Origin of the sequence: Aquincola tertiaricarbonis (assembly GCF_000969605.1) — a bacterium.
Classification (GTDB): domain Bacteria; phylum Pseudomonadota; class Gammaproteobacteria; order Burkholderiales; family Burkholderiaceae_C; genus Aquincola; species Aquincola tertiaricarbonis.
Genome location: NZ_JZUE01000031.1, coordinates 1 through 53,594, shown reverse-complemented (window position 1 = coordinate 53,594; position 53,594 = coordinate 1). Strand labels below are relative to the sequence as shown.

57 protein-coding genes (1 of these 57 running past the window's edge) are annotated in these 53,594 nt (G+C 71.4%); 21 read left to right on the top strand and 36 right to left on the bottom strand.

Features of this window, described 5'->3' with window-relative positions; translation table 11 throughout:
* Positions 1-703, bottom strand: the 5' portion of a protein-coding gene (locus tag VO99_RS29215; protein ID WP_052736615.1) for a DUF4142 domain-containing protein. Its footprint begins 143 nt before the window's first position; only the first 703 of its 846 coding nucleotides appear in the window; the start codon lies at positions 701-703; the stop codon falls past the left edge of the window.
* Positions 704-832: 129 nt separating this feature from the next.
* Here VO99_RS29215 and VO99_RS30565 point away from each other — a divergent pair, with 129 nt between their 5' ends.
* From VO99_RS30565 to VO99_RS24630, 4 genes are read left to right on the top strand one after another with little or no spacing between them, the layout of a single operon-like run.
* Complete coding sequence (locus tag VO99_RS30565; protein WP_046115586.1) at positions 833-1,081, top strand: hypothetical protein; 249 nt, start codon at positions 833-835, stop codon at positions 1,079-1,081.
* Positions 1,078-1,533 (top strand): host attachment protein, encoded by a 456-nt coding sequence (locus VO99_RS24640; RefSeq protein ID WP_046115585.1) that lies wholly within the window; start codon positions 1,078-1,080, stop codon positions 1,531-1,533. Before VO99_RS30565 ends, VO99_RS24640 begins: the two co-directional genes overlap by 4 nt.
* Positions 1,530-2,192 carry a PIG-L family deacetylase gene (locus tag VO99_RS24635; RefSeq protein ID WP_046115584.1) on the top strand — a complete coding sequence of 221 codons (663 nt, stop codon included), beginning with the start codon at positions 1,530-1,532 and terminating at the stop codon, positions 2,190-2,192. The genes VO99_RS24640 and VO99_RS24635 overlap by 4 nt, the downstream gene beginning before the upstream one ends.
* Complete coding sequence (locus VO99_RS24630; RefSeq protein WP_046115583.1) at positions 2,189-3,103, top strand: glycosyltransferase family 2 protein; 915 nt, start codon at positions 2,189-2,191, stop codon at positions 3,101-3,103. Before VO99_RS24635 ends, VO99_RS24630 begins: the two co-directional genes overlap by 4 nt.
* 110 nt (positions 3,104-3,213) lie before the next feature.
* On the opposite strand, the gene VO99_RS24625 is transcribed toward VO99_RS24630, so the two are convergent.
* Genes VO99_RS24625 through VO99_RS24595 form a run of 7 tightly spaced genes read right to left on the bottom strand, consistent with a single transcriptional unit; the run spans position 3,214 to position 10,472 of the window.
* Positions 3,214-4,200, bottom strand: a complete 987-nt coding sequence (locus VO99_RS24625; protein WP_198157057.1) for a UDP-glucuronic acid decarboxylase family protein — start codon at positions 4,198-4,200, stop codon at positions 3,214-3,216.
* A complete protein-coding gene (locus tag VO99_RS24620; protein ID WP_046115582.1) occupies positions 4,197-5,165 on the bottom strand; it encodes a glycosyltransferase family 4 protein in 969 nt (322 codons plus the stop codon). The genes VO99_RS24625 and VO99_RS24620 overlap by 4 nt, the downstream gene beginning before the upstream one ends.
* A complete protein-coding gene (locus VO99_RS24615) occupies positions 5,162-6,250 on the bottom strand; it encodes a glycosyltransferase family 9 protein (RefSeq protein ID WP_046115581.1) in 1,089 nt (362 codons plus the stop codon). The genes VO99_RS24620 and VO99_RS24615 overlap by 4 nt, the downstream gene beginning before the upstream one ends.
* Positions 6,247-7,329 carry a glycosyltransferase family 2 protein gene (locus VO99_RS24610; protein ID WP_083440908.1) on the bottom strand — a complete coding sequence of 361 codons (1,083 nt, stop codon included), beginning with the start codon at positions 7,327-7,329 and terminating at the stop codon, positions 6,247-6,249. Before VO99_RS24610 ends, VO99_RS24615 begins: the two co-directional genes overlap by 4 nt.
* Positions 7,330-7,357: 28 nt before the next feature.
* The gene (locus VO99_RS24605; RefSeq protein ID WP_052736618.1) at positions 7,358-8,488 is read right to left on the bottom strand and encodes a glycosyltransferase family 9 protein; all 1,131 of its coding nucleotides are present in this window, start codon (positions 8,486-8,488) and stop codon (positions 7,358-7,360) included.
* A gap of 8 nt (positions 8,489-8,496) precedes the next feature.
* Positions 8,497-9,108, bottom strand: a complete 612-nt coding sequence (locus VO99_RS24600; RefSeq protein ID WP_046115579.1) for a D-glycero-alpha-D-manno-heptose-1,7-bisphosphate 7-phosphatase — start codon at positions 9,106-9,108, stop codon at positions 8,497-8,499.
* On the bottom strand, positions 9,105-10,472 hold the full coding sequence (locus VO99_RS24595; RefSeq protein WP_198157056.1) for a glycosyltransferase family 4 protein: 1,368 nt from the start codon (positions 10,470-10,472) through the stop codon (positions 9,105-9,107). The genes VO99_RS24600 and VO99_RS24595 overlap by 4 nt, the downstream gene beginning before the upstream one ends.
* 201 nt (positions 10,473-10,673) lie before the next feature.
* Between VO99_RS24595 and VO99_RS24590 the strand changes: the two genes are divergently transcribed.
* The gene (locus VO99_RS24590) at positions 10,674-11,045 is read left to right on the top strand and encodes a hypothetical protein (RefSeq protein WP_046115578.1); all 372 of its coding nucleotides are present in this window, start codon (positions 10,674-10,676) and stop codon (positions 11,043-11,045) included.
* Positions 11,046-11,061: 16 nt separating this feature from the next.
* Here the strand turns inward: VO99_RS24590 and VO99_RS24585 are convergent, their stop codons facing one another.
* Positions 11,062-12,867, bottom strand: coding sequence for a carbamoyltransferase family protein (locus tag VO99_RS24585; RefSeq protein WP_046115577.1), 1,806 nt, complete (start codon positions 12,865-12,867; stop codon positions 11,062-11,064).
* On the opposite strand from VO99_RS24585, the gene VO99_RS24580 reads away from it, so the two are divergent.
* Together VO99_RS24580 and VO99_RS24575 are read left to right on the top strand one after the other, a co-directional pair.
* Positions 12,851-13,573: a DUF4365 domain-containing protein gene (locus VO99_RS24580; protein ID WP_198157055.1), complete on the top strand. Its 723-nt coding sequence runs from the start codon at positions 12,851-12,853 to the stop codon at positions 13,571-13,573. The genes VO99_RS24585 and VO99_RS24580 overlap by 17 nt on opposite strands.
* On the top strand, positions 13,570-14,703 hold the full coding sequence (locus VO99_RS24575) for a hypothetical protein (RefSeq protein ID WP_046115576.1): 1,134 nt from the start codon (positions 13,570-13,572) through the stop codon (positions 14,701-14,703). The genes VO99_RS24580 and VO99_RS24575 overlap by 4 nt, the downstream gene beginning before the upstream one ends.
* A 58-nt stretch (positions 14,704-14,761) precedes the next feature.
* Here the strand turns inward: VO99_RS24575 and VO99_RS24570 are convergent, their stop codons facing one another.
* The 3 genes from VO99_RS24570 to VO99_RS24560 form a co-directional block, all read right to left on the bottom strand.
* Positions 14,762-15,064 carry a hypothetical protein gene (locus VO99_RS24570; RefSeq protein WP_052736613.1) on the bottom strand — a complete coding sequence of 101 codons (303 nt, stop codon included), beginning with the start codon at positions 15,062-15,064 and terminating at the stop codon, positions 14,762-14,764.
* Positions 15,065-15,151: 87 nt separating this feature from the next.
* Positions 15,152-15,625 carry a hypothetical protein gene (locus VO99_RS24565; RefSeq protein ID WP_046115575.1) on the bottom strand — a complete coding sequence of 158 codons (474 nt, stop codon included), beginning with the start codon at positions 15,623-15,625 and terminating at the stop codon, positions 15,152-15,154.
* 19 nt (positions 15,626-15,644) lie between these two features.
* The gene (locus tag VO99_RS24560) at positions 15,645-16,622 is read right to left on the bottom strand and encodes an SDR family oxidoreductase (protein ID WP_046115574.1); all 978 of its coding nucleotides are present in this window, start codon (positions 16,620-16,622) and stop codon (positions 15,645-15,647) included.
* Positions 16,623-16,785: 163 nt separating this feature from the next.
* On the opposite strand from VO99_RS24560, the gene VO99_RS24555 reads away from it, so the two are divergent.
* Both VO99_RS24555 and VO99_RS24550 read left to right on the top strand, forming a co-directional pair.
* A complete protein-coding gene (locus VO99_RS24555; RefSeq protein WP_046115573.1) occupies positions 16,786-17,376 on the top strand; it encodes a hemerythrin domain-containing protein in 591 nt (196 codons plus the stop codon).
* Between the two features lie 95 nt (positions 17,377-17,471).
* Positions 17,472-18,077 carry a DUF4142 domain-containing protein gene (locus tag VO99_RS24550; protein ID WP_046115609.1) on the top strand — a complete coding sequence of 202 codons (606 nt, stop codon included), beginning with the start codon at positions 17,472-17,474 and terminating at the stop codon, positions 18,075-18,077.
* 83 nt (positions 18,078-18,160) lie between these two features.
* On the opposite strand, the gene VO99_RS24545 is transcribed toward VO99_RS24550, so the two are convergent.
* The 3 genes from VO99_RS24545 to VO99_RS24535 form a co-directional block, all read right to left on the bottom strand.
* Positions 18,161-18,772 carry a hypothetical protein gene (locus tag VO99_RS24545; protein WP_232315524.1) on the bottom strand — a complete coding sequence of 204 codons (612 nt, stop codon included), beginning with the start codon at positions 18,770-18,772 and terminating at the stop codon, positions 18,161-18,163.
* On the bottom strand, positions 18,769-19,938 hold the full coding sequence (locus VO99_RS24540) for a zinc-dependent alcohol dehydrogenase (protein ID WP_046115572.1): 1,170 nt from the start codon (positions 19,936-19,938) through the stop codon (positions 18,769-18,771). Before VO99_RS24540 ends, VO99_RS24545 begins: the two co-directional genes overlap by 4 nt.
* Positions 19,939-20,005: 67 nt before the next feature.
* Positions 20,006-20,791, bottom strand: a complete 786-nt coding sequence (locus VO99_RS24535; RefSeq protein ID WP_046115571.1) for an SDR family NAD(P)-dependent oxidoreductase — start codon at positions 20,789-20,791, stop codon at positions 20,006-20,008.
* 170 nt (positions 20,792-20,961) lie between these two features.
* Here VO99_RS24535 and VO99_RS24530 point away from each other — a divergent pair, with 170 nt between their 5' ends.
* Positions 20,962-25,128: a chemotaxis protein CheB gene (locus VO99_RS24530; protein WP_232315521.1), complete on the top strand. Its 4,167-nt coding sequence runs from the start codon at positions 20,962-20,964 to the stop codon at positions 25,126-25,128.
* Complete coding sequence (locus tag VO99_RS24525; RefSeq protein WP_046115570.1) at positions 25,125-25,880, top strand: OBAP family protein; 756 nt, start codon at positions 25,125-25,127, stop codon at positions 25,878-25,880. Before VO99_RS24530 ends, VO99_RS24525 begins: the two co-directional genes overlap by 4 nt.
* Here the strand turns inward: VO99_RS24525 and VO99_RS24520 are convergent.
* The 7 genes from VO99_RS24520 to glf all read right to left on the bottom strand — a co-directional run bounded on the left by VO99_RS24520 (position 25,826) and on the right by glf (position 32,013).
* On the bottom strand, positions 25,826-27,055 hold the full coding sequence (locus tag VO99_RS24520; RefSeq protein ID WP_052736610.1) for a glycosyltransferase family 2 protein: 1,230 nt from the start codon (positions 27,053-27,055) through the stop codon (positions 25,826-25,828). The two genes, VO99_RS24525 and VO99_RS24520, sit on opposite strands and share 55 nt — an antisense overlap.
* Positions 27,052-27,564, bottom strand: coding sequence for a hypothetical protein (locus tag VO99_RS30560; RefSeq protein ID WP_052736609.1), 513 nt, complete (start codon positions 27,562-27,564; stop codon positions 27,052-27,054). Before VO99_RS30560 ends, VO99_RS24520 begins: the two co-directional genes overlap by 4 nt.
* Positions 27,565-27,636: 72 nt before the next feature.
* Positions 27,637-27,786 (bottom strand): DUF2474 family protein, encoded by a 150-nt coding sequence (locus tag VO99_RS29785; protein WP_083440905.1) that lies wholly within the window; start codon positions 27,784-27,786, stop codon positions 27,637-27,639.
* A complete protein-coding gene (cydB, locus tag VO99_RS24510; protein ID WP_310733674.1) occupies positions 27,773-28,786 on the bottom strand; it encodes a cytochrome d ubiquinol oxidase subunit II in 1,014 nt (337 codons plus the stop codon). The genes VO99_RS29785 and cydB overlap by 14 nt, the downstream gene beginning before the upstream one ends.
* Entirely contained in the window at positions 28,783-30,240 is a 1,458-nt protein-coding gene (locus VO99_RS24505) for a cytochrome ubiquinol oxidase subunit I (protein WP_046115569.1), read from the bottom strand. Before VO99_RS24505 ends, cydB begins: the two co-directional genes overlap by 4 nt.
* Before the next feature lie 25 nt (positions 30,241-30,265).
* Positions 30,266-30,802: a phosphoglycerate mutase family protein gene (locus VO99_RS24500; protein ID WP_052736608.1), complete on the bottom strand. Its 537-nt coding sequence runs from the start codon at positions 30,800-30,802 to the stop codon at positions 30,266-30,268.
* Entirely contained in the window at positions 30,799-32,013 is a 1,215-nt protein-coding gene (gene glf / locus VO99_RS24495; protein WP_046115568.1) for a UDP-galactopyranose mutase, read from the bottom strand. The genes VO99_RS24500 and glf overlap by 4 nt, the downstream gene beginning before the upstream one ends.
* A gap of 91 nt (positions 32,014-32,104) precedes the next feature.
* Here glf and VO99_RS29780 point away from each other — a divergent pair, with 91 nt between their 5' ends.
* Positions 32,105-32,242, top strand: coding sequence for a hypothetical protein (locus VO99_RS29780; protein ID WP_198157054.1), 138 nt, complete (start codon positions 32,105-32,107; stop codon positions 32,240-32,242).
* Here the strand turns inward: VO99_RS29780 and VO99_RS24490 are convergent, their stop codons facing one another.
* Positions 32,243-34,081 (bottom strand): YbhB/YbcL family Raf kinase inhibitor-like protein, encoded by a 1,839-nt coding sequence (locus VO99_RS24490; protein ID WP_046115567.1) that lies wholly within the window; start codon positions 34,079-34,081, stop codon positions 32,243-32,245.
* A gap of 192 nt (positions 34,082-34,273) precedes the next feature.
* Between VO99_RS24490 and VO99_RS31545 the strand changes: the two genes are divergently transcribed.
* The 3 genes from VO99_RS31545 to VO99_RS24475 are packed head-to-tail and all read left to right on the top strand — an operon-like array spanning position 34,274 to position 37,380.
* Positions 34,274-36,715, top strand: a complete 2,442-nt coding sequence (locus tag VO99_RS31545; RefSeq protein ID WP_052736607.1) for a glycosyltransferase — start codon at positions 34,274-34,276, stop codon at positions 36,713-36,715.
* 10 nt (positions 36,716-36,725) lie between these two features.
* A complete protein-coding gene (locus tag VO99_RS24480; RefSeq protein WP_052736606.1) occupies positions 36,726-37,001 on the top strand; it encodes a DUF378 domain-containing protein in 276 nt (91 codons plus the stop codon).
* A gap of 13 nt (positions 37,002-37,014) precedes the next feature.
* On the top strand, positions 37,015-37,380 hold the full coding sequence (locus VO99_RS24475) for a PRC-barrel domain-containing protein (protein ID WP_046115600.1): 366 nt from the start codon (positions 37,015-37,017) through the stop codon (positions 37,378-37,380).
* Here VO99_RS24475 and VO99_RS24470 read toward each other — a convergent pair.
* The 4 genes from VO99_RS24470 to VO99_RS24455 form a co-directional block, all read right to left on the bottom strand.
* Positions 37,359-37,877, bottom strand: coding sequence for an anthrone oxygenase family protein (locus VO99_RS24470; RefSeq protein ID WP_046115566.1), 519 nt, complete (start codon positions 37,875-37,877; stop codon positions 37,359-37,361). The genes VO99_RS24475 and VO99_RS24470 overlap by 22 nt on opposite strands.
* Before the next feature lie 63 nt (positions 37,878-37,940).
* Positions 37,941-38,525, bottom strand: a complete 585-nt coding sequence (locus tag VO99_RS24465; RefSeq protein ID WP_052736605.1) for a Crp/Fnr family transcriptional regulator — start codon at positions 38,523-38,525, stop codon at positions 37,941-37,943.
* 49 nt (positions 38,526-38,574) lie between these two features.
* Entirely contained in the window at positions 38,575-39,063 is a 489-nt protein-coding gene (locus VO99_RS24460; protein ID WP_046115565.1) for a carboxymuconolactone decarboxylase family protein, read from the bottom strand.
* A gap of 38 nt (positions 39,064-39,101) precedes the next feature.
* Entirely contained in the window at positions 39,102-39,581 is a 480-nt protein-coding gene (locus tag VO99_RS24455; protein WP_046115564.1) for a GNAT family N-acetyltransferase, read from the bottom strand.
* Between the two features lie 188 nt (positions 39,582-39,769).
* Between VO99_RS24455 and VO99_RS24450 the strand changes: the two genes are divergently transcribed.
* Positions 39,770-40,345 (top strand): DUF427 domain-containing protein, encoded by a 576-nt coding sequence (locus VO99_RS24450; protein WP_083440903.1) that lies wholly within the window; start codon positions 39,770-39,772, stop codon positions 40,343-40,345.
* A 21-nt stretch (positions 40,346-40,366) separates the two neighbouring features.
* Here the strand turns inward: VO99_RS24450 and VO99_RS24445 are convergent, their stop codons facing one another.
* Positions 40,367-41,287 (bottom strand): metallophosphoesterase, encoded by a 921-nt coding sequence (locus tag VO99_RS24445; protein WP_046115562.1) that lies wholly within the window; start codon positions 41,285-41,287, stop codon positions 40,367-40,369.
* Between the two features lie 78 nt (positions 41,288-41,365).
* Here VO99_RS24445 and VO99_RS24440 point away from each other — a divergent pair, with 78 nt between their 5' ends.
* Complete coding sequence (locus VO99_RS24440; protein ID WP_052736604.1) at positions 41,366-42,058, top strand: NrtR DNA-binding winged helix domain-containing protein; 693 nt, start codon at positions 41,366-41,368, stop codon at positions 42,056-42,058.
* Here VO99_RS24440 and VO99_RS24435 read toward each other — a convergent pair.
* The 6 genes from VO99_RS24435 to VO99_RS24410 all read right to left on the bottom strand — a co-directional run bounded on the left by VO99_RS24435 (position 42,022) and on the right by VO99_RS24410 (position 48,832).
* On the bottom strand, positions 42,022-42,969 hold the full coding sequence (locus VO99_RS24435) for a class I SAM-dependent methyltransferase (RefSeq protein WP_046115561.1): 948 nt from the start codon (positions 42,967-42,969) through the stop codon (positions 42,022-42,024). The genes VO99_RS24440 and VO99_RS24435 overlap by 37 nt on opposite strands.
* Complete coding sequence (locus VO99_RS24430) at positions 42,962-44,752, bottom strand: glycosyltransferase family protein (protein WP_046115560.1); 1,791 nt, start codon at positions 44,750-44,752, stop codon at positions 42,962-42,964. The genes VO99_RS24435 and VO99_RS24430 overlap by 8 nt, the downstream gene beginning before the upstream one ends.
* Positions 44,752-46,557, bottom strand: a complete 1,806-nt coding sequence (locus tag VO99_RS24425) for an ABC transporter transmembrane domain-containing protein (protein WP_232315520.1) — start codon at positions 46,555-46,557, stop codon at positions 44,752-44,754. Before VO99_RS24425 ends, VO99_RS24430 begins: the two co-directional genes overlap by 1 nt.
* Complete coding sequence (locus VO99_RS24420) at positions 46,526-47,347, bottom strand: DUF707 domain-containing protein (protein WP_046115559.1); 822 nt, start codon at positions 47,345-47,347, stop codon at positions 46,526-46,528. Before VO99_RS24420 ends, VO99_RS24425 begins: the two co-directional genes overlap by 32 nt.
* Positions 47,337-48,134 (bottom strand): glycosyltransferase family 25 protein, encoded by a 798-nt coding sequence (locus VO99_RS24415; RefSeq protein WP_052736603.1) that lies wholly within the window; start codon positions 48,132-48,134, stop codon positions 47,337-47,339. Before VO99_RS24415 ends, VO99_RS24420 begins: the two co-directional genes overlap by 11 nt.
* A gap of 80 nt (positions 48,135-48,214) precedes the next feature.
* Entirely contained in the window at positions 48,215-48,832 is a 618-nt protein-coding gene (locus VO99_RS24410) for an alpha-ketoglutarate-dependent dioxygenase AlkB (protein WP_046115558.1), read from the bottom strand.
* A 117-nt stretch (positions 48,833-48,949) separates the two neighbouring features.
* On the opposite strand from VO99_RS24410, the gene VO99_RS24405 reads away from it, so the two are divergent.
* Positions 48,950-49,369: a response regulator gene (locus tag VO99_RS24405; RefSeq protein WP_046115557.1), complete on the top strand. Its 420-nt coding sequence runs from the start codon at positions 48,950-48,952 to the stop codon at positions 49,367-49,369.
* Here VO99_RS24405 and VO99_RS24400 read toward each other — a convergent pair.
* The gene (locus VO99_RS24400; RefSeq protein ID WP_046115556.1) at positions 49,357-49,863 is read right to left on the bottom strand and encodes a DUF2231 domain-containing protein; all 507 of its coding nucleotides are present in this window, start codon (positions 49,861-49,863) and stop codon (positions 49,357-49,359) included. The two genes, VO99_RS24405 and VO99_RS24400, sit on opposite strands and share 13 nt — an antisense overlap.
* Positions 49,864-49,932: 69 nt before the next feature.
* Here VO99_RS24400 and VO99_RS24395 point away from each other — a divergent pair, with 69 nt between their 5' ends.
* On the top strand, positions 49,933-51,156 hold the full coding sequence (locus VO99_RS24395) for a threonine ammonia-lyase (protein ID WP_046115595.1): 1,224 nt from the start codon (positions 49,933-49,935) through the stop codon (positions 51,154-51,156).
* Positions 51,157-51,275: 119 nt separating this feature from the next.
* Here the strand turns inward: VO99_RS24395 and VO99_RS24390 are convergent, their stop codons facing one another.
* Positions 51,276-52,001 carry an aspartate/glutamate racemase family protein gene (locus tag VO99_RS24390; protein WP_310733673.1) on the bottom strand — a complete coding sequence of 242 codons (726 nt, stop codon included), beginning with the start codon at positions 51,999-52,001 and terminating at the stop codon, positions 51,276-51,278.
* A gap of 128 nt (positions 52,002-52,129) precedes the next feature.
* Between VO99_RS24390 and VO99_RS24385 the strand changes: the two genes are divergently transcribed.
* Both VO99_RS24385 and VO99_RS24380 read left to right on the top strand, forming a co-directional pair.
* Positions 52,130-52,591, top strand: coding sequence for an Lrp/AsnC family transcriptional regulator (locus VO99_RS24385; protein WP_046115594.1), 462 nt, complete (start codon positions 52,130-52,132; stop codon positions 52,589-52,591).
* 77 nt (positions 52,592-52,668) lie between these two features.
* Positions 52,669-53,594: ProQ/FINO family protein (locus VO99_RS24380; protein WP_232315517.1), on the top strand; the 926-nt coding region annotated here is incomplete at its 3' end.

The following is a 53,594-nucleotide window of genomic DNA, read 5'->3' as shown; positions in this document are numbered from 1 at the left end:
GCGCCGGGATCACCACGGCCTGCACCATGGTCTCGTCGAACTGCGCGGCCGGCGCCTTCTTCAGCTTGTCGATGTCGGCCTGGCGATCGGGCGGCAGGCTGGTGGGCAGCTCCACGTTGCGCAGTGCGGCCAGGCCACGCAGGGCATCGTTTGCCACGCTGTGCTCGGACACGAGATGGCCTGCCAACGCCTTCACCTTGGTGTCCTGCGCACGCTCGGCGCCGATGCGGCCCACCTCGATCTCGTAGAGGCCGGCCACATGGGCCGCGGCCATGAAGGCCTTCTCGCTGGCACTCAACGGCACGGCGGGGCCCGGCGCGGTGGAGCTGGTGCCGCTGGCCGGCGGCGCGGCCGAGGCGGCGGCCCCGGGCGATGGCGCCACCGCGCCGACGCCGCCGGTGGTGGGCGTGTTCTCCGGCGTCGCCATGCCGGCTTCCGGGCTGCCCTGCGGGATGCCCACGCGGCTGCCGGTGCGGCTGTTCTCCGGTGAATCCGGCGGCGGCGCGCCGGCGTTGGTGGGGCTGTTGCCCACGCCCGGCCCCACGCCGGATGCGGCCGGCGTGTTGGGCGCCATGCCGTTGGCATCGGTGTTCGGCGCGCCGCGGTCGCAGCCGGCGGCCAGCAGGCCCGCCGCGACGATCAGCAGGCCGGCCAACGGGCGTTGCGGGGTGGGCAGGAAGGGCTTGTTCTTGATGGATGTCATGGTCTCGTCGCTCCGTCGCGGCAAACGGCCGCAGCACCCGTGCAACGGCAAGTGACGTGCCCCCGTGTGCGGTCGCTTCGGCATGGCGCTTGCCGAAAAGCCGGCACCTGAACCCCACGGAGAACACCGATGACCAATCCCACGCAGGTTTCCGGCCCCGGCCGGCCGATGAACGAACGCCGTGATGCGGTGAAGGAACAGGAAGGACTGGCCGAAGTGCTGGACGGCGGCACCGAGCTGGAGCAGGCCAACGACACGCCCGAGCAGCAGGCGATGGACAACGCCGAGAGTTCGCTGGCCCGCAATGCCGACCGCGCTGCCACCGGCAGCGACAACGGCGATGCCGGCGGCCAGGCCTCCGGGAGGAAGGCGGGATGAGCAACGCATCGAACGACAAGCTCTGGGTGCTGGTGGCCGACGAGGCGGTGGCCCATGTGTACGAGCTGCCCAAGCCCGGCGCCACGCTGCAGGAAGTGCACACCCTCACCGACCCCGATGCCCACGCCAAGGACGCCGACATGCGCCATGACGGCCACGGTCGGCGCGGCGGCACCGAGCATGCGAGCAATGCCACCACCTCCGCCGGGCTGGACGAGACGCACCAGCATGCCGAGGTGTTCGCCCGCACCGTGGCGCAGTGGCTGGCCGAGTCCCTGCAGGCCGGCCGCTACCAGACGCTGCGCGTGGTGGCCGCGCCGCGTTTCCTGGGCCTGCTGCGCAAGGCCTGCAGCAAGCAGGTGGCGGCGGTCATCACCGACGACGACAACCATGACCTGACGCACATGCGCGCCGAGGAACTCACCGCACGGCTGTTCCCTGCCGGCGGATGAGGGCGCTGCTCGTCTCGCCGCATCTGGACGATGCGGTGTTCGGCTGCGGCGAGTGGCTGGCCGCCCACCCCGGCACCTGCGTGGTGACGGTGCTGGCCGGCACGCCACCCGATGCCGGCCGGCTGACCGATTGGGACCGCCAATGCGGCTTCGACGGCGCCGGCCAGGCCATGGCGGCCCGGCTGGCCGAGGACCGCGAGGCCTTGCAGGCCGTGGGCGCACATCCTAGCTGGCTGCCCTTTCTGGACAGCCAGTACGAGGCCTCGCCCCGCATCGACGAAGTGGCCCAGGCGCTGGCCGGGCTGCTGCATGAACTGCCGGCCGAAGCGCCGGTGCTGGTGCCGCTGGGCCTGTTCCATTCTGACCATGACCTGGTGCACCAGGCCTGCCTGCAGGCCTTGCGCGCGGTGGGCCGGGCCGAGGCCCTCGGCTACGAGGAGGCGCTGTACCGCGCCATGCCCGGCCTGGTGCAGGCGCGCCTGGCCACCTTGCAGCAGGCCGGCATCCAGGCCACGCCGCTGCTGCAGCCGCCGGCCGGCGAGGCCGCCGCCAAGGCGCGTGCCATCGCGGCCTATCCCAGCCAGGCCCGGGCCTTCGGACCCGACGGCCTGGCCGACACCCGACACCCCGAGCGCTTCTGGCGCCTGCAACTCGGATGAATGCCAACCCTCGCATCAGCATCGTGGTGCTGACCTACAACCGGGCCGACGAACTGATGGGCGTGCTGCACAGCTTGCAGGCCCTGCCCGAGCGGCCCGAAATCATCGTGGTGGACAACGCCAGCACCGACGGCACCGCCGAGCGGGTGCGGGCCGAGCATCCGCAGGTGCGGCTGGTGCGCGAGCCCACCAACCGCGGCGCCGCCGGCCGCAACAGCGGCGTGGCCCAGGTGCGCACGCCCTACGTGGCCTTTTGCGACGACGACACCTGGTGGGCGCCCGGCGCGCTGGCGCGGGCGGCCGACCTGCTGGATGCCCATCCGCGCGTGGCCGCCCTCAATGCCCGCGTGATCGTGGAGCCGGAGGGCCGCACCGACCCCACCTGCGACGTGATGGCCCACAGCCCGCTGGATGCACGCGGCCTGCCCGGCCCGGCCCTGGTGGGCTTCATGGCCGGCGCGGTGGTGATGCGCACCACCGCCTTTCTCGAGGCCGGTGGCTACGAGCCGCGCTTCTTCCTGGGCGCCGAGGAAGCCCTGCTGGCCTTCGACCTGCAGGCCCGCGGCTGGGCCCTGTGCTACCGGCACGACATGGTGACGCACCACCATCCTTCCCCCGCGCGCGACCTGCACCGCCGCCGCGCCAGCCTGATCCGCAACCGGCTGTGGCTGGCCTGGCTGCGCCTGCCGCTGGCGGTGGCCTGGGACGAGACACGCAGCGTGCTGCGCGACGCCCGCCAGCAGGGCCTGCGGCGCGAAGGCCTGCGTGCCGCGATGGCGGGCCTGCCCTGGGTGCTGCGGCAGCGCCGCGTGCTGCCGCCGCAGGTGGTGCGCGACTGGTGGCTGGTGCACCGCGGCGGCGCCCTGGCGGCCGATGCGCCGAGCACGCCGGTGGTGGCGCAGCGGCAATAGGCGCCGCCGTCTTCAGACGTGGCCGTGCCCGCCGTTCACGGCAGCGGGGCAGGCTTGGCAGGTCGTCGGCATCGGGCAAGCAGGTTCAAGCCACCGGCCGACGCGCCGCCTCACATCCTGCGATCCTCCGGCCCGCCCGCCAGGCACTTGTCGAACCAGGCGATGGTGTCCAGCAGCCCGTTGCGCAATTCCACCGTGGGCTGCCAGCCCAGCTCCTCGCGGGCCAGGGTGATGTCCGGGCAGCGCTGGCGCGGGTCGTCCTGCGGCAGCGGCTCGAAGACCAGCTCGGACCTGGAACCCGTGAGCTCCAGCACCAGCCGGGCGATGTCCAGCATGCTGCGCTCCACCGGATTGCCGATGTTCACCGGGCCGGCGAAGTCGTCGCGGGTGCCCATCAGCTTCATCAGCGCATCCACCGTGTCGCTCACATGGCAGAAGCTGCGCGTCTGCTGGCCATCGCCGTAGAGCGTGATCGGCTGGCCGGTGAGGGCCTGGACGATGAAGTTGCTGACCACGCGGCCATCGCCCGGGTGCATGTGCGGACCGTAGGTGTTGAAGATGCGCGCCACCTTCACCCGCAGCTTGTGCTGGCGCCGGTAGTCCATGAACAGCGTCTCGGCGCAGCGCTTGCCTTCGTCATAACAGCTGCGCGGGCCGATGGGGTTCACATGGCCCCAGTAGTCTTCCTTCTGCGGATGCACCAGCGGGTCGCCGTACACCTCGCTGGTGCTGGCCTGCAGGATGCGCGCCTTCACCCGCTTGGCCAGGCCCAGCATGTTGATGGCGCCGTGCACGCTGGTCTTGGTGGTCTGCACCGGGTCCAGCTGGTAGTGCACCGGCGAGGCGGGGCAGGCCAGGTTGTAGATCTCGTCGCACTCCACGTACAGCGGGAAGGTCACGTCATGGCGCAGCAGCTCGAAGCGCGCATGGCCCAGCAGCGGCGCGATCAGCGCCCGCGAGCCGGTGTAGAAGTTGTCCACGCACAGCACCTCGGCGCCGGCGTCCAGCAGCCTGCGGCACAGGTGCGATCCGATGAAGCCGGCACCGCCGGTGACGACGACACGCCTGGCATGCAGGGGGCGGGGCGGGCTGCTCATTTCGCACCCCCGGCCACGTCGGTCAGCACGCGGTCCCAGTCGGCCGAGAAGCGCTGGATGTTGAAGCGCTCCAGCGCCGTCTGGCGAGCGGCCTCGCCCCACCGGCGGGCGGTGTCGGGTTCGTTGATCAGCATGCGCATCACCTCCACCAGGCGGTCGATCCGGGTGTCCACATAACCATTGACCCCGTTGCGGATCACCGTCGTGAGTTCGGTGGTGGCCAGGCCGATGATGGGCAGCCCCACCATCATGGCCTCGATCACCGCCAGCCCCAGGCTGGTGTAGCGGATCGGGTTGAAGAAGAAGCGGTACTGCGCCATGGCCGCGGCCAGGTCCAGGTTGCCCACCTCGCCCAGCCCGCCCATGCGCAGGCTGTCCATGCCCACCAGCTGCAGCGGCACCTGCTGGCGCACCTGCTCGAAGACGTCGGCGCCCAGCCGGCGGCCGCGCTGCTGCAGGTGGTTGACGACGACGATGCCCTCGTTGCGCTCGCCGCTGTAGCGCACGCCTTCGGGTATGAGCACGCCGTGGTCGATGATGCTCACCGGCGCATCGTCGTTGTCCCACATCAGCGCATTGAAGGGCGTGACGTGCACGATGTGCGCGCCGCTGCCGGCCGCCGGATGGCGGGTGTCGGTGGGATGGCCCTGCGGCGGATCGTGCTCCACGAACAGCGTGGGCAGGTCGCGCAGCGCCGGCGTCAGGCGGCTCATGCGGTCGTCGTGCCAGTGCCGTTCATGCTGGTAGAGCACGCAGTCGAACTCATGCTCGCCCAGCGCGTCGGCCGGCACCTCGTGCACGTTGTCGCCCCAGGGCAGCACGCCCACCTTGCCCACGTGGCCCGACGGATGGCCAGGCAGCGTGGCCAGGTAGAAGTCGTGCGGCGCCTGCGTCAGGTAGTACAGGTAGTTGCCGTGCACATGCCAGGTGAGCACGCGCAGGCGCTTGGAGGTGGGGGTGTTCATGCAGTTGCTTCCTCGGCCACGCGGGCCGACAGGGAGGTGTCCACCGCGCGGCGCAGGGCCACCGCGGCCACCTCGTCCACGCTGACGGCCAGCGCGCATTCATGCTGGTAGGGGCAGTGCTCATGCCCGCAGGGCCGGCAAGGCGCGGGCGACCACAGCACCGTGTGGCGCTGCACGTCCAGCGGTGCCCAGCGGTCCACGTCGCTGCCGGAGCTGACCACCACGCTGGGCGCGCCCACCGCCGCCGCCACATGCGACAGGCCGGTGTCGTTGCTCAGCAGCAGCCGGGCGCCTTCCACCAGTGCGGCCAGCGACCAGAAGTCGGTGCGGGCGGTGAGGTCCAGCGCCTCATGCCGCATGGCCTGCTTCACCCGCTGCACCACCTCGCGCTCGCCTTCGCTGCCGGTGAGCACGATGCGCAGGCCCTGCCCGGCCAGCCGGTCGGCCACCGCCGCGAAGCGCTCGGCCGGCCAGCGGCGGGAGGTGAAACGCGCGCCCGCATGCACGCAGGCGTAAGGCGGCCCGTCGCCCACCAGCGCGGCCGCGCGTGCGCGGTCGTCGTCGGTCAGCGGCAGCAGCATGCCGGTGCCCTGGCGCGGCAGGCCCAGGTGGTCGGTGAGATGCAGCAGCCGTTCGATCTCATGGCCCTGCCGTGGCCAGCGGGTGAACAGCTCCGGCTCGGTGGCCAGGTCGTCGGGCTCGGCGAAGCCGGCCAGCCGCTGCGGCGCGCACGCGGCCAGCAGGTTGTTGATGATGCTGCCGCTGCCGTGCAGCTGGATCATCAGGTCGAAGCGCTCGGCCTGCATCGCCTGGAAGAAGCCGGGCAAGGCGGCCAGGTCGGTCTCGCGTTCGGGCAGGCCCGGCCAGCCCGGAAACTCCACGAAGCGCGAGACCATCGGCAGCCGGTTCGCCCATTCACGGGCCCAGGGCAGGCCGATCAGCACCAGCTCGGCTTCCGGCCAGCGCGCCGCGATGGCACGCAGCGCCGGCACCGCGCACAGCATGTCGCCCAGCATCAGCGCGCGGAACACGCCGATGCGGCGGGGCCCGTCCGGCAGCAGCGGCGGCAGTGGCTGCGGCGTCATGGGTAGATCACCTTGAAGCGCCAGGCGCCCACCACCCGCCACCACAGCGCCAGGAACGGGATGGCGGCCGAGGTGCACAGCATCTCCCACACATGGGCCGGATCGTGCGAGGCGCCGCGCAGCCGCAGCCAGGCGAAGCGGCCGATGCCCAGCAGCGCACCCAATCCGCACCAGCCCGCGGCCTGCGGCGCACCGTTGGCCAGGGCGACGAGCGCGGCACCGGTGAGGCCCACGATGCCCAGGTACAGCCACGGCGGCTGCGTGCGCACCTTCTGCCGGAACAGCGCGCGGTGCTTCTTGTAGAGCAGGCCGTCGAACACCACGTTCTTCTGCTGGCCCAGCGAGATGCCCCAGGGCGCCGGCCGCACCGGATGCAGCACCACCGCCCTGTCGGCGCGGATCACCTCGGCGCCCAGGGAGAGGATGGCGAAATGCAGGTCCGAGTCCTCGCGCCAGGCACGCTTGAAGCGCTCGTCGAAGCCGCCCACGCGCAGCAGGATGTCGCGCCGCACGAAGGCATTGGCGGTGACGAACTCGGCCGTCTCCAGGCCCTGCGTCATGCGGGCATGGTCGGTGGGTGCGCCCTCCACCGGCACGCGCACGCGGCCGCTGGCGGCGGCATGGCCCGACGACATTGCGGCCAGGCCTTCGCGCAGCCAGTCGGCATCGGGCACGGTGTCGTCGTCGGTGAAGGCGATGAGCGGCGCGGCACTGGCGCGCCAGCCCACGTTGCGCGCGGTGGCCGGGCCCTTGCCCACGTTGCGCAGGTAGCGCACCGCGGGCGCGCCGCCGGTGGCGGCATCCATCGACTCCACCACGCGGCGGGTGTCGTCGTCGGGGCCATCGTCCACCACCACCACCTCGTAGCGGTCGCCCGCCAGGCTCTGACCCACCACCGCCTCCAGGCAGCGGCGCAGCATGTCGGGCCGGCGGTAGGTGGCCATCACCACCGCCACCTCGGGCCGCGGGCCGCGCGTGGGCAGGCTGCCCGACGGGGCCTGGCCATCGGCGGCGGTGGGCAGCTGGCCGGCCGGGGCGCCGAAGGCCGGCAGGCCGCCACCGGTGAGGGATGCACTCATGGAACGGGCTCCTTCTTGTTCTGTGGGATCAGGCGGGCGCGGTGGCCAGCGGCGTGGCATGCATCAGCCGCACCGCGGCATCGGCCACCACGTCGGCCGGCACGCCCAGCAGGCAGGCGTGGTGGCCCATGGGGCAGACGCTGCGCAGGCAGTTGCGGCAGGGCACGTCGTGGCTGAGCACGCGCGCTGGCGTCTGCCACGGCGTGTGCTGCGGATTGGTCAGCGCATACAGCACCACCACCGGCGCGCCCAGCGCGGCGGCGATGTGGGCCGGCCCGCTGTTGTTGCACAGCGTGATGCGGGCGCCGGCGATGAGCGCGGCCAGCTCGCCCAGCGACAGGCCACCGACCAGCGCGGTGCTGGGCGCCTGCGCCGGCCGCGCGGCCTGCACCAGCGCGGCCTCGGCCGGCCCGCCCACGATCACTGCATGGCCGCCGCCGGCCTCGGCCACTGCCTGGGCCGCCTTGGCGAAGCGCTCGGCCGGATAGCGCCGCGATTCCGCACTGGCCCCGGGATGCACCACGAACCACGGCGCGGCCGGGTCCATGCCGGCCTGCGCCAGCTTGGCTGCCAGCGAGGCCGCATCGGCCGGCGCCGGCATGAAGCGCAGGCCGGTGGCGGGGCGGCCCGGCAGGCCCTGCGCCGGCGGCGCGATGCCCACCGCGGCCAGCAGGTCGAGCTGGCGCTGCACCTCGTGGCGCATGCCGTCGCCCGGCACCTCGGCGTCGCGCACCCAGTGGCTCAGCAGGTGATAGGGGTTCTCGCGGCAATGCGCCAGCCGCAGCGGGATGCCGGCCTGCATTGCCACCATCGCCATCGGCAGCGCGCTCTGCGTGCACACGGTGAAGACCACCACCGCGTCGAAGCGGCCGGCGGCCAGGCGCTGCACCAGGTCCTGCACCGCCGGGCCGGCCTGGGCGGCAGTGCAGCGGGACTGCACCCAGGGCGCCTCGAAGGTGATGACCTCGTCGACGTCGGGCAGGTGCGGCTGCAGCGCCGCGCCGGCCGGCGAGGCCAGCAGTGTCGTGTGCACGCCCGGCAGGGCCTGCTTGATGGCGGCCAGCGCGGGCGTGGTCATCAGCACGTCGCCCAGGTTGTCCAGCCGCACCGCCAGCAGGCGGCGCACGCCGCGCCAGGGCGCGGCCAGGTCGGTCGGCATGGCCGCCATCACCGGCGCAGCTCCGTGCCGGGCGACGCGGCGGCCCGCCGCGCGGAGGCGGCCACCACGGCATCGCTGTCCAGGATGGCGTCGGCCGCGCTGGCCAGGTCCTCGCACACATGGTGAGGCGTGCGCATCGGCGTCAGCAGCCATTCCGTCTCGCCGCCGCGGTCCAGCAGCACCGTGCGGCAGCCGGCGCGGCGGCCGGCTTCCACGTCGTTCAGGATGTCGCCCACCATCCAGCTGTTCGCCAGGTCGATGTCATGCGCCTGCGCTGCCTGCAGCAGCATGCCGGGCTGCGGCTTGCGGCAGTCGCACAGGGTGCTGCCGTCGGGCGCCGGCGCATGCGGGCACAGGTACAGGCCGGCGATCTCGATGCCGGCTTCCTCGCGCAGGCGCTGCAGCAGCGCCTGCTGCAGCACGCCGAACTCGGCCGCGGTGAAGCGCCCGGTGGCCAGGCCCGACTGGTTGGTGACGATGACCAGCAGGTAGCCGGCCGCGGCCAACCGCTGCAACGCCGGCAGGGCCTGCGGCGTGAAGCGCAGCAGCGCCGGATCCACGTTCCAGGGCACGTCCTCGACCAGCGTGCCGTCCTTGTCCAGGAAGACGGCGCGCTTCATGCGCCCAGGCCGCGCGGCGCGGCGGCCAGCACCAGCGCCTGGGCCGCCGGCTTGGGCAGCGTGGCGGCAGCAGGCAGCCCGGCGCCGCGGTGCAAGGCCTGGTGCGGCCGCTGCAGCACCGCGGCATCGGCCTCGCACACCTCCTGGTACACCTCGGCCAGCTGGCTGGCCACGCGGTCCCAGGTGAACTGCGAGCGCACCCGCGCCATGCCGGCGCGGCCGAGTGCGCCGCGCAGCGCCGGATTGGCGCACAGCCAGGACAGGCGCTCGGCCAGTGCGGCCGGATGCTTGGGCGGCACCAGGTAGCCGGTGACGCCATCCACCACGCTGTACTGGATGCCGCCCACCGCGCTGCCCACCACCGGCGTGCCGCAGGCCATGGCCTCCAGCGGCGTGATGCCGAAGGGCTCGTAGGCCGGCGTGGTGACGAACACGTCGGCCGCGGCGTAGTAGTCGGGCAGCTCGGCCACGTCGCGCCGGCCGGTGAAGGTGACCAGGTCTTCCACGCCGGCGTCGCGGGCCACGGCGCGCAGCCGCGCGATCTCGGGCGTGCGTCGCTCGTCGGGTTCCACCGATTCGCCGCCCACCACCAGCAGGCGCGGCTTCAGCGCACGGTCCATCAGGCCCACGGCGCGGATCACGTTGTCGATGCCCTTGCGCGGCACCAGGCGGCCCAGCTGCAGCACCACGAACTCGTCCTCGCGCAGGCCGAGTCGGCGCCGCGCCTGCGCGCGGTCGCGCGGGCCGAACATCGACAGGTCCACGCCGCAGGGCACGGTGGAGATGGTCTCGGGCTGCGCGCCGTACAGCCGCACCAGGTCGTCGCGGTCCTGCGGGCATTCGGCGATCAGCCGGTCGGCGCCCTGCACGATGCGGCGCTCGATGTCGATGCGCGCGGCCGGGAAGGTGTCGGCGCTGCCCTGGTGCTCTCGCCGCACCAGGCCCAGCGCATGGAAGGTCATCACCAGCGGCACCTCGAAGATGTGGCGCAGCGCCAGCCCCACCCAGCCCGACATGAAGAAGTTGGCATGCAGCAGGTCGTAGCCCACGCTGCGCTGCATCAGGTGGCGCGAGGCCCGCGTGAACGCCGGCATGTGCTGGAGCAGGTCTTCCTTGGGAACGAACTCGGGTGGGCCGGCATCTATATGCACCACGCGCATGCCGGGGCGCACGTCCACCACGGCGGGCAGCGCGGCGTCGTCGCGGCGGGTGAGCACATCCACGTGGTGGCCCATTGCAGCCAGCGCACGCGCCACCTGCGAGACGTAGACGTTCTGCCCTCCAGCATCGACGCTGCCGGCATGGGCCAGCGGTGAGGCGTGTTCGCTGATCAGGCCTATGCGCAGGCGGCGGTGTTGCACCATGGTGTTGGCTTTCTTGCGGCGTTCTCCGATGCCGCCACATGGCAAGCGGTGTTCCACCGGCCCCGTTCTTCATTGCCGCCGGTTATGGCTGGGCGCGCCATCTGTAACCGCGCGCCGGTGCCGCACCAAATTGCCGCAAGCAGCGCCGGCAGGAACGTGGGTTGCCTGATGTGCCTACACACCGCCCACCGAGGAGCCGAGATGACCGACCCGAACCCGCTGCACAGCCACAAGAACGAAGCCCGCGTGACCACCACCGACGAAGGCGACCGCAGCCGCGCCGGCAGCAACTACGGCGACTACGTGCCGCCGCCGCAGCGCGCGCACATCCAGTCCGCGCTGCCCGACGCCGACCTGCCGCCCGACGTGGCGCCGGAGGATCCGGACGCGGAGCTGATCAAGGCCCGCAAGGCGCAACAGGCCACCCGCCAGCAGCACGGCGGCCAGATGCCGGTGCAGCCGGAGAGCAGCATCGAGGGCGAGTCCGAGGCCGGCGAGGAAGACCCTGGAGCGGCCGACGAGGTGCTGCGCGGGCCGAGCTCGAGGCCCGAGGGCGTGGTGCCGCGCCGCTGAGCGGCGCGGCCGCCGGTCAGGCCGGTGCCTGCGGCGGGTTCTTCTCCAGCAGGAACGGGCCCAGCACCAGCGCATCCACCGGCGTGCTGGCCCAGGCATGGATGGCATCGCGCGGCGTGCACACTACCGGCTCGCCGCGCACATTGAACGAGGTGTTGATCAGCACCGGCACGCCGGTGAGCTCGCCAAAGGCGGTGAGCAGGCTGTGGAAGGCCGGCTGCGTCTCGGCGCTGACCGTCTGCACGCGGGCCGTGCGGTCGCTATGGCAGGCCGCGGGAATGCGACTGGCCTGCGACTCCAGCACGTCGTAGATGAAGAGCATGAAGGGCGACTTGCCGCGGTTGGCGTGGCCGGGCGTGAACCACTCGCCGATGTGCTCCTCCGGCACCGCCGGCGCCACCGGGCGGAAGTCCTCGCGGTCCTTCAGCTCGTTGATGCGGGCCTGCATCTCGGCATGGATGGGCGAGGCGATGATGGAACGCGCGCCCAGCGCCCGCGGGCCGAATTCCATGCGGCCCTGGAACCAGCCGATCACCTGGTCGCGCGCCAGCACCTGGGCCACCTCCCTGGCCGGCTCGGCCATGCGGCGGTAGGGCAGCTTGGCCCACTTCAGCTCGGCCTCGATGGCCTCGTCGCTCCAGTCCGGGCCCCAGTAGGCATGGGTCATGGTCCAGGTGCGCGGCGCCAGCTTCACCGGCTCGCCTTCGCGGATCACCGGCAGCTGCGGGTCCTTGGCGCTGCCCTCGGCGCGGGCGCGGCTGTCGATCCACAAGGCCGCGCCCAGCGCGGTGCCGGCATCGCCGGCCGCGGGTTGCACCCACACCTCGTCGAACAGGCCGGCATCCCGCAGCTTGGCATTGGCCACGCAGTTGAGCGCCACGCCGCCGGCCATGGCCAGCTGCCGCTCGCCGGTGGTCTCGCGCAGCCAGGTGGCCAGCTTCAGCGTGGTCTGCTCCAGCAGCGCCTGCAGGCTGGCGGTGAGGTCGAAGTGCCACTGCTCCATCGGGCCGCCGCGCTCACGCGCCGGGCCGACCAGCTTGGCCAGGTCGATGGGATCGATGCGGTACTGGCCGTTGTCCAGCAGGTGCACATGCTCCTGCAGCAGGCCCAGCCAGCGCGGCCGGCCTTGCGCCGCCAGGGCCATCACCTTGTATTCGTCCGACGAGGCAAGGAAGCCCAGGTGCGTGGTCACCTGCTCGTACAGCAGGCCCAGCGAGTGGGGCACCTGCACCTCGCCGATGGCCCGGTAGCTGTCGTCGCGGTAGACGCCGTAGGTGCTGGTGGCCCGCTCGCCGCGGCCGTCCAGGGTCATCACCGCGCAGTGCTCGAAGGGCGCGGCCAGGAAGGCGCTGGCCTGGTGGCACAGGTGGTGGGCCACATGGTGGAAGGTGAAGGGCCCGTCGAACTTCGCGCCCTTGAAGCGCTTGCCCAGGTGGTGCGGCGCACCGTCGACCAACTGGCGGGAGGCATTCAGCACATAGGCCGCGAACAGCGGATCCCAGGGGTTCTCCCAACGTGGATCGGGCTGCGCCGAGGGGATGAGCGGCAGCGTGATGGTGTCGCCCTGCAGCCGGCCGTCCAGGAACAGCCCGGCATCGAAGCTGTAGGCCACCGCATCCACGTCGGTGAGCGCGATGCCGGCGCGCGCCAGGCAGAAGTCGATGGCATTGAAGGGCAACTCCCACGCACTGAAGGGCACCGGCCGCTTGGCATGCTTGATGCGCGAGAAGCGCTCCTCTTCAGCGGCGGCGCAGAGCTGCCCGTCGATGACGAGCGCCGCCGCCGAATCATGGAAAGCCGCGTTGATGCCCAACGTGATCATGGATGAGGCTCCTTGGTGTGATGGGCGGCCAAGGGCAAGGCACATGCCGAGCGGGTGCAGCACTGTGCGTGCTGCCAGTGTCAGCATTTCAGCGTTCCGTTTCGATCATTGCGGCGGCCTGCCCGCTATGATCGACCGGCACTTGACACGACAAGACATGCGCCCGCTCAGCCTCGCCAACATGGAGTCGGAACTCAGCTACGCATACCTCCATGCCGTGGCGTCTCATGCGCGGTGCGCGTGCAAGGTGTCGACTCGGCACGAGGACAATGCCGGGGTTGACGCGCAACTGGTCGCTTGGGGCCCGTTTGACGGTGGCGGCTATCGCACCGAGGTGGACCTCAAAGTTCAACTCAAGGCCACCGTCGCAGAGCCCGCCGTGGTTGACGGTCACTTCGCGTACAGCCTTCGTGGCATCGCCCAGTACGATGATCTTCGGTCGCAGGCGGTGGCCACGCCGCGGATCCTGGTGGTGCTGTACATGCCGCCGGCATCGGCCAAATGGATCGAATGCACCGAGGACGCGCTGGTGCTGCGTCGTTGCGCCTACTGGGTCAGCCTCCGGGGCGCTAAGGCATCGTCGAACGGATCGGCGCAGACGGTCTACATTCCATGCACGCAGCGTTTCGACGGCCCGGGCCTGCTGTCCCTGATGAGCAGGCTGTCGCGCAACGAGGTACCGCTGTACGAAGACATCTCAGCATGAACACCGGACCGACGATCGCTCCCACCGACCTGCGCGACTTCCTCAAGTCGCAGGGATGGAGCCTGCTTGAGCAGGCGCTCGCCGACCGGCTTTACGTGCTGGGCCATTCGCAGTTCCCGCATCGACAGATGGTCTTCCCGATGGACTCCACAGCGCCCGACTTCGCGGAGTCGGTGAGCTCCGTGCTGTCCAAGCTGGCCGACCTGTATGGCGCGCCGCAGCGTACGCTGCACAACCGCATCCAGTCGATCCGCGACGACGTCTTGCGCTTCCGGGTGTTCTTCGACGGGAATGACAACGCACTGCCGCTGAGCTTTGCATCGACCCTCGTCAGCAGCACGGAGCAGTTGCTGAAGGCCGGCGCATGCACGGCGCTTCGTCCGCGCCGGCACCATCCCCGGCTGAGCCTGAGCGAAGCCAACCAGTTCGTCGAGAAGGCGCGATTCGGCCAGACCGAGCTGGGCAGCTTCGTCTTGAAAGTGGCCTGCCCTGTCAACGCCATGGAGGCTCAAGGATGCCTCGATCTTGAGCAGGACCGGGCACCCTTCGTACGGCAGGTGACCTGGACGGTACAGCGTGCGCTGACTCAGCTGACCACTGCCATCGAGACGGATCGCCTGGACGAGTTGGTCGACGAGCTGAAGGCAGCCGACATGCCGCTGGTGTCGTCGAACCTCTGCGAAGCGGTGTTCTCGATGCACGACGACGTGGTGGACAACGCGCTCGACATCGATTCCGACTGGTCGCCCCTGCACCGGTCGCCTCACGGCCCCGACGCCAGCAGGGTGCGTATCCAGCGCGACTACTTTGCCCGGATTGAATCCGTGCGCAGGGAACTGCGGTCGGTGGAACTTGATAGGCCCGACGTCTACATCGGAACCGTCGAACGCCTGGAAGGCGAGATGGGCGAAGGCGGGCAGCGCTCTGGCGTCGTGGTGCTCTCGCTGCTGCTGCCGGACGAAGGCGAGACGGTACGCGCGAGAACCGTGCTGTCTGCGGCCGACTACGCCAAGGCCGACCATGCGCACATGACCAACGGCACCTACGTGCGCGTGACCGGCTGCCTGCGCCCGGGCCGCCAGCCGAGGCAGCTTACCGACATGACCGCTTTCGAGCTTCTGGTCGAGTAGCAATCCGCCACCCGGCGGCGGAGCAGGCAAGAACGGCGGCTTGGCCGCCGCACGACCCTCACTTGCCCGGCTTCTTGCTCTCCGTCTCGCCATCGTCGGCGGGCGGGTTGTCCTTGCCGGCCTGGCTGGGCTTGAGCTCCCAGTCCACCTCGTCCTTGTCGGTGCTGGTGCGGCGCTCGGCATTGATGGCGGCGCCGGGCGAGATGGGGTCGCTGGCGGGGAAGGTCTGGTCCAGCGACTCGTCCAGCAGTTCCTGGTAGGTGGGCACGCGGTCCTTGTCCTTGCTCTTGCCTTCCAGGCGCTGGTCTTCCTTGTGGCTGCGCGCCTTGTCTTCCATGTCCTGCTTGTCGGTCGGGTTCATCGTGTTCTCCTTGGCCGCGGGGCGGCCTGGCCTTGCGGCAAGGGCCATACCCGCATGCCCGCCAGCGCCGTTGCCGGCGCCAGGTCGTCAGCGCTCGGCGCGCTCCAGGGCCGCGCGCACCGCAGGACTGGCGCTGGCCCAGTCCAGGCCCGAGTCGCCAGCCGCGGCCGGCCAGCCGGCTGCCAGCTCGGCCTCCACCTCGGACCAGGGCCGGCCCGCATGTCGCTGGCGTGCCTGCTCGCCGTAGCGGTAGGCCGCGGCATGGTCGTCGGGCGCGTCGGCCAGCGCCTCCTTGGGCGCACCGGCGGCCATCATGCCGGTGGTGCCGCCGGAGGCGCCGCTGCCCAGCGCGGCACCGATGACCGCCCCGGCCACGCTGCCCACCGGGCCGGCGGCCAGGCCGGCCACCGCGCCCGCTGCGGCACCGCCCACCGCGCCGGCGGTGGCACCGATGGGATGCGAGGCGATGGTGTCGTCGCCCCGGCCCGAGCTGGCGAATGCCGGCCGGGCGTCGGGCTTGATGGAGGCGGGCGGCACGGGCTTGTTGTCTTCGCTGGTCATGATGACGATTCCTTCAGGTTCAGATGGCGCCCACGCTGCCGGTCACCGGCAGCACGATGCCGGTGACGTAGCCGGACATCACCGGCGAGGCCAGGTACACATAGGCCGGGGACAGTTCCTCCGGCTGCGCGGCGCGCTTCATGTCGGTCTGCTTGCCGAACTCGGCCACCTGCTCGGCCGGGGAATCGGCCGGGTTCAGCGGCGTCCACACCGGGCCGGGCGCCACCGCATTGACGCGGATGCCCTGGCTCACCAGGTTCTGCGCCAGCGACTTGGTGAAGGCATGGATGGCGCCCTTGGTGGTGGAGTAGTCCAGCAGCTTGGCGCTGCCCTTCAGGCCCACCACCGAGCCGGTGTTGATGATGGAAGCGCCCTGCTTCAGGTGCGGCACCGCAGCGCGGGCCATGTGGAAATAGCCGGCGATGTTGGTCTGCAGCGTCTCCTGCAGCCGCTCGTCGGTGATGTCGACGATGGACTCGGCATGCTCCTGGAAGGCGGCGTTGTTCACCAGCACGTCCAGCTTGCCGAAGGCGTTCACCGTCTGGTCCACCGCCTGCTGGCAGAAGCCGCTGTCCTTCACGTCGCCCGCGATCAGCAGGCAGCGCGTGCCTTCCTTCTCCACGCAGCGCTGGGTCTCCTGCGCATCCTCGTGCGAGTTGAGGTAGACGATGGCCACGTCGGCGCCCTCGCGAGCGAACAGCACCGCCACCGCGCGGCCGATGCCCGAGTCACCGCCGGTGATCAGCGTGGCCATGCCCTGCAGCTTTTCGCTGCCCTTGTAGTCGGGCGCCATGAAGCGCGGGGCCAGCTGCAGGTCGGCCTCGGTGCCGGGCTTGTCCTGATGCTGGGCTGGCAGGTCGGTGGGCTGCTCGCGCGCGCCCGCCTGCACGCCCTGGGGCTTCTCGTCCTGCTGCTCCTTCTGTTTCTTCGCGTCCTTGGCGTCCTGTTCCTGCTGGATCTTCAGGTGGCGCGCGGTGGTGTCTTCCGTCTGGCTCATGGGGGCTCCTGTTCAGGTGCCGGCAGCTGCCGGCCAATGCGGAAAACGGCGGCAAGGGGCGTTCCCGCAAGGCGCTCAAGGCAGCAGGGCATCCGGCTTGCCAAGCAGGGGATTCAGGCCACACCGCCTGGCCAACACGGACCGACCACGCCAAGGAGACCGCATGAACACCGATCGCGCCCTCAGCTCGCTGTCGCCCGGCATCACCACGATGATCCGGATGGACCACTCGCATGTGCTGACCATGTCGCACCGCTACCGGGTGGAGTCCGACCCCGCGCGCAAGAAGACCATCGTCGACGCCATCTGCCTGGCGCTGGAGATCCATGCGCAGCTGGAGGAGGAGATCTTCTATCCCGCGCTGGAGACGGTGGCCACCGGCAACGCCGTGCTCACCAAGTCGCGCCCCGAGCATGACGAGATGAAGCGCCTGATCGCGCAGCTGCGCAGCATGGCGCCCGAGGACCGCGGCTACGACCGCGCCTTCCTGGAGCTGATGCGCGACGTGATCCACCACGTGGCCGACGAGGAGACGGTGCTGCTGCCGGCCGCCGAATCGCTGCTGGCCGAGCAGCTGCCGGTGCTGGGCGCGCGCATGACGCGCCGGCGCATGCAGCTGGCCGCGCCGCATGCCGGGCAGCTGCTGGTGGGCTCGGTGCGCACGCTGCCGCCGGCCATGGTGGCGATGACGGCCACGCTCTTCGTCGGTGGCCTGCTGCTGGGCCTGGCGCTACGCCGCCCCAGCCGCTGGTAAGGCCGGCAGGGAACGTCGATTGCCGACAAGCAGGAGCCCGGCGGCGGGTGCAACCCGCCGCCTGCCCTTCCATCCATGAACAGGAGCACCTGATGATGAACCACAAGACCTCGCACCGCACCCTCGCCATTGCCGCCGCCGTGCTGGCGCTGGCCGCCACGCCGCTGGCCTGGGGCCAGCAGAACACCGACGGCAAGACGGGCGCGACCAACGCCGACAACAAGGTGCCGGCCATCCCGCGCACCGATGCCAATTTCATGAAGCAGGCCGCCGAGAACGGCCATGCCGAAGTGGAGACCAGCAAGATGGCGCTGACCAAGGCCAGCAGCCCCGAGGTCAAGAAGTTTGCGCAGCAGATGATCGACGACCACACCAAGACCAACGAGGAGCTGATGGCCCTGGCCAAGACCAAGGGCGTGGAGCTGCCGAGCGGACCGTCGCTGGTGCAGAAGGGCAAGGCCAAGGCGGTGCTGGACACCGCCGAGGGCGAGAAGTTCGACCAGCGCTACGTGGCCAGCATGGGCGTGGATGCCCATGAGGACACGCTCAAGCTCTTCCGCAAGGCCGCCAAGGACGCCAAGGACCCCGAGCTGAAGGCCTGGGCCGCCAAGACCGTGCCGGCGCTGGAGCACCATCTGCAGATGGCCAAGGCGCTGGATGCCACGGTCAACAAGAAGGGCAGCAAGACCGCGAGCAAGTAAGCAGCGCGCAGGCGCCGCCCGGCAAGTAGAAAGGCCCACCGAGGTGGGCCTTTTGCGTGGCGGGCGCTGGCCCGCCAGCGGGTTCAGCGTGCCGCGCTGCCCCCGGCCGCGGTCCACGGCCGCAACAGCTCCGGCGTGCGGAAGTCCGCCGGCACCTCGAAGTCCGACGCGGCACCGCTGGCGGCCTGGGCGCCCTCGGGGAAGCCGCTGCGACGGCTCCAGTCGTGCGGCCGCGCCTGGCGCGCCATGCGCTCGCGGCGCAGGCCTTCGGCGCAGTACACGTCCAGCGCGGTGATGGCCACCATCGCCACCAAGGTGCCGGCGCGCGAGCCGCCGCTGTGGCCGAACAGCGTGCGCCGGCGGGGTGCCAGGGCCACGGTCGCGATGTCCAGCAGGTCGCCGGCCACGCGCCCCCACACCCAGGGCTCCGGGTCGGCGGTGGTGAGCAAGCCGGCGCCCACGCCCACCTCGCGCAGGCCGTAGGCCCGCACCAGGGTCTGGCTGCTGGGCAGCTCCGGGCGGTCGGGCATCTCGCCCATCTCCGCCATGCGGGCCATGCGGCGCGGCATGGCCAGCTCGGCCAGGCCCAGGGCCAGGCTGAAGAAGCCCAGGCCGCGCGCCAGCGCATGCACGCCTGCGTTGCGCGGCGGCGCGCTGCGCAGGGTGTTCTCGGTGTTGTGGGTGGTCATGTTCATGGCTTCATCACCACCTTGATGCAACCGTCGTGCTTGTCGCGGAAGGTCTTGTACATCTCCGGCCCGTCGGCCAGCGACACCTGGTGCGTGATGACGAAGGACGGGTCGATCTGCCCTTCCTGGATGCGGCGCAGCAGGTCGTCGGTCCAGCGGTTGACGTGGGTCTGGCCGGTGCGCACCGTCAGGCCCTTGTTCATCAGCGCACCGATGGGCAGCTTGTCCACGATGCCGCCGTACACGCCCGGGATGCTGAGCACGCCGCCCGGACGGCACACGTAGATCATCTCGCGCAGCACATGCGGCCGGTCGGTCTCCAGCATCACCGCCTGCTTGGCGCGGTCGACCATCGAATCGATGGAGCGCGTGGCATGCGCCTCCATGCCCACCGCATCGATGCACTTCTCCGGGCCCTTGCCCTGGGTGAGTTCCTTCAGCCGCTCCAGCACGCTCTCGTCGTCGAAGTTGATGGTGATGGCGCCGCCGGCGGTGGCCATGGCCAGCCGCTCCGGCACGTTGTCGATGCACACCACCTGCTTGGCGCCCAGCAGCACCGCACTGCGGATGCAGAACTGGCCCACCGGGCCGGCACCCCACACGGCCACCGTGTCGGTGGGCTGGATGTCGCAGGCCACCGCGGCCTGCCAGCCGGTGGGGAAGATGTCGCCGAGGAACAGCACCTGCTCGTCCGTCAGGCCGTTGGGAATCTTCACCGGCGTGACGTCGGCATAGGGCACGCGCACGTACTCGGCCTGGCCGCCGGGGTAGCCGCCGGTGAGGTGCGAGTAGCCGAAGAGGCCCGCCGTGGTGTGGCCGAACATCTTCTCGGCCATGTCCTTGTTGCGGTTGCTGCGCTCGCACACCGAGAAGTTGCCGCGCCGGCACTGGTCGCACTCGCCGCAGCAGATGGTGAAGGGCACCACCACCCGGTCGCCCACCTTCAGCTTGCTGTTGCCCTTGCCCACCTCCACCACCTCGCCCATGAACTCATGGCCCAGGATGTCGCCCGACTTCATGGTGGGCATGAAGCCGTCGAACAGGTGCAGGTCGCTGCCGCAGATCGCACAGCAGGTCATCTTGATGATGGCGTCGCGCGGCTCCTCGATCACCGGATCGGGAACGGTTTCATAGCGGACGTCATGCTTGCCGCGCCAACAGAGTGCTTTCATCGGGTGTCCTTTCGGTGTGAACTGATTTGCCGCAAGGAATGCGGAGGCATGCGCCGGGGGCCGGGCATCAGGTACCGCTGCCAGGCTCGGCCAGGCGTCGGTGCTGTTCGGCCAGCGTGTCCGATGGCATCACGTTCGCCATCGCCACCTGCACCTTGTTCTTCAGGCCGCTGACGACATCGCCCTCGCCCTTCATCATCGCGTCGAAGCCGGCGCGGGCGACATCGGCCGGATCGTCCTTCTTCTGCGTGCCCACCTTCGTGTCCAGCATGTCGGCCCGCTCGAAGAACTGCGTGTCGGTGGGGCCGGGCATCAGGCAGCTCACCGTCACGCCCGAGTCCTTCAGCTCGTTGCGCAGCGCGAACGAGAAGGAGTCGATGAATGCCTTGGTGCCGTTGTACACGGCCTGGAAGCTGCCGGGCATGAAGCCCGCGATGGAGCCGGTGATCAGGATGCGGCCCTGCCCGCGCTGGCACATGCCGCGCGCCACCTGCTGCAGCAGGTCCAGCGTGCCGGTGATGTTGGTGTCGATCACGTGGCGCACCGCAGTGAAGTCCTGGTCGAGGAACGCATGGCCCAGGCCATGGCCGGCATTGGCCAGCAAGGCCTCCACCGGACGGCCGCCGATGGCCGCGCACAGCTGCGCCACGCCGTCGGCGGTGGCCAGGTCGGCCTGCACCGCCTCCACCTGCGCGCCTTCGGCTCGCAGCTGCCCGGCCGCGGCCTGCAGCGGCTGGTCGGCGGCGATGAGCAGGTCGAAACCCTCGCGTGCGCAGCAGCGCGCCAGTTCCAGGCCGATGCCCGAGGATGCGCCGGTGACGACGGCCAGCGGCCGGTTGTTCGGGGTGTTCACGGGCTTCGGTCTCCTGTGGAATGGCTGAGGGGCGGGCAGCCTTGCGGGGCAAGCCCTGTACCGCGTTGGCGGAACGGGGATTGCCGGACAGCCGCCAGGCGCCGTCGCATCCGCGGCGGTGAGAATGACCCGCCGGCCTGCAGTGGACGGTGGCACCCAGTGGAGAGAAGTTGACCGACCCTGCAGCACTGAACGGCACCGACCACGAGGTGGCTTCGCCCCTGACGCAGCGCGCCGCCCTGCCGTTTCCCGTGGTGGGCGTCGGTGCCTCGGCGGGCGGGCTGGCCGCCGTGACCAGCCTGCTGCATCACCTGCCCGCCGACACCGGTATGGCCTTCGTGGTGGTGCTGCACCTGTCGCCCCAGCACGAAAGCGCCGCCGCCAGCCTGCTGCAGAAGGCCACCCGCATGCCCGTGCAGCAGGTCGTCGAAACCACGCCGGTGGCGCCCGACCATGTCTACGTCATCGCTCCCGGCCAGCAGTTGCTGATGGAAGACGCTGCGCTGGCCACGCGCCCGCTGGACCGTCCGCTGGGACGCAACGTGGCGGTGGACCTGTTCTTCCGCTCCCTGGCCCGCACCCAGCGGGAGCGTGCGATGGCGGTGGTGCTCTCGGGCACCGGCAGCGACGGCGCAGTGGGCGTGGCCGACATGAAGGAACAGGGTGGCCTGACGCTGGTGCAGGCCCCGGACGATGCCGAGTACGAGGCGATGCCGCAGGCCGCCATTGCCACCGGCCAGGCGGACTTCGTGCTGCCGGTGGCCGACCTGGCCGACAAGCTGGTGACGCTGTGGCACAACGCCAGCCGCATCGAGCTGCCAGCCGACATGGCCCAGCAGTCCGAGGCGCGGCCGCCGCGCGATGCGTCCGCGGCGGTGCGCGGCGAACAGGCGCTGCAGGCGGTGATGCAGCTGCTGCACGCACGCACCGGCAACGACTTCCAGCACTACAAGCGCGCCACCGTGCTGCGGCGGCTGGAACGCCGGCTGCAGGTCAACGGCCTGCCCGACCTGGCTGCCTATCGCACCCACCTCGAGCAGAACCAGGCCGAGACCGTGCCGTTGCTGCGCGACATGCTGATCAGCGTGACCAGCTTCTTCCGCGACCGCGACGCATTCGAGGCGCTGGAGCGCGAGCTGATGCCGCGGCCGGCCCGGGAAGAGGAGACGCCCGCTTTCCGGGCCTGGTCGGTGGGCTGTGCCACCGGCGAGGAGGCCTATTCGCTGGCGATGCTGCTGAACGACCATGTGCAGGCCCCGGGCGAGCCGGGCGTGGCGCTGCAGGTGTTCGGCTCGGACATCGACGAGCAGGCGCTGGCCGTGGCGCGCACCGGGCGCTACCCGGGCGCCATCGTCACCGACGTGCCGCCCACCCGGCTGCGCCAGTACTTCAGCGCCGATGGCGATGCCTACCGCGTGCGCAAGCCGCTGCGCGAGCAGATCATGTTCTGCCGCCACAACGTGCTGCACGACCCGCCCTTCTCGCGGCTGGACCTGATCGCCTGCCGCAACGTGCTGATCTACCTGGAACGCGAGGTGCAGGCCCAGGTGCTGGAGGTGTTCCATTTCGCGCTGCGGCCCGGCGGGCTGCTCTTCCTGGGCAGCGCGGAGACGGCCGAATCCGCGCCGGGGCTGTTCCAGCTGGTGGACAAGAAGCACCGCATCTACCGTGCAGCGCCGGTGCAGCGCCGCAAGTTCGACCTGCCGGCGCTGCGCAGCAACAGCGCTGCCGGCGCCATGCCGGCGCAGGCCAACCAGCCGCCGCCAATGGCGCCGCTGGAGCGCCTGCACCTGCGCCTGCTGGAACAGCATGCGCGCCACAGCGTGGTGATCGACAACCACCACATGGTGCTGCACCTGTCGGGCGGCGTGGGCCGCTACCTGCGGCTGACCTCGGGCGCCTTGACCAGCAACCTGCTGGCCCTGGTGCTGCCGGAGCTGGCGCCGCCGCTGCGCACGGCGCTGCTGCATGCCGGGCAGACGGGCCGCCGCGTGGCCGCGCGGCCGGTGCCCCTGCCGCGGCGCGAAGGCCCCGCCGTGGCCCTGCAGATGACGGTGGTGCCCGACGTCACCCGGCCGGCGTCCGTCACCGCCGCAGCCGCGGGCGCCGCCAGCCCGGCCCGCACGATGCTGGTGGTGTTCGAGGAAGTGGACCTGGCGCTGGCGCTGCCGGAAAGCGTGGGCGAGGCACCCGACCCCGAGCTTCGGATCCTGCAGGCCGAGGTGGCGCGGCTGCAGGCCGAACTCACCGGCAGCATCGGCGAATCGGTGATCTCCACCGAGGAGCTGCGCGCCTCGAACGAGGAGCTGCAGTCGATGAACGAGGAGATGCGCTCTGCCGCCGAGGAGCTGGAGTCGAGCAAGGAGGAACTGCAGTCCGTGAACGAGGAACTGGTCACCGTCAACTACGAGCTCAAGGCCAAGGTGGACGAGATGGCCAAGATCAACGACGACCTGAGCAACCTCATCGCGTCGATGAACATCGCCACCGTGTTCGTGGACCGGGCGCTGCGCATCAAGCGCTTCACGCCGCCGGCGCGCGAGGTGTTCAACATCCTCGGCAGCGACGTCGGCCGGCCGCTGCTGGACCTGAGCAACCGCCTGTCGCACGACGGACTGGCCGACGACATCGAGGAGGTGCTGCGCACGCTGCAGCCGCTGGAGCGCGAACTGCGCAGCGACGCGGGCCGCTGGTACCTGATGCGCATCTCGGCCTACCGCACGAACGAGGACCGCATCGACGGCGCCGTGCTCAACTTCATCGACATCAGCGAGCGCCGCCGCGCGCAGGACCTGCTGCGCGCGCGCGACGAACGGCTGCGCCTGGTGGCGGAGAACACGCGGGACTACGCCATCGTGACGCTGGACGAGAACGGCCTCATCACCACCTGGAACAAGGGCGCCGAACTGATGTTCGGCTTCACCGACCAGGAGGTGCTGGGCCAGAGCTTCCGGCTGCTGTTCGTGCCCGAGGACCGCAGCGACGGCACGCCCGAGCGGGAGCTGGCCACCGCGCTGCGGGAAGGCCGCGCGCTGGACGAACGCTGGCACCAGCGCAAGGACGGCACGCGGCTGTACTGCAGCGGCACCACCACCCCGTTCACCGATGGCGAGATGCGCGGCTTCGCCAAGATCGCCCGCGACCTCACCGAACGCCAGCTGCTGGAAAGGCAGCGCGACGAGCTGCTGCAGGCCGAGCAGCAGGTGCGCGCGCAGCTGCAGGCGGCCAACTCGCTGCGCAGCGAGTTCCTGGCGGTGATGTCGCACGAGCTGAAGAACCCGCTGAACGTGGTGCTCATCAACACGGAGCTGATCCGCCGTTCACCGCAGGCGCTGGGCAGCGAGCCGCTGGCACGCGCGGCCGAGACCATCCGGAAGACGGTCAAGGGCCAGGCGCAGATCATCGACGACTTGCTGGACCTCTCTCGGCTGGAGACGGGCAAGCTTTCGCTGGAACGCGCGGCGGTGGACTACCGGCCGGTGGTCGAGCGCATCGTGGATGCGCTGAGCCCGCAGGCCGCCGAGAAGGACATCGCGGTGGCGCTGCAGGTGCAGGACATGGTGGTGCATGCGGACATCGTGCGGCTGGAGCAGATCGTCTGGAACCTGGCCAGCAATGCGGTGAAGTACACCCAGCCCGGCGGCGCGGTGAGGCTGACGCTGGTGCGCGAAGGCGCACTGGCGCGGCTGGACGTGACGGACAACGGCCCCGGCATCGAGCCCGGCTTCATGGACTCCATGTTCAACATGTTCGAGCAGGGCGACAACCGCGCCTCCACCCGGCGCGAAGGCGGGCTGGGCATCGGGCTGGCGCTGGTCAAGCAGCTCACCGAACTGCACGGCGGCCATGTGGAAGGCCATTCGGAGGGCCGTGGCCGCGGCTCCCGCTTCACCGTCTGGCTGCCGCTGTGCGAGGACAGCGGCAGCGGTGCCGCCGACGAGGGCGCCGGCCCGCACGAGCTGGCCGGCCGCCGCATCCTGCTGGTGGAGGACAACGCGGACACGCTGGACGTGCTGGCCGAGCTGCTGCGCATGGAAGGCGCCGAGGTGGCCGCCGCGATGAGCGCGCCGCAGGCGCTGGCGCTGGCGGAATCCCAGGACTTCGACCTGGTGGTGTCCGACATCGCGATGCCGGGCATGGACGGCCACCAGCTGGTGCGCGAGCTGCGCCGGCGCGAGCGCAGCCGGTCGTGGCCGGCCATCGCAGTGACCGGCTTCGGCCGGCCCGCCGATGCGCAGCGGGCGGCGGAGGCCGGATTCGACGCGCACATCGCCAAGCCGCTGTCGCTGGAAGCGCTGGTGGCCGCGGCACGTCCCCTGCTCCGGCAGGGCCCATGAAGACAGCCCGATTTCCATCCTGGTGCCTGTGCCTGCTGCTGGCCGGCTGCGGCGCGGAGAACACCGGCTCGCCGGTGCAGGCGCCCGGTGCGCCGGCCGCTGCCAGCACCCGGCTGCTGGAGGCCGGTGCCGCCGCGCTGCAGGACATGCCGCCGGTGGATGCGCTAAATGCCTACCTCGACGGCTTCCACTTCTACAGCGGCCACATGGCCGGCCAGATGGAAGCCCACCACTACTGCAGCATCGTCAACGAGGACGTGATCCAGTGCGTGATCTACGACGGCAACGTGCGCGACGCCAAGCTGATGGGCGTGGAGTACATCGTCTCGCGCCGGTTGTATGAAGGCCTGCCGCCCACCGAGCAGCGGCTGTGGCACAGCCATGTGCACGAGGTGAAGTCGGGCCAGCTGATCCTGCCAGGCGTGCCCGAGCTGGCCGAGCGGGCCCTCATGCGCAAGCTGGTCGATACCTACGGCAAGACCTGGCACACCTGGCACACCGACCGCGACAAGGCGCTGCCGCTGGGCGTGCCGCAGCTGATGATGGGCGCCACGGCCGATGGCCAGATCGACCCGGCGAGGGTGGCGGAGCGCGACCGTCGCTTCGGCATCGACAGCGCGGCCAAGCGGGCCGAGCGGGCCGACATTCCCGCGCCGCCCGTGCATCCCGCCGCCGATGCCTGGCAGCGGGGCCCGGCCTACCAGATCGACGACCCGGCCGGCGCGCACCACGAGGCCGCGCCCGCGCGCTGACCCCGAGGCGGCCGCCGCGGCAGGCCGGCCCGTCCGGCGGCCGGGGTGGCCGCGTCGATCAGGCGGCGCAGCTCGGCCAGCGCCTGCTGCACCGGCACCTGGCGGCAGGCCTGCACGCCGCGGGCCCGGCGCTGCTCGTCCACCGCATGCCACAGCGCGCCGAAGGTGGTGACCTCCAGCGCATCGCGCCACAGGCCGTCGGCCGGCAGCCGCAGCACGCGCGCCAGGGCCTCCCATTGCGCATCGCCGCGCGGCGCCACGAAGCCGCGCCGCCACAGGCCGCGCAGCTGGTGTCGGGCCAGGATCAGGCAATGCAGGTCGGCCGGATCGTCCACCTGCAGCTCGCCCTGCTCGCGGGACTGGCGGTCCCATTCGCGCAGCTGCCAGGACAGGCCCACGTCCACCCGGCCTTCACGCCGGCTGGAGGTGATGACCCGCACGGCGCAGCTGTGGCGGATGCGGCGGTCGGCACGACGCAGCGCGGTGACCAGCGCCTCGTCCTCCAGCCAGGGCACGCCGTCGGGCATGCCGCCCACCGCGCGATAGGCATCGGCCCGCACTGCCAGGCTGGCACCGAAGTGCTGGTGGTGGCGCGGCCACGGGTCGGCATCGTCGGGGTCCAGCAGGCTGTCCAGCTTCTGGCAGGCCAGGCGGTAGGCGGTGTCCCAGCGCTGCCATCGCTTGCGCAGCCGGGCCACCTCGGACGGCTCGTCGGCATCGGCATCGGCCTCGGCATCGCCTTCGGCCAGCAGGCGACCGCCCACGGCATCGGCGCCGGCGTCGATTTCGCGCGCGGTATGGCGCAGCCAGTCGGGCGCCGCGCGGGTGTCGCCGTCGGTGCTGGCGATGAAGGCGCCGCGCTGGCCGCTCCAGGTGAGGCGGCGGCAGGCTTCCTCCATCAGCAGCCGGCGGGCATGGCCCACGTTGGCCTGGGGGGGCGGCAGCGTGACCTCGCACACCTGGAGGTTGACATGCGGATGAAGCCGCGCGAACGCACGCACGATCGAAGCACTGTCGTCGCTGCAATTGTTGGCCAGCACCAGCACCTCGTAAGGGGGTGCGTCGGTCTGCCCGGCCAGGGCCTGCAGCGTGGCAGGCAACCGCTGCGCCTCGTTGCGCACCGGCACGATCACGCACGCCCGCAATTTCTCGCGCGGCGGCGTGAAGTCGATCAACGCCGGCCGAGCACCATGCCCACCAGCACGCCGGCCGCCACAGCGGCCAGCGGATGCTCACGCACCAGCTGGCGCGTCATCTCCAGCATCTCGTGCATGGCCTCGCCGATGGGCAGGCTCTCCAGCGAGGCGGCCGTGCCGTCGAAGGAGGGCTCGTCGCCGGCGGAGGAGGAATAGTCGTTGCGAGACGGGCTGCTGCCGCCGTAGCCGCTGCCGGTGTCCGATCCGCTGCTGGAGCCCATCTTGGCGCCCAGGCTGGGGGCGCTGGCGGAGCCGGCGCTGGAGCCGGCGCCGGTGCTGGAGCTGCCTGTACTGGAGCTGCCGCTCGTGCCGCTGCCGGAGCCGCCGTTGCCGGTGCCGGTGCTGCCGGCGCTGGTGCCCGTACCCGTGCCCGTGCCGGAAACCGACTCGCTGCCGGTACTCGCGCCTGCGCTCAGGCTGCCGGGGCTGGCGGAGCTGCCGGGGCCCGTGGGTGTGGACTTCTGCGTGGGATCGGTCTGGTCGTTCACGGGAGGCTCCTGTTGTTGTGGCCTGGGCCAAGGAGCAAACGCCGTTCCCGTGCAAGGCCGCGCGACCAGCACTCAGCGCTGCAGCCCCACGGCCTGCAGCACCCAGCCCAGCAACCACGCCAGCAGGCCTAGGGTGGCCACGCTGGCCAGCCACAACCCGGCCAGCCAGGCCAGCCGCCGGCCCCAGCGCGGCGGTGCTTCGTGCGGGTCAGTGGTAGCCATCGCCAGCCCTCACCTTGCCGCGGAACACCCAGTAGGCAAAGCCCGTGTAGGCCAGCACCAGCGGCAGGATGACCACTGCGCCCACCAGCGCGAAGCCCAGGCTCTCGTCGGGCCCGGCGGCCTGCCACAGGGTGATGTCCGGCGGCACCACATGCGGCCACAGGCTGATGGCCAGGCCGCTGTAGCCCAGGAACAGCAGCGCCAGCGTCAGCAGGAAGGGCCGTGCATGGCCCTCGCCGCGCAGGCTGTGCAGCAGCGCCCAGGTGCACAGGCCCACCAGCACCGGCACCGGCGAGAACCACAGCAGCTGCGGCCACTGGAACCAGCGCTGGGCGATGGCGTCATGCGCCAGCGGCGTCCAGATGCTGATGGCCACGATCACCGCCAGCAGTGCCCAGGTGAGCCACTGGCCCAGCTGCCGCATGCGCTGCTGCAACGGGCCCTCGGTCTTCATCACCAGCCAGGTGGCGCCCAGCAGCGCATAGGCCACCATCAGCGCCACGCCGGTGAACAGCGCGAAGGGCGACACCCAGTCCAGCGGACCGCCGGCGAATTCGCCCTCCACCACCGGCACGCCGTCGAGGAAGGCGCCCAGCGTCACGCCCTGGAAGAAGGTGGCGGCCACCGAGCCGCCGATGAAGGCCTGGTCCCACATGCGGCGCTTGCCGGCACGCGCCTTCATGCGGAATTCGAAGGCGACGCCCCGGAACACCAGGCCGATGAGCATCAGCATCAGCGGCAGGTAGAAGGCGCTGAGGATCACGCCGTAGGCCAGCGGAAACGCCGCCAGCAGCCCGGCACCGCCCAGCACCAGCCAGGTCTCGTTGCCGTCCCACACCGGGGCGACGGTGTTCATCATCACGTCGCGGTCCTCCTTCTCGTCGAAGAAGGGAAAGAGGATGCCGATGCCCAGGTCGAAGCCGTCCATCACCACGTACATCATCACCCCGAAGAGGATGATGCCGGCCCACACCAGCGGCAGGTCCAGGCCGTCCATCATCCGCGCCCCCCTCCGGCCGGTGGCCCGGCCTCGGGCGCGGCGCGGTCGCCCGCTGCGTCCACGCCTTCGGGCGCGGCCGACAGCGGCCGCATCGGATGCCGGTCCTGCCCCGGCCCGCCCTCGGCCACGCCGGGCTCGCCGGCTTCCGGGCCCTTGCCGATGATGCGCAGCCCATAGGCCGTGCCGGCGCCGAACACCGCCAGGTACACCACGACGAACAGCGCCAGCGTGAAGCCCACCTCGGCCACGCCGTGCTGGGGCGAGACGGCATCGGCCGTGCGCATGACGCCGTAGATCACCCAGGGCTGGCGGCCGATCTCGGTGGTGAACCAGCCGGCCAGGATGGCCACCAGCCCCGTGGGCGACATCAGCAGCGCAAAGCGCAGGAACCAGGCCGCGTTGTAGATGCGGCCGCGCCGGCGCAGCAGCAGGCCGCAGGCGGCCAGGAGGATCATCAGCAGGCCCAGGCCCACCATCAGCCGGAAGGTCCAGAACACCACGGTGGCGTTCGGCCGGTCCTCGGGCTTGAAGTCCTTCAGCGCGGGGATCTGGCCATCCCAGCTGTGGGTGAGCAGCAGGCTGCCCAGGCGCGGTATCTCCAGCTTCCAGCGCGTGGCCTCGGCCTGCATGTCGGGCCAGCCGAACAGCACCAGCGGCACGCCCTCGCCCGGCGGCGTGCGCTCCCAGTGGCCTTCGATGGCGGCCAGCTTGGCCGGCTGGTGCTCCAGCGTGTTCAGGCCATGCTGGTCGCCGATCACCGCCTGGATGGGCGCGGCCAGCAGCAGCATCCACAAGGCCATGGAGAACATGGTGCGCACGCGCAGGTCGTCGCGACCGCGCAGCAGGTGCCAGGCGGCAGCGCCGCCCACCATCAATGCGGTGGCGATGTAGGCCGCCACCACCATGTGCAGCAAACGGTACGGAAAGCTGGGATTGAAGATGACCTTCAACCAGTCGGTGGGCACCACGCGGCCGTCGATGATCTCGTAGCCCTGCGGCGTGTGCATCCAGCTGTTGGAAGCCAGGATCCAGGTGGCCGACAGCAGCGTGCCCAGCGCCACCGCCACGGTGGAGGTGAAGTGCAGGCCGGGCCCCACGCGCTTCAGGCCGAACAGCATCACGCCCAGGAAACCCGCTTCCAGGAAGAAGGCGGTAAGCACCTCGTAGGCCAGCAGCGGCCCGGTGACGCTGCCGGCAAAGCGCGAGAAGGCGCTCCAGTTGGTGCCGAACTGGTAGGCCATCACCAGGCCCGAGACCACGCCCATGCCGAAGGCCACCGCGAACACCTTCAGCCAGAACTGGTACAGGTCCAGGTACACCCGGCGGCCGGTGCGCAGCCACAGGCCTTCCAGCACCGCCAGGTAGCTGGCCAGGCCGATGGTCAGCGCCGGAAAGATGATGTGGAACGAGATGGTGAAGCCGAACTGGATGCGGGCCAGCAGCAGCGCGGTCATGCGTCGGCCCCGGGCGGCAGGTCCATCAGGCGGCGGCGCTGCGCAGCCGGCGCGCGATGCCCTGCGTGGCGTCGCCCGGCAGCACGCGCTGCGGCACCTGCGTGAAGTTCCAGCCGCCAGGCGTGCGGTGCACCACCCACACCAGGTCGAAGCGGTGGTCGGGCCAGCGGGTGGGCGCTTCCTCGCGGCCCAGCAGCGCATTGGCCAGCGCGGGCAGTTCGTCGTGCCGCCAGCTCACCACCACCGGGCCCGACAGCAGGCGCAGCACCTGGGCCACGTGCGACACCGGCTCGCTGGCGCTGAAGCGCTCGTCCACCTGCAGGCCCAGTTCCTCGGCCAGCGGCTCCACCGTCAGCCGCGGGCGCGGCGAGGGATGCTCGTCGGTGGCGCGGGCGGCGAACACATGGCCTGGCTGCTCGATGTGGCGGCGCACCGCGGCCGCATCTACCGGCGCGAAGAAGCGCACCAGCGCGCCGGCCCGCTGCCAGCCGCGCGGGCTCAGCGACAGGTCCGCCTCGTCCTCCGGCTTCTCGGCATGCCGGATCAGCATGATGTGGGTCATGGAGTGGCCAGCACCGCGATGGATTCGGCCGCGGGCTGCGGCTGGGCCTGCACCGCCTCATGGTGCGTGCGCAGGCGCTTGAAGGCGGCCAGGGACTGGCCGACCACCTGGTCCATGTTGTAGTAGCGGTAGGTGGCCAGGCGGCCGACGAAGGTCACGTTGTCCAGCGCCTCGGCTTCCGCCTGGTACTTGCGGTAGAGCGCGGCGTTCTCCTCGCGCGGCACCGGGTAGTAGGGGTCGCCCTCGGCGCAGGGGTATTCGTACACCAGCGAACTGCAGTGGTGCTTCTGGCCGGTGATGTGCTTGAACTCGCTGACGCGGGTGTAGCCGTAGTCGTTGGGGAAGTTGACGGTGCCCACCGGCTGGAACTGCTCCTGCTGCACCGTGACATGCTCGAAGCGCAGGCTGCGGTAGGGCAGCTTGCCGTGGCGGTGGTCGAAGAAGGCGTCGATGGGGCCGGTGTACACCATGTGCTTCCACGGCAGCATGCCCACCACCTCGCGGTAGTCGGTGTTGAGCATCACCTTGATGTTGGGATGGCTCAGCATGTTCTGGAACATGCGGGTGTAGCCCAGCCGGGGCATGGCCTGGAAGGTGTCGGCGAAATAGCGGTCGTCGCGGTTGGTGCGCAGCGGCACGCGGGCCGTCACGCTGGCATCCAGCTCCGACGGGTCCAGCCCCCATTGCTTGCGGGTGTAGCCGCGGAAGAACTTGTTGTACAGGTCGCGCCCCAGGGTGCTCACCACCACGTCCTCCGAGGTGCGCACCTCGTCGCAGGGTTCCACCACGGTCTGCAGCCATTCCTTCATCTCGAAGGAGGTGAGGTTGAGGCCGTACAGCCGGTTGACCGTGTCCAGGTTGATCGGGATGGGCAGCTGCTGGCCGTCCACGCTGGCCAGCACGCGGTGCTGGTAGGGCCGCCACTCGGTGAAGCGCGACAGGTAGTCGAAGATGTCCGCCGAGTTGGTATGGAAGATGTGCGGGCCGTAGGGGTGGATGAGCACGCCCGCCTCGTCGTAGCAGTCATAGGCGTTGCCGCCGATGTGGGGCCGCTTGTCCACGATGAGCACGCGCGCATCCAGCTCGTTGGCCAGACGCTCGGCCAGCACGCTGCCGGCGAAGCCTGCACCGACGATGAGGTAGTCGAAACCCTGGCCCTCCTGCACGGCTTGTGCGGCGGTGAGTTCGATCTGTCTGGTGGCTTTGTCCATCCCTGGCTCCCTTGCATTGGCTACCGCGGACAGGGGCAAGGGGTATTCCCGGCATGCCGATGTGCGGCATGCGCCTTGCCCGGCGCAGCGCATGAACACCCCCCTGCCACCCGATCCGGCGGCCGCGCCGGCGCCTGCCGATGCGCGCACCCCGCCTCCCCCGCCGCCGCCCGAGGACGACAGCAAGGGCCCGCACGACGATGCGGGCAACCCGATCCAGAAGCTCTAGCTACTTCAGCGGCTGTTGCTGCTGGGCATAGCGCCCCACCAGCTCGCCGCGGGCCAGCACATGGCCCTGGGCCGCGGCCAGCACGGCGTCGCGGTCGCTGCCGGGCGGCAGGTCCAGCACGGTGTCCAGCGCCAGCACCTGGAAGTGGTAGGCGTGCGGCGGATCCCCCACCGGCGGCCGCGGGCCGTACCAGCCGGTGCTGCCACGGGTGGTCTTGCCCTGCAGCAGGCCCTCGGGGTCCTTCAGCCGCGGCTGTTCCTGCAGGCCTTCTGGCAGGTGGGTCACGCTCGCCGGGATGTTCCAGGCCACCCAGTGGACGAAGGGCTTGATCGGCGAGGCGTCGGGATCCTCCACGATCACCGCATACGAGCGGGCGCCCGGCACGGCCGTCCAGGCCAGCGAGGGCGAGACGCCATCGGCATATTCGCTGTGGCGCAGCGGGATGTCGCCGCCGGCCGGAATGCTGCCGGAGCGCACCTCGATGCGGCCGGAGGCCTGCGCCTGCGGCCGGGCCAGCGCGAGCGGCACGTTGTTGCCCTGCGCCACCTGGGCCTGCATGGCCTGCGCCGGCGCCTGCACCGGCTGCGCGGGCGTGGCCGCCGCCGCAGGTGCGGGCCGGCCGGCGATGCCGGTGTAGGCGATGCGGTAGATCACGCCATTGGCATCGTCGGCCATCAGCAGCGCGCCGTCACGGGCCATGGCCAGGCCCACCGGGCGGGCGAAGTGGGTGGCATCGTCCTCGTTGACGAAACCGCTGACGAAGGGCTCGATGCGCTGCGGCTGGCCGCCCTGGGCGAAGCGGATGCGCACGATCTCGTAGCCCGAGGCCGGCTTGCGGTTCCAGGAGCCGCGCAGGGCGACGAAAGCGTCGTTGCGGTATTCGGCCGGGAAGGCGCTGCCGGTATAGAACAGCATCTGCATCGGCGCCGCATGCGCGGTGTAGCCCAGCGTCATGGGCCGGCTCATCGCCTTCCACTGCGGCTTGCTGATGCCGCCCACCGGCGTGCTCTGCGGATTCAGCCCGCCCTCGCCCCACACGTGCGGCCAGCCGTACTGCTGGCCGCGCTCGATGCGGTTGAGCTCTTCCTGCTGCACGTCGTCGCCCAGGTAGTCGATGCCATGGTCCATGCCCCACAGCTCGCCGGTGGCGGGGTGCCAGTCGAAGCCGATGGTGTTGCGCAGGCCGCTGGCGAAGATGGTGCGGCTCTTGCCGTCCGGGCTCACGCGCAGCAGCGTGGCGTTCTCGGGGTTGCTCTCGTTGCAGGCATTGCAGGTGGAGCCCACGCTGAGGTAGAGCATGCCGTCCGGGCCGAAGGCCATGGTGCGGTTGGGATGCTGGCCTGAATCCGGCAGGTCGCCCAGCAACATCTTCAGCGGGCCGGGGCGGCCGTCGGGCTGCAGGTCGGCCACGAACAGCTCCTTCACCGTCACCAGCCACAGCTTGCCGTCGCGTATCGCCAGGCCGTGGGCGCCGGCACGGTTGAGCACGACCTGCGGCGTGCCGTCGGCGCGGCCGTCGCCATCGGTGTCCTTCATCATCACCACGTCGCCTTCCTCGCGGCGGCTGGCGTACACCGTGCCGTCGGGCGCCACCGCCAGGATGCGCGGATTGCCCAGCCCCTGGGCAAACGGCGTCACGCTGAAGCCCGGCGGCACCTTCAGCGATGCGATGCGCTGCGGCGTGGCCGGGGCCTTGTCGGGCTTGTACACATGCCCGGTGACCGGCACGTTGGTGCCATCGCCCTGCTGGGCGCCGGCTGCCAGCGGCAGCAGGCAGGCCGCGGCGGCGATTGCGGCAAGGCGGCACGCGCCGGGCGCGGGGCGGGAACTCTTGACCATCGGCAAACTCCTGTTCAAAGCGGATGCAGGGGGCCCGCACGGGCCATCGCGGCGCTTGGGCAACCGCCATGCCCCCGGCCTGATTGGCGCTGTCCGCACGCCGTGGCACACGCGTTGCCCCGGATGTGCCATGACACGCCAGACTCCGCCCACCCCGCACCGGCCCGCCGGCCGATGCGGCGGCCGCGCACGATGACCGCCGCCGACGGCTGCATGCAGCCCGCTTCGCCATTCCGCTCGTTCTGGATGGGCGGCTTCGAAGGCGCCGACCACATCAACGGCCTGCAGCAACCGCTGGACATGGCGCAGTCGAACGGCCACATCGATCACCTGGACGAGGACTACGCCGCCGCCGCCGCGCTGGGCATCCGCTGCGTGCGCGAGAGCATTGGCTGGCGCCTGGCCGAGCCCGAGACCGGCCGCTTCGCCCTGGAGCGTGCGGTGCAGATGGCCGAGACGGCGCGCCGCCATGGCGTGCAGGTGCTGTGGACGGTGATGCACTACGGCACGCCGGCCGACGTGAGCCTGTTCGACGACAGCATCGTGCAGCGGCTGCCGCTGTTCGCCGCCGAGGTGGCGCGGGTGCTGGCGCCGCTGTGCGACGAGCCGCCGGTGTACACGCCCATCAACGAGATCGGCTTCCTGGCGTGGGCCGTGTCCGAGACCAACCTCATGTGGCCTTACCACAGCCACCCCGGCGGCGAGGCCGACGGCCACGGCGGCGGCAGCCTGCGCAGCGGCTACGAGGTCAAGCGCCGGCTGGTGCGCGCGGCCATCGCCGCCATGCGGGCGATGCGTGCGGTGGACCCGCGCGCGCGCTTCCTGCATGTGGAGCCGCTGGTGCATGTGGTGGCCCCGGCCGACCGGCCCGAACTGGAGCCGCAGGCGCGCCAGGTGGCCAGCTACCAATGGCAGGTGTGGGACCTGCTGAGCGGCCGGCTGGAGCCGGAGCTGGGCGGCGAGCCCGAGCTGCTGGACCTGCTGGGCGCCAACCATTACCACAGCGGCCAGTGGGAGACCGGCACCGAGGCCCGGCTGGCCTGGCACCTGCGCGACCCGCGCCGCCGCGAGCCCGCCCTGCTGCTGCAGGACGCCTGGGAGCGCTATCGCCGCCCGCTGATGATCGCCGAGACCAGCCATGTGGGCGAAGGCCGCGCCGAATGGCTGCAGGACATGACCGGCCAGGCCGAGGCCGCGCTGGCGGCCGGCGTGCCGCTGCTGGGCATGTGCCTGTACCCGCTGATCGACCGGCCGGACTGGACCCACACCACGCACTGGCACCGCAGCGGCGTGTTCGACGTGCTGCCGCCCTCGGCCGCCGCCGCCCGCGCGCAGCCCCGGCGCGCGCATCGCTGGCATCGCCTCGGCGATCCCGCCACCCTGGCCACGCTGGTGCGCAGCCAGCACCGAATCCCCCAACCCAAGAAAGCCACCATGCCGACTCTTCTCGTCTTTTCCCATCTGCGCTGGGGTTTCGTGTTCCAACGTCCGCAGCAGCTGCTTTCACGCCTGGCGCGCGACTACCGGGTGGTTTTCGTGGAGGAGCCGGCACCGGGCGAAGGCCCGCCTGCCATGCATGTGCGCGAAGCCCTGCCGGGCGTGCAGGTGCTGACGCCCTGCACCGGCATCGACGCACCGGGCTTCCATGATGCGCAGCTGCCCGTGCTGCGCCCACTGCTGGAGGACTGGCTGGCCGAGGAAGGCATCGAGCGCCCCGTCGTCTGGTTCTACACGCCGATGGCGCTGCCGCTGATGGCCGACCTGGACCCGCTGGCCGTGGTGTACGACTGCATGGACGAGCTGTCCGCCTTCAAGGGCGCGCCCGTCCAGCTGCGCCAACGCGAGACGGCCTTGATGAAGACCGCCGACCTGGTGCTCACCGGCGGCCCCTCGCTGTACGACGCCCGCCGCGGCCAGCATCCCAGCGTGCACTGCCTGCCCAGCGCGGTGGACCCGGCGCACTTCGCGCCGGCGCGGCTGCTGCCGGGCAGCGTGGAAGCCGAGGCCGTGCGCGGCCTGCATGCGGACGTGGGGCATCCGCGCCTGGGCTTCTATGGCGTGATCGACGAGCGGCTGGACATCGGCTTGGTGGCGGCGCTGGCCGACGCCCGCCCCGACTGGCACCTGGTGATGGCCGGCCCGGTCGTCAAGATCGACCCCGCCAGCCTGCCGCAGCGGCCCAACATCCACTGGCCGGGCATGCAGCCCTATGCCGTGCTGCCGTACCTAGTGGCGGAGTGGGACGTGTGCCTGCTGCCCTTCGCGCTGAATGAATCCACCCGGTTCATCAGCCCCACCAAGACCCTGGAATACATGGCCGGCGAGAAGCCGGTGGTGAGCACCGCGGTGCACGACGTGCAGGTGCTGTACGGCGAAGTGGTGCGGGTGACGCACGGCGTGGCCGAATTCATCCAGGCCTGCGACGCCGCGCTGGCCGAGCAGCCCGCCGAGCGCGAGCAGCGCATCGCCGCGCAGCTGGACATGGTCTGGCGCATGTCGTGGGACGACACGGTGCAGGAGATCCGTTCGCTGCTGGCGCCCTACGCGGCCCAGGCCGCCAAGGCGGCCGGCAGCGAAGCCGCCGCGCTGCCCGCCGGCCGCCTGGCCGCCGCCACGCCGCGCGCCGTGGCCTGACCCTGGCCGCATGATGGAGCCGCCCGACACCGCCACGCCCAATGCCGAGGTGGCGCCCCGCGGCACCGGCACCGTGCTGGCGTGGACGGTGGCGGTGCTGCTGGTGGCCGGCGGGCTGAACTGGGGCCTGGCGGGCCTCTTCGGCATCGACCTGGTGGCCCGCCTGTTTGGCGATGGCACGCCGGCTGCCCGCGTCGTCTATGCAGCCATCGGCCTGGCCGGCGTGCTGGGTGCGGTGTTGTTGCTGCAGTGGAAGCACTTTGTGGCGCGGCCCGGGCTGCGCTGATGAGGAGAGCCAGATGGACACGACACGAGCCCCCTGGGACAGCGGCGACGTCATCTCGTCCGACCGCGTGGAAGGCACCGCCGTCTACAACACCGCCGGCGAGAAGCTGGGCAGCATCGACCACCTGATGATCGACAAGCGCAGCGGCCAGGTCCGGTTCGCGGTGATGGAGTTCGGCGGCTTCCTGGGCATGGGCAGCGACCGCTACCCGCTGCCGTGGGAAGTGCTGAAGTACGACACCACCCGATCCGGCTACGTGGTGCCGCTGGACAAGGACCAGCTGCAGGGCGCCCCGCGCTACACCTCCACCGACGTGCCGGCCTACGACATCGACTACGGCCGGCGGGTGCACAGCTACTACGGCGTGGACATTCCCTGAGGCCGGCGCAGCGCCAGGGACAGCACGGCCAGCAGAAAGGCGGCACCGCTGACCACGGTGCGCAGGTGGTTGGCCGCGTTCCAGCGCTCGCGGGTCAGGGCCCAGTCGGCCGGCAGGGCCGCCGGTGGCCATGACTCGGTGTAGGCGTTCAGCGGCAGGTTCACCTGCCGGGTGAACACCACCACGCCGGCCGCATACAGCAGGCCGGCGGCCACCAGGCCCCAGCCCCAGGCGCCGCGCCCGCGCCACGCGGGCAGCAGCGCCAGCCCGCACCACAGCGGCGGCAGGAAGAAGAAGACGAAGAAGGCCGCGTGCCGCACATGCCGGTTCAGCGCCGACTGCACCACGGCATACAGCGGCCCTTCCAGCCCCTGCAAGGCGGGCGACACGTTGCCGCTGTAGGTGGCGAAGAAGCCGGCCATCAGGCCGAGCCAGAAGACGGCGGCCACATGGCAGCCGTGGGACAGGGCGGAGGAAACAGGAGGCTTGCGCTGCATGAAGCCACTGTGTCCGGCCGCCCGGCCACCTGCCTTAACACCGGATAAGCCATGGCATGCGGGTCAAGGCGACGCCGGCGGCCACGCGGCGCGCAGGCGCGACAGCGACACGTCGGTGATGCCCAGCCACGAAGCCTGGTGGCGCAGCGGGATGCGCTCGCACCACGCGGGGCGTGCCGCACGCAGCGCCCGGTAGCGTGAAGCCGCGTCGCACTGCAGGAACAGGTGCTCGCGCCACAGCTTCTCGTCCAGCAATTGCTGCAGCGCCTGCTGCTGCAGCAATTGCCAATCCGGCTGGCCGGCCAGCAGCGGCTGGATGTCGTCCATGGCCAGCGCATGCAGCCGGGCCGGCTCCAGTGCGGCGATGAAGAAGTCCACAGGACCATCGCGCAGCGTGGGCGTCAGCGGCCACAGCGCCTGGCCTTCGAAGGCGAAGTTCTTGTTCCACTCGGCGCCGTGGCGATCCAGGTAGTACAGCCGCAGCGCCCCGCTTTCCAGCAGCCACAGGTGCCGCCAGCGGGTGCCGGCGCGCAGCAGCGGCTGGCCCTTGTCCAGCTGCACCGGCCGCGCGCAGGCGGCCAGCTGGCCGCGCAGCGCGGCCGGGGTCTGGGGCAGCAGGGTGGCGAGGCGGGTGGCAAGCCAGGACATGGCCGCGAATGTAGCGGCCGCGGCCGGCCCGGTGCGGGCGCTCGGGTTCTCAGGCCAGGCCGGCCTTGTCCAGCCCATAGGGCTTGTCCAGCGATCCCGGCGGGGTGAGGAAGGCCACGCCGGCGCGGTTCCAGGCGTTGATGAGCATCACCTGGTAGGTGAGGTCGGACAGCTCCGTCTCGCTGAACTGCTCGCGCAGCTCGGCATACAGCGCATCGGGAATGCCGCCGGGCGCCAGGCGGGTCAGCGCCTCGGTCCAGGCCAGGGCGGCCCGCTCCCTGGGGCTGAACAGCGGCGATTCGCGCCACACCGGCAGGTGGTAAAGGCGCAGCTCGCGCTCGCCGTGCAGCTTCGCCTGCTTGCTGTGCATGTCCAGGCAGAAGGCACAGCCGTTGAGCTGCGAGGCGCGGATGTCCACCAGGTGCAGCAGGCCGGGATCGACATGACCGCGGCGGACCACGGCCATGTTCAGGTCGGCCAGCTTCTTGAACAGCTCGCTGGACAGTTGCGCATGCTGGAGGCGGGGCAGGGTACTCATGGATGACTCCTTGGGTGGGTTGACCTCCACAAGACGAGTCAGCCCCGGCGGTTGTGACAGCCGGGCGGCAGGCGCATGGGCTGGAAGCGGATGCCGTGCGCGGCGTGCACGTCGCCAGCGGCCTGGAAGCCCAGCCGGCGATAGAACCCGACGGCTGGCAGCGAGGCGTTGACGGTGAAGGCGGCGTGGTCGCCGCCTGCCGACTCGGCCTGCGCCCGCGCCTGGCGCCACAGCCGCGTGGCCAGGCCCTCGCCCTGGTGGGCCGGTGCCACGAAGAGGTGGAACACATGCCAGGTATCGCGCAGGGCGATGAAACCGGCCAGCGCGCCATGCTGCTCGGCCACCGTGAAGCGGTAGCGCGGGGACTCGATGTAGCCGCGCTCGGCCGCCTCGCCCACCGACTGCCAGAAAGGCGCCGCCGCCGGGTCGTCCGGCGTGACGAGGAAGGACTGCGCCAGCGGCTGGATGAGCGCGGCGATGGCCGGGGCGTCGGCGGGGATGGCGGGGCGCAGGGGCATGGTGGCGGAAGCGATGGGCCGGACCAGCAGGTTGCTCGAACCGTCGTGCGGGTCAAGGCGTCTGCCTGTCGTTGGCGCTGATCGTAAGGCGCCGCCTCTGGCGGCGACGACGACCAGGACGGCCGAATCGGCGCATGATCGAGCCCACCTTCGCACAGCACGGCCCGCTTGCCTAGACAAGTCATCCCATGCCCTCGACACCCTCCTCCACGATCCCTCCCTGGCTCGCCGCCGCCCGCGCCCACTGGACCTGGCGCGGCGGGCAGCGGCCCGCGTTCGCGGTCACGCCCGGCCCGCACCAGGAATCGGTGTGGGACTACCCGCGCCCGCCGGCCCTGGTGCCGGACACCCGCGAGGTGACCATCCACTGGCGGGGCCGGCAGGTGGCGCGCACGCAGCGGGCCATCCGGTTGCTGGAGACCTCGCATCCGCCCAGCTTCTACCTGCCCTGGGCCGACGTGGACCGCACGCTGCTGCAGCCCGCGGCCGGCAGCTCGTTCTGCGAATGGAAAGGCCCGGCGCAGTACTGGAGCCTGGTGTCCGCCGACAGTGGCGAGCGGCTGGAAGGCGTGGCCTGGAGCTACCCGCGCCCGCTGGCCGGGGCGGAGGCCATCGCCGACTGCGTGGCCTTCTACGCCACCGGGCTGGACTGCCGCGTGGGTGGCCAGCCGGTCACGCCGCAGCCGGGGGGCTTCTATGGCGGCTGGGTGACGCCGGAGCTGGTGGGGCCGTTCAAGGGCGGGCCGGGGTCGTCGGGCTGGTGACCCGCTGCGCGGGCGCGGGCCTCACGCCTGGCTGAAGAAGCGGTCGGCGCTCAACGCCGGCTCGCCGTCCCAGCGGTAGGCCACCAGCGGGCCGTCGCGGCCGGCGGAATAGTCCACGCAGGCCACGGTGGGCGTGAGCACCGCAGGCGTGCCGGTCATCCAGTAGTGGCCGATGAAGGTGGGCACGCTGCCATGGTCTGACACCACCGGCGCGGCCAGCGGCAGGTCGGGGATGGCGTGGCGCTGGTCTTCCTGCACCAGCGCCATGTCGCGGTACGAGCGGCCCTCGGGCTGCCACCAGCGCACCCGCACCGCATCGCGTGCATGGCCGCCATGGTCGAGGAAGCGGGCGCCGGCCGGCAGCGGCATCTCCAGGCCCTTGGTCAGGCCGCCGATGGCCTGGAACTGCGGCGTGCCGGGCGTGAAGGCCGCATGCAGCAGCTCACCCTGCAGCAGCGGGTCCTGCTGGCGCCAGGCCAGCGCCTGGTCCACATGCGGCTGGTGCCACCAGGCATGCACCACGCGGATGGCCCCCAGGTCCAGCGTGAGCGGCAGCGTGCGCAGCCAGCCCAGCACCTCCTGGTGCAGGGCCGAGCCCTCGCCCACCTGGCGGAGGAACTCGGCATGCTGGGCGCAGTTGGTCGCGCTGTGGGCGCGCAGGAACTGCTGGGGCGCTTCCGGCCGCCGCACCACGTAGCCCAGCGCATTCAGCTCATGGTTGCCCATCACCACGCGGGCATGGCCGGCGTCCACCATCGCACGCACCAAGTTCACCACCGCCACCTGTTCCGGCCCGCGGTCGATCAGGTCGCCGACGAACACCGCCTGCCGGCCGGGCGGCGGCCGCCAGCTGCCGTGCAGCGGCGTGTACCCCAGGCCGCGCAGCAGCGCCTGCAGCTTGCCGGCCTGCCCGTGCACATCGCCAATCACGTCGTATCCCATCGGCCAACTGCCCCCCGCATGTCTGCAACCGGGCCATTGTGCGACACTTCGTGGCAACTTGCCACTAACCCTCGCACCATGCCGGACCATCGCCCCGCCGCGCCCTACCCCATGCCGTTTACGCGGGTGGAACTGGCCGTGCTGGCCGTGCGGGAAGGGCGGTTGCAGGCGCTGCTGGCGCTGCGCAAGGCCCGGCCCCACGCAGGCCAGTGGGCGCTGCCTGGCGGCGTGGTGCGCATCGACCTGGACGACACGCTGGAGCAGGCGGTACAGCGCATTGCGCTGGAGCGGCTGCAGGTGACGCCGCCGCACATGCGGCAGGTGTGCACCGTCGGCGGCGCCGCGCGGGACGCCCGCGCGCCCTGGGCCTTGAGCGTGGTGTACCGCGCCCTGCTGCCGCAGGCCGATGGCCTGGCGCCGACGCCGGGCAAGCGCATCGAGGCCCTGGCCTGGCGCCCGGTGGACGATGCCATGGACGACCGCACCCTTGCCTTCGACCACGCAGCGCTGCTGGCGCGCGCGGTGGCCGCCACGCGCGACGAGGTGGCTCGCCTGGACCTGCCGCCCGGCTTCATGCCGCCGGCCTTCACCCTGGGCGACTTGCAGGCGCGCTGCGAACAGGTGCTGGGCCGGCCGCTGGACAAGTCCAGCTTCCGCCGCCGCCTGGCCGCGCGCGAGCTGGTGCAGCCGCTCGCCGGCGAGCTGCGCACCGGGGCCTTTCGGCCGGCGCAGCTCTACGGCCTGCTGCCGGGCGTACCCACCGCCGGCTGACCTGCTGCGGCGCTGGCGGCCTGCGCCGGCTCGAGCAGCGCCGGCGACAGCGGGCCGCGCGGGCCGCCGCGGTGCATGCCGTGCGCGGCATAACGGGCATCGCCTACGAACAGGCCGCCGGTGCGCTGCACGATGGCCGCGGGGTCGGGCACGCAATGCTGCTCGCCGGCGGTGATGCCTTGCAGGTCGGGGAACACCAGGTCGCCAGCCTGGATGGGCGCGATCTTGCGGAAGATCGACATGCCCGGGCAACGCGCCGGCTCCGCATGCCGGCGGTGGGTGGGCAGGCTGAGCATCTCGGCGCGGCCGGTGCCCAGCATGGCCAGCACCACCAGGCCCAGGTCGTCGAAGACGAAGGTGTCGTGCAGCGCGAACAGGCCGCCCAGCTTCAGCCGCGGCAGGTAGTGCGCCAGCTCGGCCGAGAGGTGCGCATAGGTGTGCAGCGAATCGAAGAACATGAAATCGCACTGGCCCGTGCCCAACGCCTGCGTGAGGTCGAAGCGCAGCGAATCGGCCCGCACCGGCACGATGCTCTCGGCGAGCGTCGATCCCTCGAAGAACAGGTTGGCCGCAGGCGCCGGGTCGATGGTGATGACCTGCGCGGCCCGCTCGTCCACGAAGCGGGCGCCGGCGGCCAGGTGGCAGGTGGAAAAGCCGCGCGAGGTGCCGGTTTCCAGGATGCGGGCGCTGCGGGTGTTGACCACCAGCGAGTACAGCAGGTCGGCCACCGGCACCTCGATGCAGTCGTAGTGCACCTGCGGGTACAGCGCCCGGTACTGCGGCACCTCGGCGCGGGTCAGGCGCCGGTTGTGCTCGCGCAGCGGCAGGTGGTAGCCGCCGCTGGCCACGTCGTACAGCGCGCGGCAGGCCAGTGCGGACTCGGGCAGCGACGCCAGCAGGGCTTCAAACATCGGGCTCTCCTCGTGCGGCCGGCGCCTCGGGCAGCTGGTGCACCGCGCGCCAGTAGGCTTCCTGCGCATAGCCGGCCGCGCCTTCGGCATAGGCCGCCTGCAGCGCGGGCAGCCGTCGCAGCAGCTCGCGCCACAGCCGGATGAAGCCGCGCAGCTCGGCGAAGAAGCGCGGCCGGTCGTACACCGCCACGTAGCCGGTGCCGCTGGGCTGGTGCTCGTACAGCACGCTGCGATAGCGGAACACCGCGCCCGCACGGCCGTGGAAGGCCTTGTCCTGCAGCGTCATGCGGTTCTTCAGCAGTGCATCGGGCAGCAGGAAGCCCTGCAGCGTGAGCAACCGCAGCAGCCGGCGCCCCCGCCCTTCGCGGCCCTGGCGCGGCGGCCGCGCCTGGTAGGCGGAGCGGTCGATGGGGCGCAGCTTCTCGTCGGGCTGCCAGCTGGCGATCTCGGCGCGCACCGCGGCCAGGTCGATGTGCTCGTTGAAGAACGAAGGGCCCTGCAGCACATGCCGCACTGCCAGCGCCACCGCACGGGCGCTGCTGTAGTGGTAGGCGCTGAGCTGCTTGACGAACAGCCGGCTGGCCACCCAGCTCACGCCCGAGCGGGCCTTGCCGCCGGCCAGCAGCGCCAGCACCAGGTGGTAGCGCGCATCCAGGTAGGCGGTCATGGGGCTGTGCTTGACGCTGAAGTCCTCGCCCAGGCAGGCCACGCCGTTGAGCGTGGCGATGCGGAAGCGGTTGGCCAGGCCGAAGTGGATGTCGTCGCCGCGCACGAAGAACGGGAAGGGATAGGCCTTCACCTCGCCGATGGGAAAGGCGAAGAACCACCAGGCGCCGTAGTCGGGCCGCACGGTCACGCGCTCGGCCTCCATCAGGTGGTCCACGCGGCGCATGTCCAGCCCCGGCGACAGCGGCCGCACCTGGCCGTCGAAGCGGGCGCCCTTCTCCAGCAGCTGCCAGGGCGCGGCCTCGCGCAGCAGCGCGCCGCACACGGCCAGGCCGGGATCGGTGGCATGGCGCAGCAGCGCGAAGGTGCGGGCGATGGCATCGGCCTCGCAGGAGGCGTCGTCATCCATGAAGAGGGCATGGGAGTGCGCGCCGCCGTCCTTCAGCGCCAGCAGCCCGCGCATGAAGCCGCCGGTGCCGCCCAGGTTGCGGCTGGGAATCACCTCCACGCCGGGGCCGGGCTCCAGCCCCAGGTTGCCGGAGTTGTCCACCACGGTGAGCGTGATGTGGGGCTGCAGGTCGGGCCGCTGCAGCAGCGTGCGCCGCAGGCGCTCGATGGCCGGCAGCACCTGCTGCTGGCGGTTGAAGTGGGTGATGACGATGCCCAGCCGCACCGGCTGCCGCGGGGCGTCGGCGGTGACCCAGGCAGCGCCGTCCAGCCGGCCGGGGCGGCGCGCGCGCAGCGTCCAGAACAGCATGCCGTCGGCCAGCGTGGGCCAGGCGGGCAGCGGCAGTTCCACCGGTGCGCCTTCAGCCAGGCTGAGCGCATGCTCGGCCAGCCACAGCGACGCCTGGCCGCTGCGGTGCAGGCCGATGCGCAGCACGAAGTCGCCCACGCCGGCCACCACCAGCGACAGGGTGGCGAGCGCGCAGCGGCGCTGCCAGGCACCCACCGACAGGCCGTTGTAGAAGGTGTCGGTGGAGGCCACGCCCCCGGTGTCGAACTCCACGCAGCCGGCATCCAGCCGCGCCCAGGCGCGGTCGTTCAGCCGCAGGCTCATGTCCTCGCTGGCGGGCACGTGCAGGTTGGGCAGCACCAGGCTTTGCAGGGTGTTCATCAGTGCATGCTCTGGGTGCGCACCATGCGGGCATACAGGCCGTCGGCCTGCATCAGCTCCGCATGCGGGCCGCTTTCCACGATGCGGCCCTCGTCCATCACCACGATGCGGTCGGCCCGGCGCACCGTGCTCAGCCTGTGGGCGATGAGGATGAGCGTGCGCTGCCCGCGCAGCCGGTCGATGGACTCATGCACCGCGCGTTCCGATTCGCTGTCCAGCGCGGAGGTGGCCTCGTCGAAGATCCACACGCTGGCGTCCTTGTACAACGCGCGGGCGATGGCCAGGCGCTGGCGCTGGCCGCCCGACAGCCGGCTGCCGTTGATGCCCACCGGCGTGTGCACGCCCTGCGGCAGGCCTTCGACGAAGGTCCACAGGTCGGCCGCCTGCAGGCACTCGCGGGCGCGGTCGGCATCGCGCGGCAGGGCATACACCACGTTGTCCTCGATGCTGCCGTCGAACAGCACGATGTCCTGCGACACCACCGCGAACTGCCGGCGCAGCGACGCCTTGCGTACCGTGGCCAGGTCCACGCCGTCGATGCGCACCTGCCCGCTGGCCGCGCGCACGAAGCCCAGCAGCGCGGCCACCACCGTGCTCTTGCCCGCGCCCGAGGGGCCCACCAGCGCCACCGTGGCACCGGCGGGGATGTCCAGCGACACCTCGCGCAACGCCGGCCGCTCGCTGCCGGGGTAGCTCACGCTCACCTGCTCGAAGCGCAAGTGGCCCTGGGTGCGGCCCAGCTCGGCCTCGCCGGTATCGGGCTCGGGCGGGGTGTCGATCAGCGCGAAGCAGGCCCGCGCCGTCACCAGCCCGCCGACGATGGGCTGCGACAGGTCGGCCAGGTGCCGCAGCGGCGAGATGGTCATCAGCAGCGCGGTGACGAAGGCCACGAAGCTGCCCACGGTGGCGCCGCCGTTGGCCGCGTCCACCAGCGCCAGCGTGACGATGAGGGCCACGCCCAGGCTGGTGACCACCTGCGTCAGCGGCGTCATCGACGCGCCGGACGCCGCCACCTTCAGCGTGGCCCGGCGCAGCCGCTCGGCCTCGGCGCCGAAGCGCTGCTGCTCGAACTCCGCCGCGTCGAAGGTGCGCACCACCCGCCAGGCCCGCACGATGTCGTCCACGATGCCGGTGAGCCGCACCTGCGATTCGTACGAGCGGCCGCTGACCGCCAGGATGCGCTTCTGCACCTTGCGCACCACCACCGCCAGCAGCGGCACGATGACCAGCGAGATGAGCGTCAACCGCCAGTCCAGGTACATCAGGTAGGCCAGCAGCGCGATGAGCGTGGTGCCGTCGCGCAGCAGCGTGGTGATGGCGCCGGCGATCGAGCTGGTGGCGTTCACCGGATCGTTGATCACGCGCGAGGCGGCAACGCCGGGGCTGATCTGCGCATACAGCCCGGCATCGGCCCGCATCACCGAGGCGATGACGTCGCGCCGCAGCGCCAGCACCGCCTGCGAGGTGGCCCGTGCGAACAGGTAGCTGGCGCAGAAGTTGAGCCCGCCGCGCACCGTGAACAGGCCGATGATGGCCACCGGCGCCAGCCAGATCGGGAAGCCCGCCGCGCCCTTGGTGCCGAAGCCGCTGTCCAGCATGCGGTGGAACAGCGCGGGCAGCAGCGGGTCGATGGCGCCGGAGCCGAAGAACAGCAGCACCGCCAGCACCAGCGGCGCACGCTGCGGCCGCGCATAACGCGCCAGCCGCCAGGCCGCGGCCTTCAGCGGCATGTCCGCGCCGCCGGCCACCACGCCGCCATGGGCGGCCCGCGGATCACGCGCGGCGGAGATGCTTGCGGCGCCCATTCAACCTCTTCAACCAAAACACGAAACGGGTGGTCCAGGGCAGCTGCGCATCCCGCACGCAGCGCTCGAACGAATACTTGGCGATGGCGCGAATCTCCTTCAGGCCGTGGCGCTGCACCACGGCGGCCGCATCACGGCGGGGGTCCATCTCGGGATGGTTGCGGTACAGCTCGCCACCCACCGGCCGCGTGTGGCGCACCGGCGTGGCGTCGATCACCGCGATGCCCTGAAGACCGGCCTTGGCGCACAGCTGCGGCCACACCCAGTCCAGGCCCCACCCGCTGCGGCTTTCATCGAAGGTGCCGGCGCACAGCTGCAGCGCCTGGCGGCTGAACAGCGGCGCCATCACCTCCACGAAGCCGGTGTAGCGCAGGTGGTAGCGGCGGTCCTGCAGCAGCGTGTTCCAGGTGCGGTAGGAGTCCAGCGTCAGCGCCGGCTGCGCCAGGCAGAGCTGGTAGGCGCGGAAGAAGGCGAACATGCGGTCGATCACCTCGGTGCGCACCGCCAGGTCGTCGTCCGGGAACCAGAACACCTCGTACTGCTCCAGCAGCTCCGGCCGCTCGCGCAGCAGGTCGGCCAGGGCCGGCCACTTGGGGCCGCGGCGCAGCTCGTAGTGGTCGGCGCTGTCGCTGTAGCGGCCGGGGCTGCGGCCGTAGTAGCTGACGAAGAGATCGAAGTCGCGCGGTCCGTCGGCGATCCATTCCTCGTGCAGCGAGCTGTCGCCCGCACGCAGCACCACCAGGTTGCGGCGGTGCGATGCGGGCGGCGTGCCGTGCGCCTCAGGCGACATCACGCCGTGCCGCCGCATCCGCGGCGCCTGCCAGCGCGGGCCCGGGCGCCGCGGCCGGTGGCCGGCCCAGCCGCCGCAGCGCCTGCCAGTTGTGCAGCGTGTAGCCCGCCTGCAGCGCCAGCTTGTGCAGCCGCATGCCCAGGCCGGCGCAGCCGCGGCGTGAATCGATGCTGGACTGCCGGCTCATCTCGGCCAGCCGCACCGGATAGGGCAGCAGGCCGTACAGCGCCAGGTCGTTCTCCCACCAGTGGCGCAGGTCGATGTCCACCGGCCGGCCGAAGGGCCTGCGCGTGGCCAGCAGCTTGTGCGCGCCACGGCGGCTGATCACGTAGGCGCAGGTGTGGCTGGGCACGCGCCGGTAGCGCACCAGCTCCAGCCCGGGCCCGCAGGGCAGGCGGTGGTGCACCTGCTCCTGCGCGCGGCCGTAGAGCTTGATCACGTCCCAGGGCAGGTCCATCGCCTCGACCTGCGCCAGGGCCGCCGGCAACGTGGGGTCCAGCGCCACGTCGTCCTCGAAGATGGCCAGCGAGCGCTCGCCGGAGGCCACCAGCCGGCGCCACAGCGCCAGGTGGCTGGCATAGCAGCCGATCTCGCCGGCACGCAAGGGCTTGTGGTACTGGCGGCGGTTCAGCTCGGCGCTGTAGAGGCCGGCACGCTCCTGCACCGGCAGCAGGTGGCCCGGCACGGCCTCATGCCGCAAGGCTTGCAGGCCCAGGGCCTGGAACTGGCGGCGCGTGTGCGCCCAGCGGTCCGGCTCGGTGGCCAGGTTGATGACGGCAATGTCCATGGGAAACAGTGAGGCGGGGCGGCACGGGGACGGTGGAATGCAGCCCCGTGATGGCAATGCGCGTACCAGCGCGGCGGGCTTTACATGCCGGCGCCCGGACGGCGCGCCCCGGCACGGGCGGTGCGCAAGGTGAGGGACCAGCGCAGCGCCGCCACCGGCGCCACGCTGTGCTGCCACTGCCAGCGCGCCGGCCCGCGCAGCAGGTAGATGGAGCGCGGCGCCGCCGTCACCGCCAGGATGTCGGCCCGGCTGCGGCGCGCGGCGCCGGGCTCGTAGGGGCGGAAGCGCAGCACCGCCGGTGCGCCCAGCGACAGGCCGATCACGTCCTCGAAGTCGGGCACGTCGCGGTGCCAGCCCAGCGGCGTGCCGGGCGCGTATTCGGCCACCAGCGCATGCACCAGGGCCGCGGGCGCAATGCCGGCCCAGGCCGCCATGCGGTCGCGCCAGGGTTGCAGCGCCGCCGGCAACGGCTCGGCCGGCAGCAGGCGGTTGCTGTCGTAGTCGAAGCTGCCGCCATAGCTCACCACGCGGCGGCGGGCGGTGTAGTCCTTGTAGCGGGCGGCAGCCAGAGGCAGCTGCCGCAGCAGGGTGATCAGATCGGCCTCTTCCGCCGTGCTGAGAAACTCGGGGCCGTAGACCATGCCGGGCGGCAAGGCGGGCGGCGGTTCGGGCAGATCGAACAGCGAGCCTTGCTGCATGCCCTAGCCCCGGTCCGGCCGCGCGCCCACCCCCCGTTTCACGCGGGGCGCATCCACACAGGCACCCGGGTTGCTCCGCTGCGGCGGAACACCTGCCAGCAGCAACACCCCTGTTTCATGTCCCTGCACGACGACGACACCAAGAACAACCCCCGCGCCCGCATCCTCATCGTGGAGGACGACGACGACGGCGCGCAGGCGCTGCAGGCTTTGCTGGAACTGGAAGGCTACGAGGTGTGCACCGCCCCCAACGGCGCCGAAGGCCTGGCCGTGGCGGCGCACTTCGACCCCCACATCGTGCTGCTGGACTTGAACCTGCCGGTGGTGCATGGGGTGGAAGTGGCCCAGCACCTGCGCGTGAACGAACACGCCATGCGCCGCGTCATCATCGGCATCACCGGCCTCAGCTCGGCCTACCCGGCCAATGCCCTGGCCTTCGACCACAAGCTCAGCAAGCCGGTGGATGCGGATGCGCTGTTCGCCTTGCTGCGCCATGAGTGGCAGGAACGCTTCGCCGATTCCCCCTACGCCTTCTGACGTCGGGCCGCCGTCGCCGGCACCGGGCCCTTGAGCGAGCTGGGCGCATCCAGCCCCGCCCCGTCGGACACGCCCACGCCCAGCCGGCTCACCAGCTCGCCGCCCAGCCAGGCCGTGGCCAGCGACAGCGCCGCACCGCCGAAGGACAGCGCCAGCGCCCCCGCGCCCGGCTCCAGCGTGCCGCGACCGCGCAGCCAGGCGCTGAGCGCGAACATCACCACCACCAGCGCATTGCCCGCTCCGTGCAGCGCGCCCACGCGCCGCGCCCGCGTGCCGTGCGGAATGGCAAGCCAGTCGACGGTGCCGAACGGGGCGGCCACCAGGCCACCCACCACGCCGGCCACCATCAGCCACCAGCTCACCACCGTCAGGTCGGAGCGGTCCAGCATCAGCCAGCCGATGTCGAACAGCACCGCCGTGGCCAGCAGGCCCAGCGGAAACACGATCAGCATCTGGTGAACGGGGTGGCCCAGCACCTTGGCGCGGCTTTCCATCTCAGCTCCTTCATGGCTTGTGCCCGTTCGGCAAGCTGCATGCCGCGGGCAAGCTGCGATCATGCGGCCATGCACACGCCCATACCGCCCACGCTCACCGTCCAGGACATCCTGGCCGCGGCCGACCGGCTGCGCGGCCACCTGCTGGAAACGCCCTGCGTGCCCTCGCGCACGCTGTCGGCCATCACCGGCTGCGACGTGTTCCTGAAGTTCGAGAACCTGCAGTTCACCGCGTCCTTCAAGGAACGCGGCGCGCTCAACAAGCTGGCCCAGCTGACCGACGAGGAGAAGGCCCGCGGTGTGCTGGCCGTCTCGGCCGGCAACCATGCGCAGGGCGTGGCCTACCACGCGCAGCGGCTGGGCCTGCCGGCCACCATCGTGATGCCGCGCTTCGCGCCGGCGGTGAAGGTGGACAACACCCGCCGCTTCGGCGCCGAGGTGGTGCTGGAGGGCGACACCTTCGACCAGGCCCGGGCCCACGGCCTGCAGCTGGCGCAGGAGCGCGGCCTGACGGTGGTGCACCCCTATGACGACCTGGCCATCGCCGCCGGCCAGGGCACGCTGGGGCTGGAGATGCTGCAGCAGCAGCCCGAGATCGACACGCTGGTGGTGTCCATCGGCGGCGGCGGGCTCATCGGCGGCATGGCGGTGGCCGCGCGCGCGGTGCGCCCGGGCATCGAGATCGTGGGCGTGCAGACCGAGCGCTTCCCGGCCGTGTTCAATGCCAAGAAGGGCGAGAGCCGCGCCTTCGCGCAGACCACCATCGCCGACGGCATCGGCGTCAGCTCACCGGGGCTGCTGACGGTGCCCTTGATCCACCAGCTGGTGGACGACGTGGTGCTGGTGGGCGAGGACACCATCGAGCAGGCGATCCTGATGCTGCTGGAGATCGAGAAGACGGTGGTGGAAGGCGCGGGCGCGGTGGGCCTGGCGGCGCTGCTGGCGCACCGCGAGCGCTTCGTCGGCCGCAAGGTGGGCCTGGTGCTGTCGGGCGGCAACATCGAGCCGCTGCTGCTGGCCGAGATCATCCACCGCGGCATGGTCAAGTCGGGCCGGCTGGTGCGGCTGCGCATCAACGTGCGCGACGTGCCGGGCACGCTGGCGGTGGTGGCGCAGATGCTCAGCGAACTGGGCGCCAACATCGAGGAAGTGCAGCACCACCGGGCCTTCAGCTCCTTGCCGGTGGAGCGGGCGCAGATCGAGGTGGTGGTTCAGACACGCGGCCATGCGCATGTGGAGACGATCCTGGCGACCGTGGCTCAGCGGGGGTTCGAGGTCCAGCTGGTGAAGTGACGCGGCACCCGGCCGGGAGAAGCACGGGGGGAAGCACCCGGCTCCACGGGTGCCTGAAGCCACCGCCAGGCGGGTTGCCCATGCTGCCTGGCAGCGGCCCGGCGCTCGCCTGGACGGCGTCAGGCCTGAGCGGGGACAGCGTGCGCCATGTCGTGCAGGCTGAAGTCCACCGCCGCCAGCGCATGCAGCCGGGTGGTGTCGAACAGCGGCACCGGGCTGTCCTCGGGGCGCACGATCATCGGCAGCTCGGTGCAGCCCAGCACCATGCCCTGCGCGCCGCGCTGCACCAGGCTGTCGACGATGGCGGCCAGCCGCTCGCGCGATGCCGGCCGCACCTGGCCCAGGAACAGCTCGCCGAAGATGATGCGGTGGATGGCTTCGCGCTGCGCCTCGTCGGGCGTGATGCAGCGGATGCCGTGCCGCGCCAGGTGCTCCACGTAGAAGGGCAGCTCCATCGTCATGCGCGTGCCCAGCAGGCCTACCGTGCGCACCGGCGTGGCGAGGATGGCCGCGGCCAGCGCATCGGCGATGTGCAGCAGCGGAATGCCCGCCTCGGCCTGCACCGCGTCGGCCACCCGGTGCATGGTGTTGCTGCCGATCAGCACGCACTGCGCGCCGCCCTCGGCCAGCCGGCGGCCCGCGCGGCCCATCAGGCCGGCCATCGCGGCCCAATCGCCGGCCTTCTGCAGCGCCGAGATGGGCTCGAAGTCCAGGCTGTGGATGGTGATGGAGGCCGAGCGCAGCCCGCCCAGCCGGCGGCCCACCTCGCGGTTGATGGTCTGGTAGTACAGCGCGGTCGATTCCCAGCTGAGGCCGCCGATCAGGCCGATGGAACGCATGTTCATGAAGGGCTCCGGTGCGAGTTGCGTGCTGCGGAAATTGTCTGGCGCGGGCCGGGGAAGCCGCATGCATTGCATGCCCCGTACCGCGCCGCCGATAGCATGGCGTTCCATTCAAGCGACCCACCATGAAACTGGATGCCATCGACAGGAAGCTGCTGGAGCTGCTGCAGCAGGACGCCACGCTGCAGGTGGCCGAGCTGGCCGCGCAGGTGCACCTGTCCACCACGCCCTGCTGGCGGCGCATCCAGCGGCTGAAGGAGGCCGGCGTCATCACGCGACAGGTGGCGCTGGTCGATCCGCGCAAGGTGAACGTGGGCGTGACGGTGTTCGTCACCGTGCGCACCAGCCAGCACACGCCGGCGTGGTTCGAGCACTTCCGCGCCACGGTGCAGGCCATTCCGGAGGTGGTGGAGTTCTACCGGATGAGCGGCGACATCGACTACCTGCTGCGCATCGTGGTGCCCGACATCCAGGCCTACGACGGCGTGTACAAGCGGCTGACCGACGGCACCCAGCTGCATGACGTGAGCTCCAGCTTCGCGATGGAGGAGATCAAGTTCACCACCGCGCTGCCGCTGGGCTACGCATCCTGACACCACGGGGCCACAGGCCGTCCGTGCGCGGCAGGCACAATCCGCCCTTCGCGCCGACCTGACCGACGCCCTTGCCGATGACCTCCGAAGCCTCCGAACACACCCCCGTGCCGCCGCTCGACCCCGAAGGCGCCGCCCGCCCGGCCGCCCCTGCACAAGAGCCCGTGCCCGCGGCCACCGAGCCCGTTGCCGATGCGCCCGAGGCGCCTGCCGCGGCCGAAGCCGGCGCTGCCGAGCCGACCCCCGGTTCGCAGGCGGGCGAGGCGGCCTTGGCCGAAGCGCCGGTGGGCGATGGCGATGCCGATGGCGGTGGCGAGCCTGCGGGTGCCGAGCCTGCCGAGCCGGCCGCCGGCAAGCCGGCTGGCGGCCGTGCGGCCGACCTGTCGCCGGCGCAGTGTGCGGCGCAACTGGCCGAGCGCTTCCCGGCGCTGTTCGGGCGCCATCCCAAGCCGCTGAAGCTGCGCATCCAGGCCGACATCCAGCAGCGCGCGCCCGGCGTGTTCAGCAAGCGGGCGCTGTCGATCTTCCTGCACCGGCACACCGGCAGCACCTCCTACCTGATCGCGCTGAGCAAGGCCAAGGAGCGCTTCGACCTGGACGGACAGCCCGCCGGCGAGCTGAGCGAGGAACATCGCCAGGCCGCCATCGAGGAACTGGCCCGCCGCCGCACCAACCACCAGGCGCGGCGCGAGCAGGAAGAGCAGGGCCGTCGCGAGCGTGCCGACCTGCTCTACGCCTTCGAGCGCACCACGCTGACGCCGGCCAACTTCTGCGCCCTCAAGGGCATCGCGCCCGAGTCGCTGGACAAGCTGCTGGAAGTGGCCCGCAAGGAGGCCGCCGAGCGTGCACTGCAACCCCCGCCGCGCCGCGAAGGCTTCGGCGGCGGCCCGGGCGGCCCGGGCGGCCGCGGTGGCCCGGGTGGCCGCGGGCCGCGTGAAGGCGGTGGCGGCGGCCGCCCGGAGTTCGGCTCCGGCCGGGGCGAGCGTGGCGGCGAACGCGGCGG

Coding starts and splice junctions, on each gene's coding strand:
- VO99_RS24555 (WP_046115573.1), top strand. CDS start 16,786: ATGAACACCGATCGCGCCCTCAGCTCGCTGTCGCCCGGCATCACCACG.
- VO99_RS24575 (WP_046115576.1), top strand. CDS start 13,570: ATGAACACCGGACCGACGATCGCTCCCACCGACCTGCGCGACTTCCTC.
- VO99_RS24630 (WP_046115583.1), top strand. CDS start 2,189: ATGAATGCCAACCCTCGCATCAGCATCGTGGTGCTGACCTACAACCGG.
- VO99_RS29780 (WP_198157054.1), top strand. CDS start 32,105: ATGAACACCCCCCTGCCACCCGATCCGGCGGCCGCGCCGGCGCCTGCC.
- VO99_RS24540 (WP_046115572.1), bottom strand. CDS start 19,938: ATGAAAGCACTCTGTTGGCGCGGCAAGCATGACGTCCGCTATGAAACC.
- VO99_RS24640 (WP_046115585.1), top strand. CDS start 1,078: ATGAGCAACGCATCGAACGACAAGCTCTGGGTGCTGGTGGCCGACGAG.
- VO99_RS29785 (WP_083440905.1), bottom strand. CDS start 27,786: ATGGCTACCACTGACCCGCACGAAGCACCGCCGCGCTGGGGCCGGCGG.
- VO99_RS24470 (WP_046115566.1), bottom strand. CDS start 37,877: ATGCAGCGCAAGCCTCCTGTTTCCTCCGCCCTGTCCCACGGCTGCCAT.
- VO99_RS24590 (WP_046115578.1), top strand. CDS start 10,674: ATGACCGACCCGAACCCGCTGCACAGCCACAAGAACGAAGCCCGCGTG.
- VO99_RS31545 (WP_052736607.1), top strand. CDS start 34,274: ATGACCGCCGCCGACGGCTGCATGCAGCCCGCTTCGCCATTCCGCTCG.
- VO99_RS24455 (WP_046115564.1), bottom strand. CDS start 39,581: ATGCCCCTGCGCCCCGCCATCCCCGCCGACGCCCCGGCCATCGCCGCG.
- VO99_RS24450 (WP_083440903.1), top strand. CDS start 39,770: ATGCCCTCGACACCCTCCTCCACGATCCCTCCCTGGCTCGCCGCCGCC.
- VO99_RS24410 (WP_046115558.1), bottom strand. CDS start 48,832: ATGCAGCAAGGCTCGCTGTTCGATCTGCCCGAACCGCCGCCCGCCTTG.
- VO99_RS24635 (WP_046115584.1), top strand. CDS start 1,530: ATGAGGGCGCTGCTCGTCTCGCCGCATCTGGACGATGCGGTGTTCGGC.
- VO99_RS24465 (WP_052736605.1), bottom strand. CDS start 38,525: ATGTCCTGGCTTGCCACCCGCCTCGCCACCCTGCTGCCCCAGACCCCG.
- VO99_RS24445 (WP_046115562.1), bottom strand. CDS start 41,287: ATGGGATACGACGTGATTGGCGATGTGCACGGGCAGGCCGGCAAGCTG.
- VO99_RS24560 (WP_046115574.1), bottom strand. CDS start 16,622: ATGAGCCAGACGGAAGACACCACCGCGCGCCACCTGAAGATCCAGCAG.
- VO99_RS24615 (WP_046115581.1), bottom strand. CDS start 6,250: ATGACGCCGCAGCCACTGCCGCCGCTGCTGCCGGACGGGCCCCGCCGC.
- VO99_RS30565 (WP_046115586.1), top strand. CDS start 833: ATGACCAATCCCACGCAGGTTTCCGGCCCCGGCCGGCCGATGAACGAA.
- VO99_RS24435 (WP_046115561.1), bottom strand. CDS start 42,969: ATGTTTGAAGCCCTGCTGGCGTCGCTGCCCGAGTCCGCACTGGCCTGC.
- cydB (WP_310733674.1), bottom strand. CDS start 28,786: ATGATGGACGGCCTGGACCTGCCGCTGGTGTGGGCCGGCATCATCCTC.
- VO99_RS24500 (WP_052736608.1), bottom strand. CDS start 30,802: ATGACCCACATCATGCTGATCCGGCATGCCGAGAAGCCGGAGGACGAG.
- VO99_RS24610 (WP_083440908.1), bottom strand. CDS start 7,329: ATGAGTGCATCCCTCACCGGTGGCGGCCTGCCGGCCTTCGGCGCCCCG.
- VO99_RS24440 (WP_052736604.1), top strand. CDS start 41,366: ATGCCGGACCATCGCCCCGCCGCGCCCTACCCCATGCCGTTTACGCGG.
- VO99_RS24580 (WP_198157055.1), top strand. CDS start 12,851: ATGCCCAACGTGATCATGGATGAGGCTCCTTGGTGTGATGGGCGGCCA.
- VO99_RS24490 (WP_046115567.1), bottom strand. CDS start 34,081: ATGGTCAAGAGTTCCCGCCCCGCGCCCGGCGCGTGCCGCCTTGCCGCA.
- VO99_RS24565 (WP_046115575.1), bottom strand. CDS start 15,625: ATGACCAGCGAAGACAACAAGCCCGTGCCGCCCGCCTCCATCAAGCCC.
- VO99_RS24625 (WP_198157057.1), bottom strand. CDS start 4,200: ATGAGCAGCCCGCCCCGCCCCCTGCATGCCAGGCGTGTCGTCGTCACC.
- VO99_RS24600 (WP_046115579.1), bottom strand. CDS start 9,108: ATGAAGCGCGCCGTCTTCCTGGACAAGGACGGCACGCTGGTCGAGGAC.
- VO99_RS24480 (WP_052736606.1), top strand. CDS start 36,726: ATGATGGAGCCGCCCGACACCGCCACGCCCAATGCCGAGGTGGCGCCC.
- VO99_RS24620 (WP_046115582.1), bottom strand. CDS start 5,165: ATGAACACCCCCACCTCCAAGCGCCTGCGCGTGCTCACCTGGCATGTG.
- VO99_RS24585 (WP_046115577.1), bottom strand. CDS start 12,867: ATGATCACGTTGGGCATCAACGCGGCTTTCCATGATTCGGCGGCGGCG.
- VO99_RS24525 (WP_046115570.1), top strand. CDS start 25,125: ATGAAGACAGCCCGATTTCCATCCTGGTGCCTGTGCCTGCTGCTGGCC.
- VO99_RS24550 (WP_046115609.1), top strand. CDS start 17,472: ATGAACCACAAGACCTCGCACCGCACCCTCGCCATTGCCGCCGCCGTG.
- VO99_RS24415 (WP_052736603.1), bottom strand. CDS start 48,134: ATGGACATTGCCGTCATCAACCTGGCCACCGAGCCGGACCGCTGGGCG.
- VO99_RS24405 (WP_046115557.1), top strand. CDS start 48,950: ATGTCCCTGCACGACGACGACACCAAGAACAACCCCCGCGCCCGCATC.
- VO99_RS24395 (WP_046115595.1), top strand. CDS start 49,933: ATGCACACGCCCATACCGCCCACGCTCACCGTCCAGGACATCCTGGCC.
- VO99_RS24430 (WP_046115560.1), bottom strand. CDS start 44,752: ATGAACACCCTGCAAAGCCTGGTGCTGCCCAACCTGCACGTGCCCGCC.
- VO99_RS24420 (WP_046115559.1), bottom strand. CDS start 47,347: ATGTCGCCTGAGGCGCACGGCACGCCGCCCGCATCGCACCGCCGCAAC.
- VO99_RS24570 (WP_052736613.1), bottom strand. CDS start 15,064: ATGAACCCGACCGACAAGCAGGACATGGAAGACAAGGCGCGCAGCCAC.
- VO99_RS24545 (WP_232315524.1), bottom strand. CDS start 18,772: ATGAACATGACCACCCACAACACCGAGAACACCCTGCGCAGCGCGCCG.
- VO99_RS24390 (WP_310733673.1), bottom strand. CDS start 52,001: ATGAACATGCGTTCCATCGGCCTGATCGGCGGCCTCAGCTGGGAATCG.
- VO99_RS24605 (WP_052736618.1), bottom strand. CDS start 8,488: ATGCCGACCGACCTGGCCGCGCCCTGGCGCGGCGTGCGCCGCCTGCTG.
- VO99_RS24475 (WP_046115600.1), top strand. CDS start 37,015: ATGGACACGACACGAGCCCCCTGGGACAGCGGCGACGTCATCTCGTCC.
- VO99_RS24425 (WP_232315520.1), bottom strand. CDS start 46,557: ATGGGCGCCGCAAGCATCTCCGCCGCGCGTGATCCGCGGGCCGCCCAT.
- VO99_RS24505 (WP_046115569.1), bottom strand. CDS start 30,240: ATGACCGCGCTGCTGCTGGCCCGCATCCAGTTCGGCTTCACCATCTCG.
- VO99_RS24460 (WP_046115565.1), bottom strand. CDS start 39,063: ATGAGTACCCTGCCCCGCCTCCAGCATGCGCAACTGTCCAGCGAGCTG.
- glf (WP_046115568.1), bottom strand. CDS start 32,013: ATGGACAAAGCCACCAGACAGATCGAACTCACCGCCGCACAAGCCGTG.
- VO99_RS24400 (WP_046115556.1), bottom strand. CDS start 49,863: ATGGAAAGCCGCGCCAAGGTGCTGGGCCACCCCGTTCACCAGATGCTG.
- VO99_RS24595 (WP_198157056.1), bottom strand. CDS start 10,472: ATGGTGCAACACCGCCGCCTGCGCATAGGCCTGATCAGCGAACACGCC.